This window comes from Microcoleus sp. AT9b-C3 (genome assembly GCF_036705485.1).
Lineage (GTDB): Bacteria > Cyanobacteriota > Cyanobacteriia > Cyanobacteriales > Microcoleaceae > Microcoleus.
The window spans coordinates 180154-237574 of the sequence record NZ_JAUBUR010000008.1 but is presented as its reverse complement, the minus strand read 5'-3'; the positions used below and the strand labels follow the sequence as shown (position 1 = coordinate 237574).

59 protein-coding genes are annotated in these 57421 nt (G+C 44.9%); 23 read left to right on the top strand and 36 right to left on the bottom strand.

Going from position 1 to position 57421, the window contains the following annotated elements:
* Positions 1-80 precede the first annotated feature (80 nt).
* Positions 81-1562, top strand: coding sequence for an ankyrin repeat domain-containing protein (locus QUB77_RS10565; RefSeq protein WP_333172094.1), 1482 nt, complete (start codon positions 81-83; stop codon positions 1560-1562).
* A 92-nt stretch (positions 1563-1654) separates the two neighbouring features.
* Here QUB77_RS10565 and QUB77_RS10560 read toward each other — a convergent pair whose 3' ends face one another.
* Both QUB77_RS10560 and purH read right to left on the bottom strand, forming a co-directional pair.
* The gene (locus QUB77_RS10560) at positions 1655-2587 is read right to left on the bottom strand and encodes a 2OG-Fe(II) oxygenase (RefSeq protein WP_333172092.1); all 933 of its coding nucleotides are present in this window, start codon (positions 2585-2587) and stop codon (positions 1655-1657) included.
* 340 nt (positions 2588-2927) lie between these two features.
* Positions 2928-4475 (bottom strand): bifunctional phosphoribosylaminoimidazolecarboxamide formyltransferase/IMP cyclohydrolase, encoded by a 1548-nt coding sequence (gene purH / locus QUB77_RS10555; protein ID WP_333172090.1) that lies wholly within the window; start codon positions 4473-4475, stop codon positions 2928-2930.
* 475 nt (positions 4476-4950) lie between these two features.
* On the opposite strand from purH, the gene QUB77_RS10550 reads away from it, so the two are divergent.
* On the top strand, positions 4951-6843 hold the full coding sequence (locus QUB77_RS10550) for a PAS domain S-box protein (RefSeq protein ID WP_333172088.1): 1893 nt from the start codon (positions 4951-4953) through the stop codon (positions 6841-6843).
* 204 nt (positions 6844-7047) lie between these two features.
* On the opposite strand, the gene glcD is transcribed toward QUB77_RS10550, so the two are convergent.
* The 3 genes from glcD to QUB77_RS10535 all read right to left on the bottom strand — a co-directional run bounded on the left by glcD (position 7048) and on the right by QUB77_RS10535 (position 10063).
* Positions 7048-8523: a glycolate oxidase subunit GlcD gene (gene glcD, locus QUB77_RS10545; protein WP_333172086.1), complete on the bottom strand. Its 1476-nt coding sequence runs from the start codon at positions 8521-8523 to the stop codon at positions 7048-7050.
* Positions 8524-8592: 69 nt separating this feature from the next.
* Positions 8593-9477, bottom strand: a complete 885-nt coding sequence (locus tag QUB77_RS10540) for a DUF6671 family protein (protein ID WP_333172084.1) — start codon at positions 9475-9477, stop codon at positions 8593-8595.
* A gap of 193 nt (positions 9478-9670) precedes the next feature.
* The gene (locus QUB77_RS10535; protein ID WP_333085435.1) at positions 9671-10063 is read right to left on the bottom strand and encodes a transporter; all 393 of its coding nucleotides are present in this window, start codon (positions 10061-10063) and stop codon (positions 9671-9673) included.
* Positions 10064-10186: 123 nt separating this feature from the next.
* Here QUB77_RS10535 and QUB77_RS10530 point away from each other — a divergent pair, with 123 nt between their 5' ends.
* The 3 genes from QUB77_RS10530 (at position 10187) to QUB77_RS10520 (ending at position 12220) form a co-directional block, all read left to right on the top strand.
* Entirely contained in the window at positions 10187-11398 is a 1212-nt protein-coding gene (locus tag QUB77_RS10530) for a glycosyltransferase family 2 protein (RefSeq protein ID WP_333172082.1), read from the top strand.
* Positions 11399-11587: 189 nt separating this feature from the next.
* Positions 11588-11851: a hypothetical protein gene (locus QUB77_RS10525; protein WP_333172079.1), complete on the top strand. Its 264-nt coding sequence runs from the start codon at positions 11588-11590 to the stop codon at positions 11849-11851.
* 3 nt (positions 11852-11854) lie between these two features.
* Positions 11855-12220 carry a type II toxin-antitoxin system VapC family toxin gene (locus QUB77_RS10520; protein WP_333172076.1) on the top strand — a complete coding sequence of 122 codons (366 nt, stop codon included), beginning with the start codon at positions 11855-11857 and terminating at the stop codon, positions 12218-12220.
* A gap of 47 nt (positions 12221-12267) precedes the next feature.
* Here QUB77_RS10520 and QUB77_RS10515 read toward each other — a convergent pair whose 3' ends face one another.
* Complete coding sequence (locus tag QUB77_RS10515; RefSeq protein WP_333172074.1) at positions 12268-12585, bottom strand: BrnA antitoxin family protein; 318 nt, start codon at positions 12583-12585, stop codon at positions 12268-12270.
* Positions 12500-12730, bottom strand: coding sequence for a BrnT family toxin (locus QUB77_RS10510; RefSeq protein ID WP_333172126.1), 231 nt, complete (start codon positions 12728-12730; stop codon positions 12500-12502). Before QUB77_RS10510 ends, QUB77_RS10515 begins: the two co-directional genes overlap by 86 nt.
* 192 nt (positions 12731-12922) lie before the next feature.
* On the opposite strand from QUB77_RS10510, the gene QUB77_RS10505 reads away from it, so the two are divergent.
* Positions 12923-13177, top strand: coding sequence for a hypothetical protein (locus QUB77_RS10505; protein WP_333172072.1), 255 nt, complete (start codon positions 12923-12925; stop codon positions 13175-13177).
* Entirely contained in the window at positions 13174-13524 is a 351-nt protein-coding gene (locus QUB77_RS10500) for a type II toxin-antitoxin system PemK/MazF family toxin (protein WP_333172070.1), read from the top strand. Before QUB77_RS10505 ends, QUB77_RS10500 begins: the two co-directional genes overlap by 4 nt.
* Positions 13525-13648: 124 nt before the next feature.
* Here the strand turns inward: QUB77_RS10500 and QUB77_RS10495 are convergent, their stop codons facing one another.
* From QUB77_RS10495 to QUB77_RS10470, 6 genes are all read right to left on the bottom strand, one after another.
* Positions 13649-14476, bottom strand: coding sequence for a YqaE/Pmp3 family membrane protein (locus QUB77_RS10495; protein ID WP_333172068.1), 828 nt, complete (start codon positions 14474-14476; stop codon positions 13649-13651).
* 157 nt (positions 14477-14633) lie between these two features.
* Complete coding sequence (locus tag QUB77_RS10490) at positions 14634-14843, bottom strand: hypothetical protein (protein ID WP_333172067.1); 210 nt, start codon at positions 14841-14843, stop codon at positions 14634-14636.
* A 155-nt stretch (positions 14844-14998) separates the two neighbouring features.
* Positions 14999-15178 carry a hypothetical protein gene (locus QUB77_RS10485; protein ID WP_333172065.1) on the bottom strand — a complete coding sequence of 60 codons (180 nt, stop codon included), beginning with the start codon at positions 15176-15178 and terminating at the stop codon, positions 14999-15001.
* Positions 15179-15323: 145 nt separating this feature from the next.
* A complete protein-coding gene (locus QUB77_RS10480) occupies positions 15324-15554 on the bottom strand; it encodes a hypothetical protein (RefSeq protein WP_333172063.1) in 231 nt (76 codons plus the stop codon).
* A gap of 92 nt (positions 15555-15646) precedes the next feature.
* Positions 15647-15865, bottom strand: a complete 219-nt coding sequence (locus QUB77_RS10475) for a hypothetical protein (RefSeq protein WP_333172062.1) — start codon at positions 15863-15865, stop codon at positions 15647-15649.
* 34 nt (positions 15866-15899) lie between these two features.
* On the bottom strand, positions 15900-16052 hold the full coding sequence (locus QUB77_RS10470; RefSeq protein ID WP_333172060.1) for a hypothetical protein: 153 nt from the start codon (positions 16050-16052) through the stop codon (positions 15900-15902).
* Positions 16053-16169: 117 nt separating this feature from the next.
* On the opposite strand from QUB77_RS10470, the gene QUB77_RS10465 reads away from it, so the two are divergent.
* Positions 16170-17558, top strand: a complete 1389-nt coding sequence (locus QUB77_RS10465; protein ID WP_333172058.1) for an ATP-binding protein — start codon at positions 16170-16172, stop codon at positions 17556-17558.
* A gap of 22 nt (positions 17559-17580) precedes the next feature.
* Here the strand turns inward: QUB77_RS10465 and QUB77_RS10460 are convergent, their stop codons facing one another.
* The 7 genes from QUB77_RS10460 to QUB77_RS10430 form a co-directional block, all read right to left on the bottom strand.
* The gene (locus QUB77_RS10460) at positions 17581-17787 is read right to left on the bottom strand and encodes a type II toxin-antitoxin system HicB family antitoxin (RefSeq protein ID WP_333172056.1); all 207 of its coding nucleotides are present in this window, start codon (positions 17785-17787) and stop codon (positions 17581-17583) included.
* Between the two features lie 13 nt (positions 17788-17800).
* Positions 17801-18139 (bottom strand): type II toxin-antitoxin system HicB family antitoxin, encoded by a 339-nt coding sequence (locus QUB77_RS10455; RefSeq protein ID WP_333172054.1) that lies wholly within the window; start codon positions 18137-18139, stop codon positions 17801-17803.
* 114 nt (positions 18140-18253) lie between these two features.
* Complete coding sequence (locus QUB77_RS10450; RefSeq protein WP_333172052.1) at positions 18254-18514, bottom strand: type II toxin-antitoxin system HicA family toxin; 261 nt, start codon at positions 18512-18514, stop codon at positions 18254-18256.
* Positions 18515-18597: 83 nt separating this feature from the next.
* Positions 18598-18732, bottom strand: a complete 135-nt coding sequence (locus QUB77_RS10445) for a hypothetical protein (protein WP_333172050.1) — start codon at positions 18730-18732, stop codon at positions 18598-18600.
* Positions 18733-18772: 40 nt separating this feature from the next.
* Positions 18773-18979, bottom strand: coding sequence for a type II toxin-antitoxin system HicB family antitoxin (locus QUB77_RS10440; RefSeq protein WP_333172048.1), 207 nt, complete (start codon positions 18977-18979; stop codon positions 18773-18775).
* The gene (locus tag QUB77_RS10435) at positions 18969-19244 is read right to left on the bottom strand and encodes a type II toxin-antitoxin system HicA family toxin (RefSeq protein WP_333172047.1); all 276 of its coding nucleotides are present in this window, start codon (positions 19242-19244) and stop codon (positions 18969-18971) included. Before QUB77_RS10435 ends, QUB77_RS10440 begins: the two co-directional genes overlap by 11 nt.
* Positions 19245-19504: 260 nt before the next feature.
* Positions 19505-23500: a magnesium chelatase subunit H gene (locus QUB77_RS10430; protein WP_333172045.1), complete on the bottom strand. Its 3996-nt coding sequence runs from the start codon at positions 23498-23500 to the stop codon at positions 19505-19507.
* A gap of 534 nt (positions 23501-24034) precedes the next feature.
* Between QUB77_RS10430 and QUB77_RS10425 the strand changes: the two genes are divergently transcribed.
* The 5 genes from QUB77_RS10425 (at position 24035) to QUB77_RS10405 (ending at position 30494) form a co-directional block, all read left to right on the top strand.
* On the top strand, positions 24035-25018 hold the full coding sequence (locus QUB77_RS10425; protein ID WP_333172043.1) for a calcium-binding protein: 984 nt from the start codon (positions 24035-24037) through the stop codon (positions 25016-25018).
* Positions 25019-25148: 130 nt separating this feature from the next.
* Entirely contained in the window at positions 25149-26168 is a 1020-nt protein-coding gene (locus QUB77_RS10420) for a calcium-binding protein (RefSeq protein ID WP_333172042.1), read from the top strand.
* Positions 26169-26455: 287 nt separating this feature from the next.
* The gene (locus QUB77_RS10415; RefSeq protein ID WP_333172039.1) at positions 26456-27508 is read left to right on the top strand and encodes a calcium-binding protein; all 1053 of its coding nucleotides are present in this window, start codon (positions 26456-26458) and stop codon (positions 27506-27508) included.
* Between the two features lie 120 nt (positions 27509-27628).
* Positions 27629-28699, top strand: coding sequence for a calcium-binding protein (locus QUB77_RS10410; protein WP_333172037.1), 1071 nt, complete (start codon positions 27629-27631; stop codon positions 28697-28699).
* Positions 28700-28907: 208 nt separating this feature from the next.
* Entirely contained in the window at positions 28908-30494 is a 1587-nt protein-coding gene (locus QUB77_RS10405; protein ID WP_333172035.1) for a hypothetical protein, read from the top strand.
* A gap of 220 nt (positions 30495-30714) precedes the next feature.
* Here the strand turns inward: QUB77_RS10405 and QUB77_RS10400 are convergent, their stop codons facing one another.
* Entirely contained in the window at positions 30715-31191 is a 477-nt protein-coding gene (locus QUB77_RS10400; protein ID WP_333172033.1) for an ankyrin repeat domain-containing protein, read from the bottom strand.
* 36 nt (positions 31192-31227) lie between these two features.
* Here QUB77_RS10400 and QUB77_RS10395 point away from each other — a divergent pair, with 36 nt between their 5' ends.
* The gene (locus tag QUB77_RS10395) at positions 31228-32493 is read left to right on the top strand and encodes a lipid-A-disaccharide synthase (protein WP_333172031.1); all 1266 of its coding nucleotides are present in this window, start codon (positions 31228-31230) and stop codon (positions 32491-32493) included.
* A 211-nt stretch (positions 32494-32704) separates the two neighbouring features.
* Here the strand turns inward: QUB77_RS10395 and QUB77_RS10390 are convergent, their stop codons facing one another.
* From QUB77_RS10390 to QUB77_RS10380, 3 genes are read right to left on the bottom strand one after another with little or no spacing between them, the layout of a single operon-like run.
* A complete protein-coding gene (locus QUB77_RS10390) occupies positions 32705-32875 on the bottom strand; it encodes a YqaE/Pmp3 family membrane protein (RefSeq protein ID WP_333172029.1) in 171 nt (56 codons plus the stop codon).
* A gap of 39 nt (positions 32876-32914) precedes the next feature.
* Positions 32915-33859: a fused MFS/spermidine synthase gene (locus tag QUB77_RS10385; protein ID WP_333172027.1), complete on the bottom strand. Its 945-nt coding sequence runs from the start codon at positions 33857-33859 to the stop codon at positions 32915-32917.
* Positions 33849-34094, bottom strand: coding sequence for a hypothetical protein (locus tag QUB77_RS10380; protein WP_333172025.1), 246 nt, complete (start codon positions 34092-34094; stop codon positions 33849-33851). Before QUB77_RS10380 ends, QUB77_RS10385 begins: the two co-directional genes overlap by 11 nt.
* 377 nt (positions 34095-34471) lie before the next feature.
* On the opposite strand from QUB77_RS10380, the gene QUB77_RS10375 reads away from it, so the two are divergent.
* Positions 34472-35542: an ATP-binding protein gene (locus tag QUB77_RS10375; RefSeq protein ID WP_333172022.1), complete on the top strand. Its 1071-nt coding sequence runs from the start codon at positions 34472-34474 to the stop codon at positions 35540-35542.
* 79 nt (positions 35543-35621) lie between these two features.
* Complete coding sequence (priA, locus tag QUB77_RS10370) at positions 35622-38183, top strand: primosomal protein N' (RefSeq protein ID WP_333172020.1); 2562 nt, start codon at positions 35622-35624, stop codon at positions 38181-38183.
* A gap of 220 nt (positions 38184-38403) precedes the next feature.
* Here priA and QUB77_RS10365 read toward each other — a convergent pair whose 3' ends face one another.
* From QUB77_RS10365 to gltD, 3 genes are all read right to left on the bottom strand, one after another.
* Positions 38404-38946 (bottom strand): Imm30 family immunity protein, encoded by a 543-nt coding sequence (locus QUB77_RS10365; protein ID WP_333172018.1) that lies wholly within the window; start codon positions 38944-38946, stop codon positions 38404-38406.
* A gap of 2 nt (positions 38947-38948) precedes the next feature.
* Positions 38949-39347 (bottom strand): hypothetical protein, encoded by a 399-nt coding sequence (locus QUB77_RS10360; protein ID WP_333172015.1) that lies wholly within the window; start codon positions 39345-39347, stop codon positions 38949-38951.
* 108 nt (positions 39348-39455) lie between these two features.
* Positions 39456-40940: a glutamate synthase small subunit gene (gene gltD / locus QUB77_RS10355; RefSeq protein ID WP_333172013.1), complete on the bottom strand. Its 1485-nt coding sequence runs from the start codon at positions 40938-40940 to the stop codon at positions 39456-39458.
* Between the two features lie 646 nt (positions 40941-41586).
* Here gltD and QUB77_RS10350 point away from each other — a divergent pair.
* The 6 genes from QUB77_RS10350 (at position 41587) to cysK (ending at position 48458) form a co-directional block, all read left to right on the top strand.
* Positions 41587-42618 carry a sulfate ABC transporter ATP-binding protein gene (locus tag QUB77_RS10350; RefSeq protein ID WP_333172010.1) on the top strand — a complete coding sequence of 344 codons (1032 nt, stop codon included), beginning with the start codon at positions 41587-41589 and terminating at the stop codon, positions 42616-42618.
* A 216-nt stretch (positions 42619-42834) separates the two neighbouring features.
* Entirely contained in the window at positions 42835-44778 is a 1944-nt protein-coding gene (locus QUB77_RS10345; RefSeq protein WP_333172008.1) for an ATP-binding protein, read from the top strand.
* A 156-nt stretch (positions 44779-44934) separates the two neighbouring features.
* Entirely contained in the window at positions 44935-45666 is a 732-nt protein-coding gene (gene cysE / locus QUB77_RS10340) for a serine O-acetyltransferase (protein WP_445251730.1), read from the top strand.
* Positions 45667-45753: 87 nt separating this feature from the next.
* The gene (locus QUB77_RS10335) at positions 45754-46338 is read left to right on the top strand and encodes a Crp/Fnr family transcriptional regulator (RefSeq protein WP_333172004.1); all 585 of its coding nucleotides are present in this window, start codon (positions 45754-45756) and stop codon (positions 46336-46338) included.
* A 683-nt stretch (positions 46339-47021) separates the two neighbouring features.
* On the top strand, positions 47022-47459 hold the full coding sequence (locus tag QUB77_RS10330) for an Rrf2 family transcriptional regulator (RefSeq protein ID WP_333172001.1): 438 nt from the start codon (positions 47022-47024) through the stop codon (positions 47457-47459).
* A gap of 18 nt (positions 47460-47477) precedes the next feature.
* Positions 47478-48458, top strand: coding sequence for a cysteine synthase A (gene cysK / locus QUB77_RS10325; RefSeq protein ID WP_333171999.1), 981 nt, complete (start codon positions 47478-47480; stop codon positions 48456-48458).
* Between the two features lie 226 nt (positions 48459-48684).
* Here cysK and QUB77_RS10320 read toward each other — a convergent pair whose 3' ends face one another.
* From QUB77_RS10320 to QUB77_RS10280, 9 genes are all read right to left on the bottom strand, one after another.
* Positions 48685-49479: a sulfite exporter TauE/SafE family protein gene (locus tag QUB77_RS10320; protein WP_333171997.1), complete on the bottom strand. Its 795-nt coding sequence runs from the start codon at positions 49477-49479 to the stop codon at positions 48685-48687.
* A gap of 304 nt (positions 49480-49783) precedes the next feature.
* Positions 49784-50287, bottom strand: coding sequence for a hypothetical protein (locus tag QUB77_RS10315; protein WP_333171995.1), 504 nt, complete (start codon positions 50285-50287; stop codon positions 49784-49786).
* Positions 50288-50459: 172 nt separating this feature from the next.
* Positions 50460-50696, bottom strand: coding sequence for a hypothetical protein (locus QUB77_RS10310; protein WP_333171993.1), 237 nt, complete (start codon positions 50694-50696; stop codon positions 50460-50462).
* A gap of 19 nt (positions 50697-50715) precedes the next feature.
* On the bottom strand, positions 50716-51162 hold the full coding sequence (locus QUB77_RS10305; protein ID WP_333171991.1) for a DUF202 domain-containing protein: 447 nt from the start codon (positions 51160-51162) through the stop codon (positions 50716-50718).
* Between the two features lie 15 nt (positions 51163-51177).
* Positions 51178-51600: a DUF202 domain-containing protein gene (locus tag QUB77_RS10300; protein WP_333171989.1), complete on the bottom strand. Its 423-nt coding sequence runs from the start codon at positions 51598-51600 to the stop codon at positions 51178-51180.
* Positions 51601-51746: 146 nt separating this feature from the next.
* The gene (locus QUB77_RS10295) at positions 51747-52412 is read right to left on the bottom strand and encodes a hypothetical protein (protein ID WP_333171987.1); all 666 of its coding nucleotides are present in this window, start codon (positions 52410-52412) and stop codon (positions 51747-51749) included.
* Between the two features lie 539 nt (positions 52413-52951).
* The gene (locus QUB77_RS10290) at positions 52952-53614 is read right to left on the bottom strand and encodes a cadmium resistance transporter (protein ID WP_333171985.1); all 663 of its coding nucleotides are present in this window, start codon (positions 53612-53614) and stop codon (positions 52952-52954) included.
* A gap of 20 nt (positions 53615-53634) precedes the next feature.
* On the bottom strand, positions 53635-54339 hold the full coding sequence (locus tag QUB77_RS10285) for a cadmium resistance transporter (protein WP_333171983.1): 705 nt from the start codon (positions 54337-54339) through the stop codon (positions 53635-53637).
* Positions 54340-54543: 204 nt separating this feature from the next.
* A complete protein-coding gene (locus tag QUB77_RS10280; protein WP_333171981.1) occupies positions 54544-56049 on the bottom strand; it encodes an APC family permease in 1506 nt (501 codons plus the stop codon).
* A 387-nt stretch (positions 56050-56436) separates the two neighbouring features.
* On the opposite strand from QUB77_RS10280, the gene QUB77_RS10275 reads away from it, so the two are divergent.
* A complete protein-coding gene (locus tag QUB77_RS10275) occupies positions 56437-57351 on the top strand; it encodes a LysR family transcriptional regulator (RefSeq protein ID WP_333171979.1) in 915 nt (304 codons plus the stop codon).
* The last annotated feature ends 70 nt before the right edge of the window (positions 57352-57421 follow it).

Below are 57421 nucleotides of genomic sequence, written 5' to 3'. Positions count from 1 at the left end.
GCAAACATACTTCATAAAACTTAGCATACCAGTCAGTCCGTCTCGTGCGACGGTAAAAATATACGGTATGAGAGACTATTATGCCTGCCACTAAACAAGACGCTGTATTGATTCAAGCCGCCAAGACTGGCAACATTATTCACGTCCAAGCTTTACTCGCTAAGAATGTTAACGCTAACGCCAAAGACTCTGAGGGGACGACGGCTTTGATGTTTGCTGCCCAAAAGGGCTATACAGAAATCGTGCGTATTCTACTCAACAATGACGCTAATGTCAACCAGGTGAGCAGGCGTTTTGGGCTAACGGCTTTGATGCTGGCGGCGGCTCACAAACAGGCTGACTCTGTGCGGCTGTTGCTGGCTGCGGGTGCTGATGTTAATGCTAAAAATGATGATGGAAGTACGGCTTTGATGGCGGCTTCTCTGAAGGGCGATATCAATGTTGTGCGGATGTTACTTGATGCTAATGCTGATGTAAATGTGCGAGATAAAGATGGAGATTCTGCTCTGAAAATAGCTGCTTTATCGGGACACGAAGCTGTTGTCAAAGCTTTGGCAGATGCGGGTGCTGTTGCTGACAATTCTATGCTGTTTTTAGCTGTCCGTCAAGGAAGCGCTGAAATTGTGCGAATTTTGCTCAATTGTGGGGCGGATGCTAATGTTAAAAATCTAGAGAGCAAAACTGCTTTGATGCTGGCTGCGACGGTGGGAAATTTGGCTGTTGTCGAGGCGCTGTTGGCTGCTGATGCTAATGTCGAAACTCCCGACAAAAACGGAGAAACTGCTTTAACTTTGGCTGCGGATGCCGGCAATACTGATGTAGTGCAAACTTTGCTTGGTGCGGGTGCTAATGCGAATGTGAAAAATGGAGATGGGGGCACGGCTTTGATGGCCGCTGCTGCTGGGGGAAATGCGGCGATCGCCCATATCTTACTCGATGCTGGCGCCGATATCAACGCTAAAGATAAAGATGATGAAACTGCTTTGAATTTTGCCGTGGTTGAAGGCTGCGAAGATGTCGTGGAATTGCTCTTAAACCGAGGTGCTAGTGTCGGTTCTAGAAATCGGTTGGGCGATACGCCTTTACTGGTGGCGGCTGTTCACGGCCACAGTGCGATCGTATCGGCTTTACTGCAAAAAGTAAACTCAAATCGGGCTGATTTTCTGAATGCTAAAAACTTTGGGGAGACGGCTTTGACGCTGGCTGCGTTTCACGGACATACCGAGACGGTGAAGGCTTTGCTTGAGGGCGGTGCTGATCCCAATGTCCCGGCGGATTTGGGGAAAACTGCTTTAATGAAGGCGTGCGATCGGGGTTATATTGCGATCGTCCAATTATTAGTCGAAAAAGGTGCAGATGTCAACTTGCTAGATGATTCCGGCGCAACCGCTGTAATGTGGGCTGCACATCGGGGTTATGCTGAGGCAGTCAAAATTTTAATTGATGCTGGTGCAGAATTAAATCACAAAAATCCGGGAAATTATACAGCTTTAATGCTGGCTGAGTTTAAGGGTTATTCGAGTGTGGTGAAATTGCTTAAAAATGCTGGCGCACAGGAGTAAAACTCACAAAACTTACGCATCAACCCTATTTGTAGGGTGCGCATTGCGCACCTTACTACCTCAAGACTCATAAATTAACAACTAAATTAACCTCAATTTGCTTTGCGTACCCAGCCGTTAATAGTAAAGCGGCTATCAGCAAAAGCTTTCGAGGGACAGCTAACTCGCAAAACTTCGTGCATATAGCGACTCAGAAAAAATACGATGCTGTTATTGCGCGGTTCAACGGTTCTGAATGTCTTGTCCGCCACATAAAAATTGTTCTCAATTTTGCTGTCATAAATCTGCAACTCGCCACCTGAAAAACCCTTGGGTTCTCGATAGAAATAGTAAACGTAAGTAAAAAATCGGCTGGCGGTATCTGGCGAGCCACTGTCGTTGTGAAGTTTATAAAAGTTGTTGTCATTGTGCATGGTTAACTGAGCTTCTATCTCACCCAGGGGAAATGACGGAATATTTAAACTTTTCAGCACGTCGGGGAGAATTGCTTTGATGCGATTAACCATCAGTTCGGAAAATTCGGGGAACGAGTGGAGCACCATCGAACGCCGGTAATCTTCAGCATTAGTGGAGGTGCTGGTACTCACAAATTCTGATTCTTTTGCTAAAACATATTTGATGAGTTTATTCTTTTCTGCAGGTGTCAAAAAGTTGTCTATTTGAGCGTAGCGAGATATTAAATCGTCATTTACAGGCGGCGCAGGGGCGGGAATTTCTGTGACGGGAATTTCTACGGGAGTTGCAAGCTGCTGCGGTTGCATTTCCTGCAAGTAAATTGGGGGTTCGGTGACTAATCCGACTAGGTTTTCGCCGGGAAAAGAAAGGGCGGAACGACCTCCGTCTATAGGGATTTGAAATAAGGTGGAAAAACCGGGTGTTTGTTGAGTGCGATCGACTAATGTTTTGATCAGGCTGTGCAATAATGGTGTATCAGATTTGAGGGTGACGGTGCATTGATGTCCGCCAGTGAGGAGGATTTTGACTTTTATGTCTTGGGGCTTAATTTGCGGTTGAGTGTAAGTCATAATTTTTGAAGGACGCAACTGGGAATTTGGTAGGACATAACAGTGTTGATTTGTGTCATAGCCTTCCAGATCCCCCCTAACCCCCCTTAAAAAGGGGGGACAAGAGTGTAAAAGTTCCCGTTGTTAAGGGGGAGACAAGAGTGTCAAAGTCTCCCGTCTTAAGACGGGACAGGATTCTTCTCAAAGTCCCCCTTCTTAAGGGGGATTTAGGGGGATCTAGACTCGGGGAGAAACGAGATTTATGAAAGCTTTCCGACTTAAGTTGACACCCGCGAACACTATTGTATCCCTACAATATGGTACACAATGGAGAATTGCTAGGCATAATTCCTAACAAAAACTAATGCAAGAAGTGGCGGATATCAGTGAAAACCATTGTGATTCCGAGTTGGTTGGCGGCTTCAATGGAAACTTGATCGCGCATACTTCCGCCGGGTTGGACGATCGCAATTATCCCCGCCTCAGCCGCCGTTTTGACTGAATCGTCGAAGGGGAAGAAACCGTCGCTGGCCAAAATCGCTCCTTTGCTCTTGTCTCCTGCTTGTTCTAATGCTAGTTTAACTGAGCCGACGCGGTTCATTTGTCCGGCGCCGACACCGATTGTAGTGCGATCGCGCGTCACAACGATCGCATTTGATTTGACGTGTTTCGCTACTTTCCAAGCAAACAGCAATTCTTCCAACTCTTGGGCCGTCGGCTGTTTCTCAGTAACAACCCGCCATTTGCTAGTTTCTTCTACTATATTATCTGAGTCTTGCACCAGCAAACCGCCTGCAATAACTTTAACAGTTTGTGGTGGCCCTTGAGTCAAGTCGGGCAAAATTAATACTCGAACTTTCGCCTTTTTCTTGATAATTTGTTCGGCTTCTGGTTCGCACCCCGGCGCGACAATACATTCTAAAAATGTTTGAGTTAAGGCCGTTGCGGTAGCAGCATCAATGGGGCGATTGAGGGCGACAATGCCGCCGAAAGCTGAGACTGAATCGGTGTCGAAGGCTTTTTGATACGCTTCAGAAATAGTTGTTCCCAAGGCTGTGCCGCAAGGATTTGTATGCTTCAGAATAGCGGCGGCGGGTGTGTCGGGGAATTCTACGATTAGCCGCCTTGCTGCTTCTAAATCTACTAAATTATTGTAGCTTAATTCTTTGCCTTGCAGGATGGTGCTAGTCGTCCAGCCTGTCGGTGTAGTTCCGCTTTGATACCAGGAGGCGGCTTGATGGGGATTTTCGCCGTAGCGGAGAGTTTGCAACTCTTTTCCTGATAAATTAAACTCGTCTGGTAGCGCAAATTTTTCAGGGGATTGGCTGCTGCTGAGATAAGTTGCGATCGCGCGATCGTAGTTGGCTGTATGTTTGAAGGTTTCTAGCGCACATTTTTGCCGAAACTCTAAGGATGCTTCGCCGCCATTTTCCCGCAGTTCTTTTAAATAAGTATTGTACTGCTCTGGATCGCACAAAACTGTCAAATGAGCGTGGTTTTTGGCGGAAGCTCTCAACATTGCTGGCCCGCCGATATCTATCTGCTCAATTGCGTCTGCTAGAGTAACTCCTGGCTTAGAAATTGTCTCTTCAAATGGATACAAATTGACTACAACTAGATCGATCGCCCGAATTTGATTAGCGGTTAAATCTGCGAGGTCTTCCGGTACATCGCGGCGTGCTAAAATGCCGCCGTGGATTCGCGGGTGAAGTGTTTTGACTCGCCCTCCCAAAATTTCGGGAGAACCGGTATATTCCGCAACTTTGGTGACTGGGATACCTGCTTCTTTGAGGGCTGTTGCTGTCCCGCCACTACTAATTATGTCAAATTCAAATTCTTCTACTAGACTGCGCGCTAAGTCGATTAGTCCGGTTTTATTGGATGTGCTCAAAAGTGCTAGACGTGCCATTGGTTTGAAGTTGCGATCGCAAAAATAGATAGGTTATATTCTATATCACATCTGCCTGCAGGGAGATGATTTGATAATGGCTAATTATGATTATTTTTAATAAAATAAAGATGAGTTCGCTTATTTTTGAGCATATTTTTTGTCAAACTTATATAAGATTTTATACTTACCAGTGGCTTCTAAATATGTAGAACTTGCGCGTGGAACTGGTTATTTTGTGAGTGCGAGGGGGATTGAAGCCATATCCAGCTTGCACAGTTCGTGTCGCTACGTAAGTGTCAATGTTGTGGAAATTACTTAATAAAACTTAATAGATAATTAGAGGGCGATCGCTCTTGAATTTTAACGATGTTTTAGGATGAATTCTAAAAGTAATGTGCTAGCATCGGGTGTAAATTGCTCCCTCCCTAAATTTCCCGGAAAATAGGGCGCTCGCAATACGTTAATGTCAAAAATAATTGGGTAGGGTAGAAATATGTTTTTTCAAGAAGCCGATCCAGGAAATAAAGTCAGTAATATTAGCAGGAACCACAAAAAAACTGCTCCAAATCTGACCAATAGAACAGGCTACCAACAGATGACAAAAAAAAGAGCCGAGACTTCGACCGAGGCAAATATTTCCGAAGCTTATAGTCTTAGCCTGTGCGAATTGCAGCAGATGGAGCGAGCAATGGAACAGCTAAAGCAGGATTTGAAAGCTAGCGAATCTCGGTTTCGGAATGTGATCGAAAAAAATGCCGACGGCATCGCAATCGTCAACAAGCTAGGACTTATTTGTTTTGCCAACCCGTCAGCAGAAGCGCTGTTTAACTGCACTGCTGAGGAACTTCTAGGTCAAGCATTTTTTGGCAATTTAGTAGTAGAAGTTTCAGCTTGCGACCTTGAGATGGCGACGGATATTATTCCCCAAGTTGGAAAAACAGAAGCACCAGGAACTCGCGTCGTGCAAACAGAAGTTGAAGCTATTCGCAAGCAAAAAGCAAATGCTGTAGTAGAAATGCGGGTGGTGGAAACGGAATGGGATGGACAAATGGCTTATTTAGCTACGCTACGGGACATTACCGATCGCAAACGCGCAGAAGAAATGCTTTGGTTGTACGATCGAGCTATAGCAGCTACTAGCACCGGATTTACGATTTATGACGCCACTGACCCCGAAAATCCAATTATTTATTGCAATCCCGCATTTGAAAGCATGACCGGTTATCGGCTGCAGGAAATTATCGGAAAAAACTGCCGATTTTTGCACGGAAGCGATACCGACCCGGCTGCAGTAGAAATAATTCGCCAAGCCTTGCAAACAGAAAGTGAATGCAAGGTAATATTAAAGAATTACCGCAAAGACGGAACCGCTTTCTGGAATTGTTTCTCAATATCTCCTGTGCGCGATCGACTGGGCAAATTAACTCATTTTATTGGCGTACAGAGAGACATCACTGAGCGCAAACAAGCCGAAGAAGCCTTGCATATTTCCGAAGCACAAAGCAGAGAACAAGCCGCTGAACTAGCAGCCACACTTAACCAACTCAAAGCCACTAATTCCCAATTAGTTCAAAGCGAAAAAATGTCTAGTTTGGGCTTGTTACTGGCTGGCGTAGCTCACGAAATTAACAACCCAGTCAGCTTCATTTACGGCAATCTCACTCATCTCACAAATTATACTCAAGACTTGTTTGACCAACTCGAACTTTACCAAAAGCATTATCCCCATCCTGTCGCGGAAATTCAACAGGCAAGAGAAGAAAATGAACTCGATTTTTTAGCTGAAGATTTACCTAAAATACTCTCTTCAATGAGCGTTGGTGTCGAGCGGATTTGCCAGATTGTGCAGTCGCTGCGGAACTTTTCGCGCCATGACGATTCACAGATGAAACCCCTTAACCTCCACGAAGGTATTGACAGCACGCTGTTAATTCTAAATCACCGTTTGAAAGGGAACGGAGAAAAGCCACCAATTCAAATTGTAAAACAATACGGAGAATTGCCGACTGTTGAGTGTTTTGCGGGGCCGATAAATCAAGTTTTTATGAATATTCTCAGCAATGCGATCGATGCTTTAGAAGATGCGAAAACTAGGCAAAATTGTAAAGAAATGCTAGAAAAACCTAGCCAGATTAGGATTTTTACGGAAGTTGTTGGCAATTTTGTAGACATCAAAATTGCCGACAACGGGCCGGGAATTACTGAGGAAGTCAAGCAGCGCATATTCGATACATTTTTTACTACCAAACCTATTGGCAAAGGCACGGGAATGGGTTTGTCAATTAGCTACCAAATTATTGTAGAAAGACACAAAGGCGAATTACATTGTACTTCGGAATTGGGTAAAGGCACGGAATTTACTATCAGAATCCCAATCGCACATTAGGGTGGAATGTGCAATCTGCACCTTACCCACTTGATATATAGGCCAACAAGCGAGCGGGACGCTCGCACTCCTAAAAAACGAGAAAAATCGTTTTTTCTCGTTACCCGACTCTGGCTGGGAACGCATACTTAGAGGCTTTGCCTCCCCATTGTAGAGAGAATTGTCAGGTGCTTTTCTGCTCACCTTACCCGCATAAATAACTAATTAAAAAACTTCTGCACCCTCCAACTTCTTAAAAGTTTCAACCTTAGCCCTCGCCGCTTCGCCGCAAGTCTTCGGCGTCGGAAACATCTTCCCAGGATTCGCCAACCCTTTCGGATTAAACACCTGACGCACCCACTGCATCGTCTCCAAATCTACCTCGGAAAACATATCCGGCATAAAGCACTTCTTGTCAGCGCCGATGCCGTGTTCGCCCGAAAGACTTCCCCCAACTTTCACACAAAGCTTGAGAATTTCCCCGCCCAATTCTTCCACCTTTTCCAGCGCACCTTTTACCGAGTTATCGTACAGAATCAGCGGGTGCAAATTCCCATCTCCCGCGTGAAATACATTAGCAATCCGATACCCATATTTCTCGCTCAAACCCTCAATTTCTTTCAAAACATAAGCCATTTGCGTTCGCGGAATTACGCCATCTTGCACGTAATAATCCGGGCTGAGATGACCGGCCGCCGCAAAAGCAGCTTTCCGCCCTTTCCAAATTTTTAGGCGCGTTTCCGGGTCGGTTGCCGTGGTGATATTTCGTGCTCCGTTATGCTTGCAAATATCAGCAATCCGCTGTTTGTTTGTGGCAACTTCCACTTCTAAACCGTCGATTTCTACCAGCAGAATCGCCGCCGCATCGCGGGGATAACATCCAGTTGCCACCACATCTTCCACAGCATTGATGCTGATGTTGTCCATAATTTCCATGCCGCCGGGAATAATGCCAGCGCTGATAATATCGGAAACCGATTCGCCCGCTGCTTCTATACTGGAAAAATCCGCTAGGAGAACGCAAATCGATTCCGGCGCTTTGAGAATTCGCAGAGTAACTTCTGTAGCGATTCCTAAAGTGCCTTCGGAACCGACAAATACACCAGTTAAATCGTAACCGGGCATTTCGGGAATTTCGCCACCGACATCGACAATTGAACCGTCGGGCAGTACCAATTTTAATCCTAAAACGTGATTCGTTGTGACTCCGTATTTGAGGCAGTGAACCCCGCCAGAATTTTCGGCAACGTTGCCGCCAATCGAACAAACAATTTGACTGGAAGGATCTGGCGCGTAGTAGAAACCGGCCCCGCTAACTGCTTGCGTTACCCAGTTATTAATTACTCCAGGTTGGACGACTACTTGCTGATTTTCTAAGTCTACTTTCAGGATTTTTCGCATCAAGGCAGTAACAATCAGCACGCAGTTTTCTACGGGTAAAGCGCCCCCGGAAAGGCCGGTTCCTGCGCCTCTAGCAACCCAGGGAATTGAGTTGCGATCGCATATTTTGACCACTTGCGCTACTTCCTCTGTAGTTCGAGGCAATACCGCCACGGCGGGGCGCTGGCGGTAGCTGGCGAGTCCGTCGCACTCGTAGACAATCAATTCTTCCCGGCGCTGCACCACACCATTTTTGCCAACTACAGCCTCGAATTCTTTAATAACGGGTTTCCAGTTGCGTTCTGTTTCTACGGCTATCATTAGTGACTTTAATTAGGGAACTCTCAATAATATTGTTGCAAACTTTACTATTTTTGTGCAATTATTTTTCTAAGGGTTGCAATATTGACAAAGGGAAGGATCGGCAGTCTCTCGACCGTCGGGAAATAGTTTTTCTTTAGTATAACCGCACTTTTTGCATTTATAGATTGCCGATCGCGCTAGCTGAGTCGGAAAATAGCACAGTCCGCAGGGCAATCCGATTTTCATCTCAGCAATATCGAATCCCGGCCAACCGCACTCCGGGCAGAATTGCTTGAATTTTTTAACTAAATCGAGAGTTGCATTTTCGATGTTTTTCATCCGAGTTGGATTGTACATCGCCCGCATATCTGTTTCGATATGAACTCGGCCGGTTGACGATTTTTTTAAGCCTGCTGTCACAGCGTCAAAAAGTTGTTTTTCTGTCCTAATGCCCTTGACAATTTCGCCGTTACCGAGTGCAGCGTCGCCAACTATAACCACCAGCGCGTGTTCGGGAAATCCAGCTTTTTTGGCAAAATCATCGGCTTCATCTATACTAGAAATTAACTGATGACTGTAGTTAGTTTCAACGGAGAAAGAGTCGCCGATTAGTTCTAGATTGTTGGCTCGATCTAATAAAATTACTATTTCTCTGTTAGCTGGGAGATACGGCATCATTGGGTGAGGGCCGAAAGTACCTTCGCTGGCAAAGGCAAGAGTTTCGCCCGCAATTTCTAGAGCTTTTTGTGCTTTCTGCCGAGCCGCTTCTATTTGTGTTCCTAAGCGTTTAACTTCTCTGGTGAAGGTGCCGAAAGTGTCAGTGTCAAGCTCCGCAGGTACTAGGATATTTACGCCCAATTCTCGTTCCAAAACGGGAGCCATCACCTGTTCTTTTTGGTGCATGGTAGCAAGAATTGCGGTGCGATCGCTCAACAATTGATGGGGATTCACAGGCTCAGAAATATTAGACATACAGCAGCATCATTTTAGGAAAAAAAACTCACATCCACCATTTCCACCGCCCCACAACCGATAGAAAGCCTGACTTAACTTCCGAATCAAAATTTTAGACCTCAGTTAAATATCCATAATATTCACCTGTGGACTTAATTGAAAATTCTTCAATCGTCAATCGTCAATCTAAAATCTAAAATCTAAAATCGTATTAGTTGCCTCCAGTCACTCCCCCGGCTTGACCTCTGAGTACAAAAATTACTCCCGTCATAATTAGCGCCACGCCTACCAACCGCAGCGGCGGCAAAGGCTCGTGAAATATCAGTTTGCCCCCTAAAACAGTAAACAGGTAACTAATTGACAGTAAAGGCGAGACTATGCTAAGGTTTGCCCGCGACAAAACTACAATAAAGCCGATCGAAGAAATTGCATATAAAGAAAGACCACTTACTATCAACGGCTGAGTAGCCATTGCTATAATTTTTTCTATTAAATTAGCAGCGCCAATGGGCCCTAATATTTTAGCTCCTGCCTTCAGACTAAATTGACCTGCGACGCCGCACAAAATTGCAGCAAGTAATAACAGAAAAACGCTTCTATTCATAAGTTTACTAACCTATAGTACAATCAAAAATGGCCGTTACTAAAAACCTGAAAAACTTTAATGAAGTTTTGTTAGGTTTTATTCAGCACTAATATTTTAAGCAGAGACACGGGAAAATTAAGTATGGTCGATCGCGATCGACAGTGGAACAAATATATGGCAGAGCAGACCAATCCAAGCGGAGAATACACTCTAGAACTATCGATACTCATGCCTTGCCTGAACGAAGCAGAAACTTTAGAAATCTGCATCGAGAAGGCGCAGAAGTCCCTGCGCGAACTTGATATTGCCGGCGAGGTTATCATAGCAGACAACGGCAGCACTGACGGTTCTCAAGCTATCGCTACCAGAATGGGAGCGAGAGTCGTGCCCGTAGCAGCCAAAGGCTACGGCAGCGCCCTCATGGGAGGCATCATCGCAGCGCGCGGAGTTTATATTATCATGGGCGACGCTGACGACAGCTACAATTTTTCCAACCTCGGCGCTTTTGTCAACAAATTGCGAGAAGGTTTCGACTTAGTAATGGGAAACCGCTTTCAAGGGGGCATCAAACCGGGTGCAATGCCGCCGCTGCACAAATATTTAGGAAATCCGGTGCTGACGTGGGTTGGGCAGTTATTTTTCGCGAGTCCCGTCGGCGATTTTCACTGCGGACTCAGGGGTTTCAGGAGAGACTCAATTTTGAAACTCGACTTGCAAACAACGGGGATGGAATTTGCTAGCGAAATGGTCGTCAAAGCTTCTCTGTACAAGCTGCGAATCGCTGAAGTCCCCACCGTACTTTCTCCCGACGGTCGCAGCCGGCCGCCGCACTTGCGAACTTGGCGAGATGGCTGGCGGCACCTCCGCTTTTTGCTGCTTTACAGTCCTCGGTGGCTGTTTTTGTATCCGGGTGTGGCGCTGATAATTTGGGGTCTAATTGTGGGCATTTGGCTATTACCTGGTACTCAAAAGATTGGTAGTATTAGCTTTGATGTACACACGCTGCTGTATGCTGCGATCGCAATTATCATCGGTTTTCAAGCAGTAACTTTCGCTTTTTTCACCAAAATTTTTGCCATCAGCGAGAAATTCCTGCCCGAAGACCCCAAACTCAACAAAATATTTCGCTATGTCACCCTAGAGACAGGATTGATTGTCGGAGTCACGCTGATTTTAATCGGAATAGTTGGCTCTTTCTTGTCATTAACTATTTGGAGCGAAACGGCTTTCGGTACTCTAGACCCTTCTAAAACTCTGCGTTTGGTTATTCCCTCACTAACTTGCCTGACTGTCGGTTTGCAGATGGTTTTGTCGAGCTTTTTTCTCAGTGTGCTGAGCTTGAAGCGTAGGTGATAACATTAAAGTTGCTGCCAACCTTCCTCAAAACTAAATTGCCATGCAGGGGAATTTCAGGGCGATCGCAATGCAGGGAAAATCAGGGCCGCAGGAGCAAAATTTCAGACTATCTGGTATAATCCCACAAGTAGCTTTAATGCTCAAAAGGGTTAGAATAGTAGAGATAAAGAATATTTGATATTAGCTATGCAGCGAATATTTGAGGCTATATTGAAGGGAAACCATTTAGAATGGGCTAATGAGGTTCCAAGACAAGGCGATCGCCCTGTCAGAGTTTACGTTACTTTACAAGAAGAGCGATCGACTTTAAGTGGGGAGTTTCGCCGTCAGAAAATAGTTGAAATATTGGAAAAACTTGCAGCAAATAATGTCTTTGCTGAGATTAGCGATCCAGTGGAATGGCAGCGAGATTTGCGTCAAGACCGTCCACTTCCCGGTAGGGATGAATAATGAATGCTGCTAGACAGTGATATTATTATCTACGCTTCCCAGCCCGAAAACTCGCAGATTAGGCATTTTCTTGGCGAAAATGACATAGTTGTATCGGCAATAAGTTACGTTGAACTCTTGGGTGATCATCGACTAACTGAAGAGTATAGATTGTACTTTGAGGAATTCTTTGGTGTGGTGGAGGTTCTACCAATTTCTAACGCTATACTCGATCGCGCAGTGCTGTTGCGACAGATGAGGAGAATGACTCTTGGGGATGCTATTATTGCGGCAACAGCTTTGGTACATGACAGAACTTTGGTGACAAGAAATGTCAGGGATTTTCGGTGGATTGCTGAGCTCACACTAATTAACCCATTTGAGGCTTAAGAAAGAGGAGCGATCGCACTTTGGGGAAGATAAGGGCGATCGCACATTTATTCACTGCTTTTTACGTGATGTTCAACATAAGAACGCAGCACAGCATTCATCAGAGATTGATAACCTTTTCCTTGGTTTTTAAACCAATCTAATACATCGCTATCAACTCTTAAAGAAATAGCTTGTTTTGTCAGTGGTGTTACGAGTTTTGCTTTTTCCCAAAAATTCGCATCTAATTCAGGAATATCAGACGTATCGATTGCGGATTCGGGAATATTTTCTAATTCTTCAAGTCGTTTGGGCGAGATAGTCATAGTAGGTATTTTTTTCTTGACGAGTGGCTTTTCTTGCAGAGATGATGCGGATAATTCCATTTCTTTCAGTATGCGCTACGGTGACGATAACGACACCTTGTATGGCACCAATACTGATTTCTCGGATTTCTCCGTAGTCGAAACGCTCATCAATGGCCTTAAAAACGATTCCGTCAAAGATTTCTTGAGCTTCTTCAAAGCTAATGCCATGTTTTTTGAGGTTTTGGGCGTTTTTATTTTCATCCCATTCAAACTACATGATAGTGTATATACAAAACGTATCTACTTATAATATAGCATAACCGGATCGCACTTTGGAAAGAAAAGGGATCTCGCACTTCCTTCGATCCTAAATTGCTATAATAACAATCAGCCAAAAAATCTCAACATAAAGCCTATGTCTACTTATAGCGAGGTACTGAGTCAGGCTCAAAATCTCACTCTTGAAGAGCAACAGCAACTGTTAGAAGTATTGTCAGCTTTGATTCGCGATCGGGTAACAACCCAAACTCAGGGTAAACGATCGGAAATTGATGCAGCACTGATTGAAATGGTACAAGATCCAGAGTATCAAGCTCAAGTGCTACAGATGGAGGCTGAGTTTGCGGTAGCGAGTTGGGAAGCCTTGCAATTGGGAGAATCTCCTGTATGAACCGGGGAGAAGTCTATGATGCTAGACTTGAACCTGTTGAGGGTTCTGAACAAGGAGGAACCCGTCCTGTTATCATCGTTAGTCGAGCTACAATCAATACATATAGCCCTGTAGTTTTGGCTATTCCCTGCACTACTTATCAAACTGGTAAACGAGTTTATCCCACTCAGGTATTAATTAAAGCTCCCGACGGTGGATTAACCAACGATTCTATCGCTATGGCAGATCAAATACGGGTATTATCTAAATCTCGTTTATGGAGTTTACGAGGAATGCTTAGTGATGAAGCAATACTTCTGCTGAATCAAGCTTTATTAATTGCCTTGGATTTGCCTGGTCAAGTTTAATTGTACTGTGGGGAAGATAAGGGCGATCGTACTTTGGGAAGATAAGGGCGATCGCACTTTGGGAAGATAAGGGCGATCGCGCTTTGGGGAAATCAGGGCGATCGCATTTCCCTACTGCTTAACTTTAATCTTCATTAAACACCACCCAAAGAGCATGAATAATGAGGAGAATACACGCACCAAGAAGAGCGAGCGGATTAGAAGCTACGTTCAATGAACCCAAAAATACCATCAGCGCCAGGTTTATCCACAAATGAAGGCCAAAGCCAACCGTTAAAAATACGCCCACCAGGGGAAACCAAATCGCAGCGACTATGCGAAGAAACTTTTTACCATCCTCTGGGTTTTCATCAAGCTTTTTTTTGAATAGTAACGGATAGTAATTTTTCAAATAGCTCAAATTTTCACGATCAACATTTGGATGTTTGGCTAATACAATTTCTTCCTTTATTTCCAAACTATCATTTATAAAATTGCACTCCTGAAGTTCCCTGGTATACTTTTTCAGGTCACTCTGTAGTTCAAAATACATCCTCCTAATAGCTTCTAACAGTGCTTTATATTCTAACCAATTTTTAGCTTTTTTGGGTTCCACTAACCTATACTTAGTAATGATTTGATTGAGTTTTTGGAGACACACCCAAGATTCTAATACTCTCGTATCGTCACAACAAAAATAGGCTAAATACAGTATTTTGAAAATAGAAGCTGTGTATATCACCAAATCTCCACTGTACATTTTACAAGAGACCTTACAATATAATTCAACTGCTATTCTTGGTAGTGAATCTATTATTTTTAAATACTCTTGACAATTATCTATAGCTCCTAAATAATTTTCGTTATTCAAATTTTTCAATGCTTCGTATCGCAAGTCATCGGCTTCGCTTGCCATTTGCTTATAACGCTGTTCTGCTATTTTATAGTCATTTTCAAAATCATGATCCGACATGGTATTTTATCCTTTTTTTTACTCTAATTAACTAATATAAAAATTAATAAGCTATGTATTCAACCTGCTTTCTGACTGTGTGTACTTAAAATTCGAGAGAGCGATCGCCAAAGATTAAACCTCTTTTATAAACTTTAGCGATCGCTACTTGTGTTAATCAATCTTTATCTCTTGACTCTTCAGAAAGCCCAAGGGTAACAACTCCTAAAGCAATTCGCCCTAGTTCGCTAGCCACACCTTTAGCAACATCTTTAACAAGGTTGTTATCTGCACTCGAACTTGAATCGCTGTAATTCTCTATCTGTTTGTTTGCCCATTCTCGTAGCTTGTCAGCATCGTTAGCATCTGGCGTTGAATTTTGACTCATACAAAAAAAAGCTCCTTTTTGTTTTCAAAAATTATTAGTCATCAGTCAGATTTGAGCGAGATTTGGGTGATAAAGTGCGATCGCCTCCTCTTAATCCCTTGCCCATGCTTTCTACTAATACATAACAGATTGAGTTTGATGAGTTTCACAACTTTTTAGCTTCGTGGCTTTTTAGTTGCTGCATAATAATTGGCTTCAATCATAGCCTGCTGCTCTGATGATGCTGTACCAGCATACTCGCTAGCAGCGTATACTTTGCCCGTGTCTTTGTCCCAATAGACATAAGATTTACCACCCGTTGGCGATTCAACTTCACCAATCTTTTCTTTAGCCATGACTAATCTCCTAAGCAATCGTTTTGTGTAAAACTCCAAAAAAATGATACTAAGATGAAGCCAAGCGATTGCTCATTTTTGAGCCTATCACTATCTTATTTAGATTGGAATACCTCCCAAAAGCTCAGGCTATTCAACTTTGACCTTATTTTTCATTTAGCCTTGTGGTTTGCAAGAGAAGCTTAATTGCTTTCTTCGCATCTGCATCACCGTCTTTAGCCAGCTCTTCTAGATCTGTAAAAGTATTGTCCTTGACCGAACCTGGATACTCATATTGAATTTTGGAAAGTCCAAAATCTTTCTTGATTTGGCGCAACTGCGTATAATTGTAGTTGCCACCAAATTTTTCTATGAGTGCTTCTGCTTGTTTTCCCATTGTTCGCTTAATGTCATTGAATGGATAAATTCTGTATCCTTGGACACTTGTTTGTGTTCAGCAACCGTAATGATGTACCATTGCTTTTATGATCAACTCCATTTCTGACCGTTCCATGAATAGTCTGGGTAGTTGCGGGACATAAACGCTTTAGCAGCATCCAATAGCATCTGATAGGTCATACTATCTTTTTCTTCCCAGTAATTATCATGTAAATAATCATGGAACTCGCGATCTTGATCCTTATCCATCCCCCTCGTTACTTGTCTAAACAGACCTGTCCTGAAATCATGATCTGATTTGTATGCCATTTGAATGCTCATTTATACTTATGATATTCAGCACTTACCTATAATGGTATTTCAGTGCAATCGTAGCTTTGAGTAAGTCGGAACTGTCGGGACTTACCCCAGGCAGCCCGCAAATGCCAGAAATATCGACAATATCGGATGTAGCACGATCGCTCTCAGTGCAACCAACATCTACTCCAAAAATCATACAACGACCCCATTGCGGCCTCGCCCACCCACTCGCGTTAGAAAACGTTATGTAATGTTATCTAAAAAGTTATAAAAAATAAGTTATAATCACTAAAAATTACCTCAAAAGCGACCTATGGAGCTTAAGGAAGTCTTAAGATTTGCCGATGAAAAAGTTTTTTCTAAAACAGGGAAACACTTAGACGACCTGCAAGAGGCAATTTTAAAAGAAACCCTCCAAGGTCGAAAATATGCCGCAAAAATAGCAAAAGACCGGGATTGTAGTGAAGGTTATGTTAGGGTTGCTGCTGCTGAACTCTGGAAACTACTTTCCGAGGTATTAGGCGAAGATGTCAGTAAAGTAAATGTTAGAGCCATACTAGAAAGAGCTAAATTTTATAATAATTCAGCTATTGGTGAAAATTATGGAACAGTTAATCATAATGTCAACTTTTGTCAGGAAAAATCGAGAAGTCCCACACCTCCGCAAAACCCGCAACAAACTCCTAAACAACTCCACATCGACTTAGGCGACGCACCCGAAATCTTCAGGTTTTTCGATCGCACTTCTGAACTCTCCACCCTCGAAAACTGGATAACACAGGAACGCACACGCCTAATCGCCCTCCTAGGAATCAGCGGCATCGGCAAAACAACCCTCTCCCTAAGCCTGATCGATCGCATCAAAACCCAATTCGATTACGTCATCTATCGCAGCCTCCGCTTTTCCCCAACCCTCGATGCAACCCTCACCAACCTGCTGCAAATCTTTTCCCAACAATCAGAAACTGCCCAAAGCATCGAAACCCAAATTTCCCAAATCCTCGATTCCCTGCGAAAAAACCGATGTCTGATTGTCCTCGATGACGTGCAGATGCTTTTGGGCAGCGGACAACTAGCGGGACAATATAAAACTGGATATGAAGATTATCAGTTATTTTTTAAACTAATTGCCGAAGTTTGTCATCAAAGTAGTTTGATATTGAATAGTTGGGAAAAACCCAGAGAAATTGCCAGATTATCAAAATATAATCATCCCGTGCGATGTTTTGTATTGGGAAGTTTAGGAGTCGCAGCTCAAGAAATTTTGAACTCACAAAAGTTATCCGATGAGGAAACATGGGAAACATTGATTGATATTTATCAAGGAAATCCCCTGTGGTTGGAGTTGACTGCAACGCTGATTCAAGAGTTGTTTGGGGGAAGAGTTTCTGAGTTTTTGCAGTGCGAGATGCCGATTTTAGATGAAGGGTTGCAATCTCAGTTATCTCAACCTTTTGGGCGTTTGACTCCGGCAGAGTTGGCAGTGATGACTCACCTGGCTAATCAACCTGAACCCGTTGCTGTGTCGCAAATCTTCAACAAAATACCATTTTCGCCGTCAGAAATAGTCAATGCAGTGCGATCTCTGGGAAATCGGTTTTTATTGGAAGCTGTAGAACGGGAAAAGATAACTTTATTTATTTTGAATCCTGTGATTAAACAGTATGTGCAAAGTCGGTATCTTTCTAACCGATCGAATTAAAAAGGGCGGGAACCTTGCTCTATTATGCGAACATTAATCTACCTTTAGGTTGAGGGATCGATCGCCCTAATTGCCGAGCAGTCTCAACCCACTCCTGCATAATAATCTCTAGATTTTGTAATGCTTCTTGATAAGTTTCCCCATCCGCAGCACATCCTGGCAATTCTGGTACTTCGGCAATAAATACCTGGTCTTCATCACTCCAGTTAAGGATTAGTTCGTACTTCATTATCCTACGTTAATTAAGTGTTAATTGCTTGATCGGCTGCTTTAATTAAAACCTCATCCATCCAATTGTTAATACTTTTGCCAGCCTTCTTTGCCGCAATAAAGATTTTGCGGTGATGTTCGGGAGTAGTGCGGAAGGGAAGTTTACCTGAAAATGGTTTATCAGGTTCCTGTCCCAATTCTTTGCAAAACTCTAGATAATCATCGATCGAGTTTTGGAATTCTTGGCGAGCTTCTTCAATAGTTTGTGCTTTAAAAGTCACTACGTCATTAATATCTAGAACTCGCCCGAAAAGAATTTCCGCTTCTAAATCTACTTCAATGCTAGCACTGTAACCCTTGTAAGTCATCATGGCTGTAATACTCTTCCTCTTTCAATAAGTTCAATTTGTGAATGATGAATTTTATGCTAATACTCTTGTTAATTTGGGCGCTCCGCAAGGATTTTCCCGTTAACAGCTAAGTCATTATGGCTCAACCCCCGCCTTTATCAAAAATTCCCTGACAGATTTAACTGCTCCTTTATCTGTCTCTTTTTGAGGATGTGGTTCGTGAAATACAGCTCTAACCTCATTTAATAAAATGCGAACCCGCGAACCAGAACCTTGAGTAACAGTAGCACCGAGTGCTGTAAATAAATTTTCAATATCTTGCCAATTAATATTAGCTGGTATAGGATCTGTAAAAATTGATTCTAAAATCTTACGATGTTTATTATTTAGTTCCATAAAAATTTTGTTTATTATAATTAAATTTATGATATCATAATATGATATCAATGTCAAGAAGCTGAGCTAATCTCGCGCCAAGACTACTTGAGACTGGAACAAACACCACTTTCTTCGAGAATACTCGCCAAAGTTCGATCGGCCGAAAGCTCTGGGGCGATCGCACTTAGGGGAAGATAGGGGCGATCGTAACTTGGGGAAAATAAGGGCGATCGCACTTTGGGAAGAAATAGGCGATCGCCCGTTATTCTATTTCAACTACACAAACATCAATCTACCTTTAGGTTGAGGGATAGAGCGCCCTAATTCCTGAGCCGTCTCAATCCACTCCTGCATAATCAATTCTACATTTTGCAGAGCTTCTTGATAAGTTTCACCATCGGCGGCGCAGCCAGGTAATTCAGGCACTTCGGCAATAAAAGCTTGGTCTTCCTGACTCCAGTAAATAATTACTTCATACTTCATTATCATCTTGATTGACCAGTTTATAATTCAAAACTACTGCCCGAACTTGCTTGACTTGAAAGACCTTAGCTTTTGACCTATCTCCTTTTTGTGGTTGGAGGTTGAGAATTTCTTCGACACCTTCCTTACTAAAAATATGGTGACTTCCCTTAATCCTTACGTCAAAACCTAAAATCTGGAGAATTTGACATAAATCGCTAAAGGAAAAGTTAGCATCAGATGCCCCAAGCATCAGCTTAGCTAGTAGTTTGTCTATTTGAGCCATAATAATTTCTCTTAATGGTTAGTATATTAACTTGATGTTTTGTATATTAATTATCTTATACATACAGTATAACATACTAACTAGAGATTTTCACATAGTTTGTGTAGAGTTTTCCCTACTGCTGAAGGGGGTATCAGTACGGTAATCTCTACCCTTAAACTATACCAATTCTCTTAAATTTATCTACCTCAACTTGATGTTCACAAAACAGTGCAGGGGTATCAGCTACCCCTACACCATTCTACACTAATTCGGGAATCTTATTCTACCCCCTCAATCCGGTCTTCCACCTCCTGATACAACTCACGCAGACGATCCAAATTACTCTCCGAAGTTTCCCAATAACCCCGGCCATTCACCTCAAGCAAAGTGCTGACAATCTTGCGGAACGAATGAGGATTTAAGTTAAGCAAACGCTTCTGCATCTCCTCATCTTGGATAAACGTAGTGTTGACATCCTCATACACCCAATTATCCACAGCGCCCGCCGTCGCACTCCATCCAGTCGTATTCACCAGACGCTTAGAAATCTCCCGCACGCCTTCATAACCGTGCGACAACATCCCCTCGTACCACTTCGGATTCAGCAGCTTAGTCCGCGAATCTAAACGCACGGTTTCTGATAGCGTCCGCACCTGCGCGTTGGCTGTCGTTGTATCAGCAACAAAGGATGTCGGTTTCTTCCCATCTGCGCGCAAACTGCCGATCAATTTAGTCGGATCGGAGTCGAAATAGTGCGACACGTCGGTTAGGGAGATCTCGGCAGAATCCAAGTTTTGGAAGGTCACTTCCGCAGTTTTCAAGGATGATTCAAAAATCTTCCTGTCTTGTTCCATTGTTCCGGGATTGTCGGAAGAAAAGGCGAAGGATTTGCGAGTTAAGTACATTTCCTGCAACTCGGCTTCGCTTTCCCAAGTGCTGTTTTCTACCGCTAAGTTGACGTTAGATGAATAGGAACCAGAGGCATTGGAAAATACCCGGGTTGCTGCTTGTCGCAGGTTGATTCCCATTTCTTCCGCTTGCTTCAGGGCGTGTTTGCGGACGAAGTTCATCTCTAAGGGTTCGTCGGCTTCCGCTGCCATTTTCACGGCTTTATCTAACAAATTCATTTGGTTGATGAACAAGTCGCGGAATACGCCGGAACAGTTAATTACTACGTCGATCCGAGGGCGTCCCAACTCTTCTAAAGAAAGCAATTCCAGTTTGTTTACCCGGCCCAATGCGTCGGGAACTGGCTTCACTCCCACCATCCACATTACTTGGGCGAGGGATTCCCCGTAAGTCTTGATGTTGTCGGTTCCCCACAACACAACGGCGATCGTCTCTGGGTAATTTCCGCCGTTATCAACGCGCTGTCTTTCTAACAGCCGATCGACTACAACCTTAGCAGACTTAACCGCCCCCGTTGTAGGGATTGACTGCGGGTCCAAAGCGTGCATATTCTTGCCAGTCGGCAAAACATCCGGGTTGCGAATCGGATCGCCACCGGGGCCAGGCAGAACATACTCGCCTTCTAACGCGCGCAACAAAGCGCCTAATTCGTTGTCGGCACAAACTTGCTGCAAGCAGAATTCCAGATACTCAAACAGCGGTTTAATCGGTTCAGGATCGATTTTTTTGTAACCGGCGGCGTGCAAAGCTTCAAGCCAAGGTGTTTTCTTGCCCATGTTGAAGAAATTCAACTTAGAAACAAGGGAAACTCTACCCTCAGCGTCGGTTTGTTCCTTCACTAAAGCGCCCACGGCATCCCGACAGGCCAAGGTGATGTTTTGCAGCAATTCGACATCAGTTAAAATGCCTTTGTCGCTGTTAGTGTAAATTTCGCCGATATCGCGTCCAAGACTATTAGCAATAATCCGCGGCAAGCTGATCAGCCCGTCTTCTTCGCGGTCTAAATTGGCGATATTCACCAAAGTTGCGATCGCCTCTTCAGCAGTGGGCGGCTTACCGATAACGTGCAAACCGCAAGGTAACAACCGCGACTCAATCTCCATCAACTTGCGGTAAACCAAGCCAACTAAATTGTCGCGTTCCTCCGAAGTCATTCCCGCAGCAACCCCTCTTTCTTGTTCGGGAGGTAGGGCGATATCCTTATCCAAATTCACCAAACGGCATTTTTCAACGATCGCATCAACAATCGGCACACCGCGCCCAGTCTCTTTCAAAGTTTGATAAGAAGCAATTAACTCGCTGAGTTCCTGCAAACCTTTGTACAAACCAGCATTTTCAGCCGGAGGAGTCAGATAGCTGATTGTTTCAGCATAACTGCGGCGCTTAGCAATTGTTGCCTCGCTGGGATTGTTGGCGGCGTAATAATAGATATTGGGAATTTTGCCGATCAAACTGTCGGGATAACATTCCCCAGACATTCCCATCTGCTTACCGGGCATGAATTCTAGGGAACCGTGAGTGCCAAAGTGCAGCACCGCATCCGCACCCCAAATGCGCTCCAAATATGTATAGTAAGCAGCAAAACCGTGGTGCGGGCTGGCGGAACGAGAGAATAACAACCGCATCGGATCGCCTTCGTATCCAAAAGTAGGTTGCACTCCGATAAACACATTGCCGAAATGTTTGCCGAAAATCAGCAAATTTTGTCCGTCGCTGTTTAAATGTCCCGGAGGCGGACCCCAATTTTCTTGCAAGCGTTCCGAGTAAGGAGTGAATTCTTCGTATTCAGCTACCGACATCCGGTAAGCAACATTTAATTCCGGGCTTTGGTATTGGGCTGTTGCGTCGTGGATGACTTCTTGCATCAGTTTTTCGGCGGAATCCGGCAATTCTGGCAAGTCGTAACCGTTGCCTTTTAAGGCTTTCAATACTTGGTAAATCGAGCCGAAAACGTCCAAATAAGCGGCTGTTCCGACGTTGCCTTTGTCCGGCGGGAAACTGAAAACTGTGATCGCAACTTTTTTATCTAATTTTGGTTTGCGGCGCAGCATGGCCCACTTCATCGCGCGCTGGGAAATTGCTTCGATCCGGTCTTGCAGGGCGATCGCCTTGCCAGTTGCGCCATCTCTTCCCGACAAAATAATCGGTTCGATCGCGCCATCCAACTCGGGAATGGCAATTTGCAAAGCAACTTGAATCGGGTGCAAGCCTAAATCGCTATTTTCCCACTCTTCCGTCGTTTGGAAAACCAGCGGCAAAGCCACCATGTAAGGGCAATTTAATTTTTTCAAAGATTCGATCGCCTTCGGGTGATCTTGTTTCGCCGGGCCGCCCACCAAAGCAAAACCAGTCAGAGAAACCACCGCATCAACTATGGGCAGCGGTGCCACACCTTTGGTTCCAACTTCCAAGAAGAAAGTTTCGACTGGTTTCGAGAAGTCCAAACCGCCGGCAAAAATCGGCACCACCCGCGCCCCCATTGCCTCCAATTCCTGCACCATTGCTACATAGTGCGCGTCATCTCCCGTGACTAAGTGAGTCCGCTGCAACACCAAGCCGATGCAAGGTGCGAGGGGGTCTTTGAGGTCTGCGGAAATATCTTTGCGGGCGTTATACCAAGTGAGGTAGCCTTTTACATCCTCAAACATCGACGGTGCCAAAGGATGCCAAATTCCCATATCCGGGTAGACAACGGGCTCTTGAAAAGTTAGCTGTTCCTGGCCTTTGAATACATATTTATGTGACAGCATCAGCAAGAAGTTTTCCAAGTTTTCTTGGGAACCGCCCAGCCAATACTGGAAACTCAGCATGAAGTTGCGCGCGTCTTGGGCTTTGTCGATGGGCAAATATTTCAGCACTTTCGGCAAAGTTTGCAGCAGTTTCAGCATTCCGTCTTGGAAGGAACTCCCGGATTTTTCCTTCCGTTTTTTCATGAATTCGCCGATCGCACTTTTGCTTTGTCCCAACTGTGCCATCGAGAAACTGCCCATTTTATTGAGTCGCATTACCCCAGGCATCGACGGGAAGACGACGGCGACATCCAAGCTGTCGCGCAGCGGTTCCACCGCCGCTACCACTTTTTCGGCCAAATCTTCGATGAAAATTAGAGAAGCAATAAATACATTGGCATCCGCCACATCCCGCTTGAAGGCTTCGTAATTTTCCGGGCTGCGGAGTTCCTCGATCAGGTAGCCACTGATTTCTATTGCCAGATTCGGATTTTTCTGGTTTATCGATCGAACCGCTGCCGACAAGGCGCTTTGATACTGCGGTTCCAGTACGACATAGACCACCTTCATGAGCGATCGCCCCTGCAAGTTTTCCGGCACGACGTGGCGAATGGTGGGCTTGACGTGAGTGAACATCCGGTTAGGCTCCTTTAAGATGCTGTTTTCGGGAATCGGGAATTTTTTTATCCCATAAGCATTTTTACCAGAAAACGCTTGCCATTAGGCGATTTGAGCCTGCACATGACACAATTCGACAAATTTAGGCCAACTTTTCGTTACATTTTTTTATAAATTCCTTGAGCAAATACTCCATATTTTATTTACAAAAATTTACTTGACATATTTATATTTATGTGTATACGATTAATGAGTTGGATAAAAATAATTAAAAATTAACCAACTATTGAGAAAAAAATCCTGAAAAAAGTTCCAAGTTTTGTAGAATTGATAAAACTTGCGATGACAAATTAACTAATGGGAAAAACGCATAAATTCTGAAGGCAGAATGTAGCCTTCGGATAATTGCTGCGTCATCAAGATTGATATTTTACCAGGAATTTAAAACCATTTCATAACGTCTGTTTTGTGTAAATTCCGGATTGGCGATCGAGTTCATGGAAAGCTAATTGCTATAAACTCTCAAACTCATCAAAACCTTAAGGGGAAAACATGGCTAACTACGCAATTTTCGACGAACAATTCTACCTCGCCTCATATCCTTGGGTCAAACCAGCCATTGACGCAGGAGTCATCTCATCTGGAAGAGAACACTTTGAAAAATTTGGGCGAGAAGGCGGTCTAACTAAAGTATCGCGTTATTTTGACGAAAATGCTTACCTTGCGGGGAATCCAGACCTCGCACCCTTCGTCCGTACAGTCAACCCAAACGCGCCTTTTGCGACCGGCCTCGATCACTTTATCCAGTTCGGTTACGATGAAGGACAGCGCCGCACCCAAGTATCACCCGAATACAACGAAACCTTTTATTTAGCCAACAACTCTGAACTCCAACCGTTTATTCAAAACGGAACTTTCAAATCAGGCTACCAGCATTTCGTTCAATTCGGGGCCAAAGAAGGTCGGTTTGGAACTTCATTTTTTGAACCCGAATACTTAAAAGAAAACCCCGACATCGTGCCGTTTGTCAACTCTGGAAACTTGAGAACCGGCCGGGAACACTTCTTCAATTTTGGACAATTTGAGCCTGCCCGCGACGCGACTTTTGTCGGCACTCGTACCAACGATGTTTTAACTGGTGTTGGCGTGGGCGATGTCGAACTTGTGGGAGTGGAAGTAGGTATAGATCCCCAAGGCAACCGCCAGTATGAAAGCTTTGGCACCAATGAATTCGATGTCTTGATTGGTGCTCCGGGAACCAATACATTCGTACTCGGAGTTCCTGCCGCAGCCCAGAATCCCTCCGCGACACCGCTGTATTTGGGTAACGGTCAAGCTACCATTCGCAACTTCGACATCGAAAGCGATTTTATCCAACTGCAAGGAACTTCATTAAACGGCTACAGCCTAACTCCCATTGGTAGCAATTTGTCAATCCAACGTTTTGGAGATGTGCTGGGCGTGATTGAAGGAGGAGCAAGTTTGAATTTGAGTTTCCAAGAATCTAACGGTAACGGTACTTTCTTAATTGGTTAGTCATTGGTCATTGGTCATTAGTCATTGGTCATTAGTCATTAGTTAATACTGATGATTGATGACTTTTAATTTGTTGGGGGCGATTATGCTATGAAAAAGTACGATCGCACTTTACTTTAAATAGCCAACTATGAATTACGATATCTTCGACGAACAATACTACCTTTCGCAATATCCGTGGCTGAAACCAGCCATTGATGCAGGCATCATCAAATCTGGAAGAGAACACTTTGAGAAATTTGGTCAAGCCGCCGGCCTCACAAAAATATCGCGGTATTTTGACGAAGATACTTACCTTGAGGGAAATCCAGACCTTAAACCCTTTGTCCGCACTCCCAACAATCCAAATGCGCTTTTTGCGACAGGACTAGACCACTTTATCCAATACGGTTACGAAGAGGGTCGCACTCGCGTATCGCCTGAGTATGACGAAGCGTTTTACGTAGCAACTAACCAAGATTTGCAGCCGTTTATTCAGAATGGAACCTTTAAAAATGGCTACCAGCATTTCATTCTCTTCGGGGTAAAAGAAGGTCGTTTTGGAACATCTTTCTTTGAACCGGAATACTTCGTCAATGTGTTTGAGGCTATCAGCTCTGGAACATTAAAAACTGGTCGGGAACATTACTTCAAGTTTGGGCAATTCGAGCCAAGCCGCGAGGCAACTTTTGTCGGAACTTCCGGTAATGACATCCTCACTGGTGTAGGGGTAGGGAAGGTCGAATTAATTGGAGTTGAAGTAGGTTTTACCTATCCCGGCCCCCGAAATTATGAAAGTGACGGCAGCAATGAATTCGATACTCTCACTGGCGGTAGCGGCCGCGATAAATTCGTGCTCGGTGACATTGTTGGCTTCAGGGGAGGAACCCTCTCATCCAGACAGTTCTACATTGGCCCAGGTTTTTCTACAATTCGGAACTTTACTCAAGGTCAGGATATCATCCAGATAGGGATTCCCTTAGATCAATTATTGGTTTTTCCCATCAACAATAATCGAGATTTAGCTATCCAAACGAATGGTTTTCCCGCAGTTGAAAATGGAGTTTTCCTAGCCAGTCGCTTTGACACAATCGCTGTTGTTGAAGGTGGTGGCAATCTCAATTTGAATCTCTTACCAGGATCTAGTGTTATTAGATCTTTCCTTGGGTAGAAATATCGCCACTATGGATAGTTTTGCTTAGTTCATCATGGGGAGACTTATTAATTCAATACTCGGTAAATACAATCGCCACAAGTCAAGGCGGAGCGACTCTAAATCTGCAACATATTGGGATTACAAATCCATTTAGTCCTCCCGTATATCTCACTTTCCTCGGCTATAAAGCATAGAGCTTAAGTGAGATTTGATTGGGTAAAATCACCGAATCAAATAATTGTCTCTGTTCGTGATTATTTAGAAATTGCATAAATACCTCATTAAATCCGCAGGAGGAAAACATGGCTAGTTACGCAATTTTTGACGAACAATACTACCTTGCTTCATATCCGTGGCTGAAACCAGCCATTGATGCAGGAATCATCAAATCAGGAAGAGAACACTTTGAAAAATTCGGTCAAGCCGCCGGCCTCACAAACATATCGCGATATTTTGACGAAGATACATATCTAGCTCAAAATCAAGATATTGCACCATTTGTTCGCACCGCCAACAACCAAAACCGACCCTTTGCTTCAGGTTTAGACTACTTTATCCAGTTTGGTTACGAAGAAGGCCGCACGCGAGTATCGCCTGACTACGACGAAGTTTTTTATTTAAAGCGCCACCCGGAAATAACTTTCTTCGTGGAGAACGGAATTTTTCAATCCGGCTTTCAACACTTTATCCAATTCGGAAAAACAGAAGGTAGGTACGGGACAAGTTTCTTTGAACCACGTTACTTGGGAGATAACCCAGATGTGGCGGCAGTTGTGGAGGCGGGAAGTTTAAAAACTGGTCGAGAACACTATCTAAAATTTGGGCAATTTGAGTCAAATCGATACGGCTTTTTTACAGGAACCAACGGTAATGATATCGTCACGGGATTTACAGCGGGAAAAAATCAAATTATCGGACTGCAAGTAGCTTTCGCCGGCCCTAATCCACCTTTTGGCATTAATAAGAATAAGTATGACGCTTTGAAATTGGATGACATCACGAGAGAGCCTTTCCTGACTACCACTGAATTCGATACATTAATTGGCACTTCTGGCATTGATTACTTCGTGCTCGGAGATGCTGTTCCCAACAACCGACGTAGTTTGCTCAGCCGGGTAGATTTCTATACGGGCAGTGGCGAGGCCAGGATTGTCAATTTTGAAAAAGGAAAAGATTTTATTCAGTTGGTGGAAAGTTTTAATGAACTGAGTATATTTCCATCAGGGGCGGACTTATTAATTCAAAAATCGGGAGATACACTTGCCAGAATTCAGGGCGGATCAAATCTAACTCTGCAACCGATTGGGATGATAAATCCGTTTAGTCCTCCAGTCGGTCTCACTTTCCTGGGCTAGAAAGCATAGAGCTTAAGTGCGATAGGACTGTTGGAAAAAATCACCCGGTCAGGTAATTGTATCAGTTCGGGAGGATTGATAAGATGCAGAAACAGCTCATTAAAGCCACAGTAGGAAAACATGGCTAGTTACGCAATTTTTGACGAACAATACTACCTTGCTCAATATCCTTGGGTCAAACCAGCCATTGATGCAGGAGTCATCAAATCGGGATTAGAACACTTTGAAAAATTCGGTCAAGCCGGCGGCTTAACTAAAGTATCGCGGTATTTTGACGAAGCTACTTACCTCGCTGGCAACCCAGACATCGCTGCCTTAGTCCGCACCCCCAACAACCCAAATGCACCTTTTGCGACGGGCCTAGACCACTTTATCCAATACGGTTACGAAGAAGGTCGCACTCGCGTATCGCCTGAGTATGACGAAGCGTTTTATCTCGCAAATAACCGACAGTTGCAGCCGTTTATTCAGAATGAAACTTTTAAAAACGGCTACCAGCATTTCATTCAATTCGGCATCAAAGACGGTCAGTTTGGGACTTCTTTTTTTGAAACAGAATACTTAAACAAATACTCCGATGTTGAGTCGTTTGTCGAATCGGGAGCTTTGAAAACTGGTCGCGAACACTACTTCAATTTCGGCAAAAACGATCCAAGCCGCTCTGCGACTTTTATCGGAACTTCCGGAAATGACCTCATTACCGGTGCTGGGGTGGGCAATACCGAATTAATTGGAGTTGAAGTAGGTTTAGGTACAGGTGGTTCCTTTTCCATCCCCGGCCGAAATTATGAAAGTGACGGCAGTAATGAATTCGATACTCTCACTGGCGGTAGCGGCCGCGATAAATTCGTACTCGCAGACGTTATGCAAGGTACTGGTGGTAAGGGATACAGTTCCCCAACAAAGTTATATATCGGGCCTGGTTTTGCTACAATTCGGAATTTTACCCAAGGTCAGGATAGCATTCAGCTAGCAACAAGCGATATCCAACCTTCCTTAGATAAATTCTTGATATTTCCCATCAACAACAATCGAGATTTAGCTATCCAAACGAACGGCTTGTTCGTCTACTTTCCAGATGGAAGTTCGGGAATTAGTAGCTTTGACACGATCGCTGTTATTGAAGGCGGCGGAAATCTCAAGTTGAATTTATTACCAGAATCTAGAGCTAATCTACCTTTACTTAGCTAGAAATCTCTAAGCTAGTGGGGATTTGCCTGACTGCTGCTGGGGAGTACGATCGCACCTTCAAAAAAAGTGCGATCGCACTTTTGTATTGGCCCTAAAAATAATAAAACAAGCTTAACAATAATTAACTTGACATACTGAGTTAGTAGAGTTAGCTATAGTGGGTCAAGTTTAACCGACAAGTAAGCAAACTAAGCTTGGAGCAATAATTATGACAAATTATGACATTTTTGACGAACAATACTACCTGGCTCAATATCCTTGGGTCAAGCCAGCCATTGATGCAGGAGTTATCCAATCTGGAAAAGAACACTTTGAAAAGTTCGGTCAAGCCGCCGGTCTCACCCAAGTATCGCGGTACTTTGACGAAGAAACCTATCTATCTCAAAATCCAGGTATTGCTCTCGTGGTTCGTAGCGCCAACAATCCAAACGCGCCTTTTGCCTCTGGTTTAGACCACTTTATTCAGTTTGGTTACGATGAAGGCCGCACCCAAGTATCGCCCGACTACGACGAAGCATTTTATTTAAAACGATACCCCGTACTTGTGCCGTTTGTACAGAACGGCACTTTCAAATCGGGTTTGGAACACTTTATCAAATTCGGAGCCAAAGAAGGTCTTTATGCGAACACCTTTTTTGAACCAGAATACTTGCTGAAAAACCCCGATGTAGCAGCATCAGTCAAGGCGGGAGTTTTCAAAACAGGTGGGGAGCACTACCGAAAATTAGGACAATTTGAGCCAGCGCGATCGGCTACATTTGTCGGTACTAAAGGCACTGACATTGTAACGGGATTTGGTGTGGGAAATGTTGAAATCATTGGCATTCAAGTATCTTTAAATGCAGCGGGCGATCGAGTTTATGAAAAACCTTCCGGTTTTCCCTCCCCCGTAAACGACACCCTAATTGGCGGTAACGGTACTGATACTTTCGTGCTCGGTATTGGGGATTTTTCCGAGGTGAATGGGGGTCAATTCTACGGGGGAGTTAGCAACTCCAACTATGCTACGATTAAAAACTTTGAGCCGCAAGCCGATAAAATCCGCCTAGCGGGAACGCGAGGCAACTATATGTTCAACAATACTCCTAATGGAGATTTTAGGATTAGTGTGGGGCCGATTAGGGCTTTCGCACCGGTAGGTATAGTCGAGGGCGGTCAGAATATGCCGTTTTTCGTAAATCGGGGGCGCGATCTCTTAATTTTTGATAAAGTTTCTGTATTGGATAACTTTTGGGAAGCTGGATATTTAGCAAACAATCCCGATGTTGCTGCGGCGGTTAAAGCAGGAAGTTTTGCTTCCGGTCTCGATCAGTATACAAAAGTTGGTCAATTTGAAACCAATCGAACTGCAACTTTTGTGGGGACTTCTGGGAATGATATTGTGACTGGTTTTGGTAAAGGAAAAACGACAATTATTGGAGTTGATTTTGATGGCAGTTATTTTAGCGACGGCAGCAACGAATTTGATACCTTGATTGGTAGCGAAGGTGCTGATACTTTTATTTTGGCTTATGATAATACGTCGTCGTCGCCTGGTAGCTTCAGCAACAGCACTCAAGAATTGTATTTAGGCCCGGAGGAGACTCGGATTCGCGGCTTCAACCTTAGTCAGGGAGATGCACTCCAGCTATCAGGCAAACTCAGTGACTATCAAATATCTCCAGTGGGTGCAGATTTAGTCATCTCAAAAGCAGGAGATAGAATTGCAATTCTTGAGGGAGGTGCTGGATTGAATTTGAAACAACTGACATTTCCTAGCACCGAATTTGGCCAGAATCCTTTCTTGCTGGGCTAGAAACCGGGTTGATGAAATGTTAACAGGATTTATGCAAAGACTCTCATAAACCGGGTTTAATCAAAAACCCGGTTTCTTGAATCAACCCAGTTTCTGAATTTAGGACTTACGCATGGGGTAGTCGGAAAGCGGTTTTTTTTACGAAAATCCTTCGTTATAGTCCACAGATTAGGTAAAAAACCCGGTTTGTCTGGCTTTAATGCGTAATTCCTGTGAGTAATTAAGCCCGATCGCGCGCTAGCTTCAAAAGCTCAACCGCATCTTTGTGGCCCTCCGAAGACGCCCAAATTAACGCAGTCCAAGTATTATTATCCTTAGCTTTGATATCAGCTCCCTTATCGATTAAAACTTCCACAACTTGAGTGCGCCCGCTACCTGCTGCACTCATCAAAGCCGTCAAACCAAAATTAGTTTTAGCATTCACATCCGCCCCCGCCTCCAGCAAAAGCTGTACAATCTCGGTATGTCCGGCAGCAGCGGCACTCATTAACGGCGTCCACCCGTCATTATCGTGACTGTTGACATCCGCACCAGCCGCCAGCAATTTTTTGACAATATCAGAATTGCCAGCCTCAGCCGCAGTCGTCAAAGCCGTCGCGCCTTCCTCATCTTTGGCATTGATATCTGCACGCTGTTCGATCGCACTTTCTACAGCCGCAACATCACCCGTCTTGACGGCATCAATTAAATCTGTCATAAATTCTCCCTTGTATCCTCTCAAATATTAAATCCTATGACAGTCGATATTTTAATCCTCTCCAACGGCCCCGGAGAATTGGCAACTTGGGTGCGTCCCGCCGTGCAAGCTTTGCGCGAGCAATTGGGAAACGCGGGCACTCAAGCGCGAATCTCTGTGGTGCTGTCCCCCTGTCCGCACGCCACGGGGAAAGAAGCACAAATCGCCGGTTCCTACCCAGAAGTGGACAGAGTGCAAGCACCGGAGCATTTTTTTCCTTTCCTATTATCTGGCAAAACTGCTGAAAATTGGGATTGGCATCAAACAGGAGTTGTTTTATTTTTAGGCGGCGATCAATTTTTTACGGTTGTTATTGGCAAAAGGCTAAAATATCGCACTGTTATTTATGCTGAATGGGACGCGCGGTGGTATCGCTGGATTGATAAATTTGCGGCGATGAAACCGGAAGTTTTTGCTAAAATTCCCCAAAAATATGCTAATAAATTTACAGTTGTCGGAGATTTAATTTCCGAAGTAGGGAACGGGAAATCGGGCAGGGCGGGCACGGGTACACAGCCCCTAGGGAAAATAGAATTAATTGGATTGTTGCCCGGTTCTAAAGCGGCTAAATTAGCTTTAGGTGTACCGTTATGTTTGTCGATCGCCCAATCCATCCACCGCATCCGCCCTGAAACTCGCTTTGTAATTCCCGTTGCTCCTACCATAGATGTGCAAACTTTAGCACGTTTTGCCGACCCGGAACAAAATCCTTGCCTGCATTTATTTGAGAACGGTAGCGCCGAACTTCATTTAACAGAACGGCCGTTTTTGCAGACAGCAAATAACTTGCAAGTAGAACTTTGGACGCAGACGCCCGCCTACGATTTGCTATCAGAATGCAGCCTGTGTTTAACTACTGTGGGAGCGAATACTGCCGAATTGGGTTCGTTAGCGGTACCGATGATTGTTTTGATTCCGACGCAGCAATTGGATGCGATGAAAGCTTGGGATGGATTGCCGGGATTGCTGGCAAATTTGCCGTTAGTCGGTTCAGCTTTTGCGACTGCGATTAATTGGCTAATCTGGCAATTGGGAAAGGGAAAGCTTTATGCTTGGCCGAATATTTGGGCACAGGAAGAGATTGTGCCGGAGTTAATTGGAAAGCTGGAACCCGATGCTGTGGCCGGGTTGGCGATCGACTATTTGAGCCATCCTGAAAAATTAGCACAAATGGGCGATCGTTTGCGTGCGGTTCGAGGACAATCAGGGGCGGCGAAAAAAATTGCTGAATTGGTTTGTGAAGAAATTGATTTACAACAATAAATAAAACCTCGTAGGGGCGGGTTCACCAACAATCTCTGACTGTAATCGACTATCTAAATAAACCCGCCCCCACCCAACTGTAAATCTCAATCTGCATTATTCCAGTATTTTATAAATAAAGGTTGATACAGGCTATTAGTTGGGTGGGGGCGGGTTTTTGAGATTGTCGGTTTTTGGCAATTATTGCTGGTGAACCCGCCCCTACAGGAGATTAACCTCGATCGTGCTTAGCAATCACCCAAACAGCGTGAATGATACCGGGAATAAAGCCCAAAAACGTGAGAACCAGGTTAATCCAAAAATCCGTACCGATGCCGACCGTCAAAAATACGCCCAGCGGGGGAAGAAAAATTGCAGCGACTATGCGAATTAAATTGGTCATCTCAGTTACTCCCAACGAGTTTTCTCTTTCAATTTAACTTCACTGACTGACAGAGCCTTTCCCGAAAAACTTAGGCGGTGCTGCCATAGTGTAAACTTCGGTTTCAGCGGCTATTACCTGCCGCAAGTGACCGGGAAGCTGCATCAACCCCAACAGTGTAATTCCGTCGAACATCCGCAACCCGCCAGTTGTTTTCTCGGCGAGTAATTTGTCAGTAACTGCGGGTTCGGGCCGCGTATTTATTTCTTGATTAGAAGCTATGGCAAAACCCCAAGGAGCTCCGTAAGTAGAAATAAAGCTGGTGCAGGATTGAACATTGGAGAAAACCGATTTCAGGGTATTCACAATGCGAGCGTGCATTTTCATTTCTGCCGGAGAAACGGGGCCTGCTTGCACTACGAAATATCCGTTAGGTGACATTACGCTGCGAACTTTCTCAAAATACTCCTTGGTAAACAACTGGAAAGATGGGCCTTCTTCAATGGGATCGGACAAGTCAGAAATGACAATATCCCAATCTTTGTCTGTGTTGTCTAAATAGTCCAAAGCATCGCCGATTACTACTTCGCAGCGGGGGTCATCAAAGGCATTTTGGTGCATTTCTGGCAGGTGTTCGCGACAAGCTTCTACTACTTCGCCGTCAATGTCGATCATCACGACTTTTTCAACTGTTTTCCAGCGCAGCACTTCTCTAATTGTAGCTCCTTCTCCGCCACCGAGAACGAGGACTTTTTTGGGTGAACCGTGACAAATCATGGCTGGGTGTACCAGGGGTTCGTGGTACAGAAACTCGTCGCCTGTACAAGATTGCCATTTGCCGTCCAAAACTAAGCCTTTGCCGTAGGTACCGGTCTGAACTACGTACATTTCTTGATAGGCTGTTTTCTTGTAAGCGAGCACCGCGATGATGCCGTGAACGTAAATATCCCAAGGGGTAATGTACTCGCTCATCCAAAAGTCTGCACGAACTTCGCTACCTGACATCAATTACTCTCCAAATATAAACTGCTGTGTCGATGTTGTCACAAGTAGTAGTTATTAGCACAAAATGGTGCGGGTGTGTGAGTACGATCGACACATTAAAGTGAGATTTCTCAGCAATGCTATAGTGTGATTGCGTTCTGGGACAGAGCAATGAGCTTGTTACTTGAGATTGCTTGTGCGCGATCGACCGGGGGCGATCGCACTTTTCCCGTCGCCCCCGGTCGAGATCACTCACATTTAATATTTTCGCTTTGCATTGCCGACGGGTTTTGTACAAAGGTTGTCTGAATCGGGCAATTTTTCGCCCTGGGCCCGCCTTTATAAGTTTGCGATCGGCCTGCTTATTTATCAATAATCGGATGAAAACCCTGCAAATGCGACAGCGCGGAATAAAACTAGCGATCGGTTTTAACCAGATTTGTTATTAATATGTTGACATTTTGAAGGTATCTTAGATAAGATTTTGAGATCGACCAAAATAAATGAAGTGTTGAAATTTTCGGACACAATTGGCGAGGCGATGTGTTCCCAAATTGTAACTAGGTAAAGGGTGCAACTAAATTTTCTAATAAAACTGTTCTGACACTATTTAGAGTTTCAAAATAATAGCCGATGGAACCAACAGACTGGGAAAACAGAATCAAAGAGCTGGAAAATGAAAATCGAATCCTGCAGAAAAAAATCGAAAGTTCGGAAACCGAACGCAGCCAATTACAAGCCCTTAATCAAAAACAAGACTCTTTTCTAAAAAAGCTCACGGAGGAATTTAAAGATTCCGAAAATATTTTAAAAGCCAGAATGTCTACACTAGAAAAAGCTCTGGAAAACCAGCAATTAACGCAGATCAAATTGATCGAAGCCGAAAAAATGTCGGCTTTGGGCATTTTGGTAGCTGGTATTGCCCACGAAATCAACAATCCCGTTAACTTCATCTACGGCAATATTACCTATGTCAATGACTATGCAGGAGACATTTTAAAATTGCTCGCTATGTACCAGGATCGTTATCCCGAAATAGATGCAGAAATTGAAGCTTTTCTGGAAAAAATTGACATCGATTTTCTGCGCGAAGATTTGTTGAAAACTCTTTCATCAATGAAAGTTGGCTCCGAGCGCATCCGCGAAATTGTGTTGACTTTACGGAACTTTGCGCGGGTAGATGAAGGTGAAAAGAAACCAGTTAACATTCACGAAGGAATTGACAGCACCTTGTTAATTTTGCAGCATTTAACTAAAGAAAAACCAGGTCATTCGGCTATAAAAATTATTAAGAATTATGGATCTTTGCCCAAGGTAGAGTGTTATGCTGGGCAATTAAATCAGGTGTTTATGAACATCATTAATAATGCTGTGGATGCCTTGCGGGAGCGAGAGCAAAAGTCGTCACTGGACCAGATAGAAGCCAACCCTATCCAGATGACAATTACTACTTCTACTTTTTCCGAAAATTGGGCAAGGATTAGCATCAAAGATAATGGTATGGGAATGAATGAATCTGTAAAAGCGAAAATTTTCGACCCTTTTTTTACCACCAAACAAGTTGGTCACGGGACGGGTTTGGGATTGTCAATTAGCTATCAGATTGTTGTGGACAAACACGGCGGGAGGTTGGAGTGCATCTCCGCAATTGGAGAAGGGACTGAATTGGCGATCGAGATTCCGATCGCCAATTCCCGCAGCTAAGATCGATCGATCGAGCTAAACTGAGGGATAATGAAAACTCCCTTTGACCGCGGCTCCTCCTAGTTTGATGTGCAACCCTATGTCTACTGTCACTTTTGGTTTGTCAACCCCTATAGCGGCAGAGGCCGGGGCATCCTACGGCAGCAGCGAACCGCCACAGCGCCCCACCCTGCGGGCAGAGTGGATCGAGGTATTGGTGGACTCTCCTTTCAGGGTTGCGGGGGACTCCGCTGGGGAGGAAAACAAGTTATTTACCTATCGTTTACCTGCGGAACTTACCGTGCAACCAGGGGATATTTTGAGTGTACCCTTTGGCAGTCAACAGGTAGGCGCGATCGCGATTCGGTTCATTTCTCAACTGCCGCCAGACTTAGATCCTGCGCGGGTTAAAGATGTCGAAGATGTTGTCAGTACGGGATTTTTCCCACCGACTTACTGGGAATTGCTCGATCGCACTGCCACCTATTATTGCACACCTTTAATTCAAGTAATTAGAGCCTCGCTGCCGCCCGGTTTGTTAAGCCGTTCCGTGCGCCGAATTCGCTTAATTAAAAGTGCTATTTCGCCCAATGCCGAAACATTTCTCAATCCCGCAGCCAGTCAAATTTTACAGTTGCTGCAATCTCAAAAAAACGGCGATTACACTTGGCAATACCTCCAGCGCCAAGTTAAGGGAAGTTATCGGGGATTGAAAGATTTATTGAAACGCGGTTGGGTAGAAAGTTATTTAGAACCGCCCAATCCTCCCAAACCACAACTCAAACCGGCAGTGACATTAATTGCTAGTGCCTTTGTCACAGATTTAACCAAGCGGCAACAAGAAGTATTGGAAGTTTTGCGGCGCGGTGGCGGTGAAATGTGGCTGAACGATTTGCTGAGAATTTGCAGCGCGAGTTCTTCGGTTGTAAAAGCTTTGGAGCAAAAAGGTAGCGTTGTAATTGACCAAAGGGAAGTTCTCAGGGGCGATCGCGGAATTTCTCAATTGCCCGATGCACCAAAAACTTTAACTCATTTTCAAGCTCAAGCCTTAGCGTTTATTAACTCTTTTTCAGGATTTCGTCAAGTGCTGCTGCACGGCGTTACAGGTTCCGGGAAAACCGAAGTGTATTTGCAGGCGATCGCCCCAATCTTAGCCAGCGGCAAATCCGCCCTCGTACTCGTTCCCGAAATCGGCCTCACACCGCAACTTACCGATCGATTCCGCGCCCGTTTTGGCGAGCAAATTTGCGTTTACCACAGCGCCCTATCCGACGGCGAACGTTACGATACATGGCGTCAGATGCTGACTGGAACCCCCCAAATTGTCATCGGCACGCGATCGGCTATTTTTGCGCCTTTACCTGACCTCGGCTTAATTATCCTCGATGAAGAACACGACAGCAGCTTCAAACAAGACCAACCAGCCCCCTGCTATCACGCCCGCACCGTTGCCAAATGGCGCGCCGAATTAGAAAATTGTCCCTTAATTTTAGGTTCCGCAACGCCAGCTTTAGAGACTTTGGTGGGGACGCGCCGAGATTATTACTCGTTACCAACTATCCATTATTTATCATTGCCCGATCGCATTTATTCGCGCCCGATGCCGCCTGTGGAAATAGTCGATATGCGCCAAGAATTGCGGCAAGGAAACCGCTCAATTTTCAGCGCTTCCCTGCAAAATGCCCTGGAACAATTGCGAGCAAGACAACAGCAAGGTATTCTATTTATTCACAGAAGAGGACACAGTACCTTTGTCTCTTGTCGGAGTTGCGGCTATGTGATGGAATGCCCGAACTGCGATGTTTCGCTTTCTTATCACCACGTCGGCGAAGCAACCGCAGAAATATTGCGCTGTCACTACTGCAACCACACGGAACGACACCCTCAAAACTGCCCGGAATGCAGTTCTCCTTACTTCAAAAACTTTGGCAGCGGTACTCAGCGAGTAGAACAGGAATTAACAAGATTATTTCCCGAATTGCGGGCAATTCGGTTTGACAGCGATACGACTAGAAATAAGGGCGATCACCGCCGATTGTTAACGCAATTTGCCAATGGGGAAGCTGACATTTTGTTGGGTACGCAAATGCTGACGAAAGGGTTGGATTTAGCTGGAGTCACATTGGTGGGAGTTGTGTCTGCTGATGGGTTGCTAAATTTATCTGACTATCGGGCAAGCGAACGAGCTTTTCAAACATTAACTCAAGTCGCGGGCCGTGCGGGCAGAGGCGACGATCCGGGGCGGGTAATTATTCAAACTTACACTCCCGAACACCGGGTAATTCAAGCAGTTAGGCGGCACGAATATGCAGATTTTGTGGAAACAGAATTAGCAGAAAGAGCGGCGCTGAATTATCCACCTTCGGGGCGGCTGGTATTGTTGCGATTGAGCAGTGTAGATGCGGCAGAAGTGGCGGTGACGGCGGTACAATTGGCGTCTGTTTGTCAGGAGTATATTGAGCGATTGTCTGTACCGGGGTGTGAGTTGTTGGGGCCTGCACCTGCGGCGATTATGCGGGTGGCAAATCGCTATCGGTGGCAGATTTTGCTGAAGTTGCCTTTGGATGAGTCGGTGGATTTGTCGGATTTGATCGGGTTGCGCGATCGCACGCCGCGTTCTGTTAGTTTAACTATTGATGTCGATCCGTTGAATTTTGGTTAAAAAATTTGATGGGCTGTGTTGTAATTTAGTTGGTAGGAAAAAATAGAATACCCATATCCCCGACTTATTAAAGAAGTCGGGGATATAACAGCGAGAGCGTTTTACGTTTACAGTCCTGGACGCACTTACTCTATATGTAGGGTGCTTATGGGAGCACCTTACCGCTATGGGTAGTGTGTAAAGCCAATTTTTGCGTAAGTCCTGGTTTAATTAGAGTGACCTACTTATCTTTAGCGACTCCTGCTACTGCTAGCAAATCAGAAAGGTCTTGGAATTCTGGTTTGACTAAGCCTAATTGCTCCCGCAAATAGACAATTAATTGATTCGGAGGAATTTCTTTAAGATATTGTTCTAAAAGGTCAGCTAATTCTTTTGGTAGCTCAATAGTTTGTTTCATCAGTGAGCTTTGGCTGTCAACAGCAGACAAAATATCTTGATAACAAGCACGCGCAGACTCATCATTTAGGATGCGATCGTGGATAATTTTCGTCCATTCCGGTGCGGAAACGATTAATTGCGGCACCGCATTAATAAATGCTTGAAGTTGTTTTTTTACGTCAAAAGACTCTAGAAAATGGATGAGACTAAACATGACTTCCGGGTGCTGACATTTGTCATCTAAGACTAGATGCAGTTCTCGCAGATTTTCTATTGGTGAGTTTTTGGCAAGTTCGGCTAGAGCATTTTCAAATGCAGCGACTTCCTCATCGGAACGCATCAATCTATTAGTTTCTAAAACGTTAATTAATGAATTATGGCTCATTCTCAAACCCTCCATTTATCGAAAACACCTTGCCACGCTAACTTATTTTGCTGAATGACTTGCTGTAAACCCCGCTTAATTTCTGCGGTGTAAAGTCCTTGACAGCGATAAATCGATCGCACATCCCAAACTTCACGAGCGAGAGCCTGTCTTGGTAATATATTTAAGTTAGGGGATTGTCCATAGGATAGCGTTTCTCTGTGACGACCGCCCATTCCTGGTGACAAATGCTCCATCATCATTGCTATCCCTTTGTTTCTGGTGTAAGCAGGCACTTTTGCTTCCATAAACGCATTTGATGGTATGTGATGTGGCGTCAGGTTATCGCCTCTACATCCTGTTTTGAGTAATTCACTATAAGTACCGACAGCACCCTCACCCGAAAGTAATGAATTTGGCATAATTGGGGTTAATTCTGTAATAAGTTCGTAGTAAGGACTTTAGTCCTTAAATCCGAGTTTGAAAGGACTGAAGTCCTTACTACAAACCAATGCGTCAAGCCGGTTGCTTTAAGGCAAATCAGTGCTCCCCATCAGATAAAGGTCGCACTCCCGGGCCACGCCGCGCCCTTCATTAATCGCCCAAACCACCAAACTTTGACCCCGGCGACAGTCCCCAGCCGCGAAAACTCCCGGAATGCTGGTTGTATATTTTTCGTGCTCGGCTTTCACATTGCTGCGCGCGTCGCGTTCCAATCCCAGCGCATCCAGCAAGGGCTGTTCCGGGCCGAGGAAGCCCATCGCTAGCAAGACAAGCTGTGCCGGCAACACTTTTTCGGTGCCCGGGATGTGTTTCGGAATAAACTGGCCTTTCTCGTTTTTCGTCCACTCCACCTCAACGGTGTGCACGGCTTTGACATTGCCGTTTTCGTCGCCCTCGAACTTTGTCGCCGTGGTGAGATAGCCGCGCGGGTCGTCGCCGAATTTGGCTGCTGCTTCTTCTTGGCCGTAGTCGAGGCGGTAGACTTTCGGCCATTCGGGCCAGGGATTGTTGGCCGCCCGTTCCGAGGGCGGTTTCGGCAGGATTTCTAGCTGTACTAGGCTTTTGCAGCCGTGGCGGATGGAGGTGCCCACGCAGTCGGTGCCGGTGTCGCCACCGCCGATGATCACGACATCTTTGCCTTCGGCGGAGATGAAGTTATCGTTGGTGCTCTTGTCTAAAACTGCTTTGGTGTTCGCAGTCAGGAAGTCCATTGCGAAGTGGATGCCTTTTAATTCGCGACCGGGGATGCCCAAGTCGCGGGGTTTGGTGGCGCCGGTACAGAGCACAACGGAGTCGTATTCTTTTAGCAGTTGTTCTGCTGGCAAGTCTTTGCCGACTTCGGTGTTGCAGACGAATGTCACGCCTTCGTCTTCGAGGACTTTGAGGCGGCGCATTACGACTTGTTCTTTGTCTAGCTTCATGTTGGGTATGCCATACATTAGCAGGCCACCTGGTCGATCGGCTCTTTCGTATACTGTTACCCAATGACCGGCTTTGTTGAGTTGCGCGGCGGCGGACAAACCGGCGGGCCCGGAACCGATAACGGCGATTTTTTTGCCGGTGCGTTTGGCGGGTGGTTCGGCGGTAATCCAGCCTTCATCCCAGCCTTTGTCGATAATTGCGGCTTCGATGTTTTTAATCGTGACCGGCGGGTTGTTGATGCCGAGCACGCAAGCGCCTTCGCAGGGTGCGGGACAGACGCGACCGGTGAATTCGGGGAAGTTGTTAGTTTTGTGGAGTCTGTCTAGGGCTTCTTTCCAGAGTCCGCGATATACGAGGTCGTTCCATTCGGGGATGAGGTTGTTAATCGGGCAGCCGCTTGCCATGCCGCTGATAATTGTGCCCGTGTGGCAAAACGGAATGCCGCAATCCATGCAGCGCGCGCCTTGGGTGCGGAGTTTGTCCTCCTCCATCGGTAGGTGAAATTCGTCCCAGTTGTGGACTCTCTCGACTGGTGAGAGTTCGGAGGGCAATTCGCGCAAGAATTCGATAAAGCCTGTTGGTTTTCCCATAGTGGTGTTCTGGTTAGAATTTACTATTCTGGTAGTTTGTCAAAGCTGAAGCCTGTATGCTTATGAACTAACTATTGTCATATAAATTGTGGGCGATCGCAGTTCAGATTGAGCAATTCGTACCTGAAATCTTCAATATTGCCGGGACTGGCCAATTGTCGGGAGTCGGGGAATCGTCAGGCTAGCAGACTACCGCAAAACACCCATTGCTGCTAAGCTGTTGGGCATTTTACCTGCATACTGGGGGCGGGGACATTTAATTTTTCCCTAATTGACTGACGAATCGCATTTATCGCCTTTACCAGAAAGAATTGGTTTAAAGCCCCAAGCCCGATCGGGAGAAATTAAAAGAAGACTATTCATTACTCCAATCCTCGGACTTCCAGGTAGAGGTCGCCCCGCGTGCGGTCAACTCTCAAGCGGTCAACTGTCAACTGAACGATACAGCCACATCTCGAAACGCTGACGGCTTAACTCGGACGGCCCGCCAGCGTCAACTTTAAAGCGCAGTCCCCATCAGGAGGGCTAGAAATACGATACAAAAAGTTACAGGTGTTGCAAAATATTTTTTTCAGGATATACTACTGTAAATCTGTCTGGTATTCGGAGTTAACATCCTCAACTCCTAAAATAGGTAAATAAACTTATGAGCATTACAGTTCAGAACGTATCGAAACACTTCGGCTCCTTCCACGCAATTGACAACGTGAATTTGGAAATTAAAAGGGGTTCTTTAGTCGCGCTGTTGGGGCCTTCCGGTTCCGGGAAATCGACTCTGCTGAGGATGATCGCGGGGCTAGAACCGCCGGACAGCGGTCATATTTACCTGATCGGTGAAGATGCTACTCATCAGTCGGTGCAGGAACGGCATATCGGTTTTGTGTTTCAGCACTACGCTTTGTTCAAACACATGAGTATTCGGAAAAATATTGCCTTTGCGATGGAAATTCGCAAAGTTCCTAAAGGCTCAATTAGCAGGCGGGTTGATGAACTTTTGGATTTAGTGCAGTTGACAGGTTTGGGCGATCGCTATCCTTCGCAACTTTCCGGCGGCCAGCGGCAGCGGGTTGCTTTGGCCAGAGCTCTAGCAGTTCAACCAAAAGTGCTGCTGCTAGACGAACCTTTTGGAGCATTAGATGCTAAAGTCCGCAAAGAATTGCGATCGTGGCTGCACAACCTTCACAAAGAAGTTAACATCACCACAGTTTTTGTGACTCACGACCAAGAAGAAGCTATGGAAGTAGCCGATGAAATTGTGGTGATGAACAAAGGTAGAGTCGAACAAGTTGGCACTCCGGCTGAAATTTACGACAAACCGGCATCAGCTTTTGTGATGAGTTTTATTGGGCCGGTCAATGTGCTGTCGAATGCTGCGGGTTTGTTCGCCAGTAACGGCACAACGGCTCGCAATAATGGAGCCGCTCATTCGGACGTAGTGTTTTTGCGCCCCCACGACGTGGAAATTAAAACTAAGCCGGAGTCTGGTTTTTCATTAGCAAAAGTCAGCCGCATCATTCATTTAGGGCGGGAAATACAGACGGAGTTAGTATTAGAATCCGAGCAGGTAGTAACAGCTTACGTCAGTCGCGAGCGCTTCGATGCTCTACAGTTAACGCGCGATCAGCACGTTTACGTCAAGCCCAAACACGCAATGACTTTCCCTGCTTATTCAATTTAAATCAGCGGCTGCATCTTACTCAAAATACTATTGGGGAGCTTTTACAAAACACTCCTCCCACATCGTTACCAGGCTTGTGCCTGGTAATGCTGTCTCGTGGCTCTCAATCGGAGGCAGAGCCTCCTGAAATTCATTCCCAGGCAGAGCCTGAGAACCAGAAAAACGAGAAATCGCAGGTAGAGGCTGGAAGAACTAAAAAAAGGATAGGTGAAGAATATGACTGCTAACAAATTCAAGAATTTAGCAACTAGCACTTTACTTAGTTATCGCCGTTACATCCAAGCAGGATTAACACTTTGTGCAGGATTGGGACTGTCTGCGATCGCCTCTTCAGTTGCGTACAATTGGGAATACAAATCCATGCAAGCCGAACTGCAAGACAGGCTGGACAAAATAGCTACAGACATTCAGAGAGATGTTAGCGGCAATTTAGAAATTATTCGGGCGGTGGGAGCATTTTACAGCGTATTTGACGGCGTTAAAAAACCCGAAATTAATACATTTGTTGGTCCTGCCCTATACCGCCATCCGAGCCTGAAGGCGATCGCTTGGCTGCCCCGTGTTTCTGAGTCTCCGCAATTCCTGACTGATGAAATAGATTTAGGTTTAGATTTGACTGCCAATCGGCTAGCGTTAGAAAAAGCCGCCAAAAGACAAGAAATTATCGCGACTGACCGTCAAAAATGGTCTTCACAAAATCAACCAAGTGTTTTCGTCTTTCTGCCAATTTTTAGTCGAACTTCTGCTGGCGATACTGCACAATGGCTGCAAAATTTACCTACTAGGAGTCAAGAAAATTTGAAAGGTTTTGCTTTCGGAGTTTTGCTCGTTGATGCTATTGTTAAGTCGGCTTTACAGGAAACTCAACTCCACTTTGTTAATGTGTATCTTCAAGATGCTATGGCTCCTGAAGCAGAAAGATTTCTCGCTTTTTACGAAGCAAAGACTAAAAGGATCGTCACCGACGAAAACATTAAAAATCAACTTCAAATTGGGGAAAGAGCTTACTGCCCGGATGGCAGCAGTTGCACCCGCATCCTCAATATTGAAAATCGCAGGTGGTTGCTGCAACTGCGGCTAACGCCAGAGTACATTAATCCTCTAAGATTTTGGCGTTCTTTGACTGTTTTAATTTGTGGGACAATCTTAACTTTGGTGGCGACACTTTATCTAATGAGCTTGTGGAATTATACCGCTTTAATTGAAAAAATAGCAGCAGAACGCACGGCCAAATCTCAACGGCTAGAACAAACTTTGCAAGAGTTGCAGCAAACTCAAAGTCAATTGATTCAGCAGGAAAAAATGTCTAGTTTGGGTTTATTAGTCGCTGGTGTCGCCCACGAAGTTAACAATCCTATTAGTTTTATTTACGGCAATATTCAACACGCCAGCGCATATAGTAGCGATTTGTTGGAGTTGGTTAAACTCTACCAAAAACACTATTTATACCCTCCATCGGAAATTTCAAAGTATTTAGAAAATATTGACTTTGACTTTCTCAGCAAAGATTTGCCGCAACTGCTGTCTTCGATGAAAATAGGAGCAGATCGCATTGTTCAAATCGTCCAATCTTTGCGGAACTTCTCTCGCTTAGATGAAAGCGAAATGAAACCTGTCAACATCCATGAAGGCATTGACAGCACTCTGCTAATTCTGCAAAGTCGCCTGAAAGCTACAGCCGATCGCCCGCCGATCGAGATTGTGAAAAACTACGGCAATTTACCTTTAGTAGAGTGCTATGCCGGACAATTAAATCAGGTGTTTATGAATATTCTGGCTAATGCGATCGACGCCCTTGAGAGTTACAACCTCGATCGCGGGGCCAAAGCAGCGAAAGCCAATCCGATCGCGATCGCCATAACCACAGAATATTTAATTCCTGACAAAATAATTGTGCGGATATCTGACAACGGCCCCGGTATGGCAGAAAATGTCAAAAAACGGCTGTTTGACCCCTTCTTTACGACGAAACCGGTCGGAAAAGGGACAGGATTGGGACTGTCCATCAGCTATAAAATTGTCGTAGAAAAGCACAAAGGTACGCTGCGCTGCGATTCGACACCGGGATTGGGGACCCAATTCTCGATCGAGATTCCGCTGCGGCAAGAAGTCAGACAAGCTGTACCGTTTGTTTCGCGGAAAATATCCGAGGCAGCTTAGAAAGGGCTGGGGAAGAAAAAAATTTTTCTCATTAACTACTGTAATTAGGTCGGATTATAGTATTATATGTAATAATGCCACAATCAATACTGCTTTATGCAGCTTAAACCCTCGGCACTGCCGATACTGTATAACCCAAACACGGCGAGAGTAAATATGTTCAGTGACTTGCAAATTATTTACGAACGTGACCCGGCGGCGCGCAACTGGCTGGAAGTATTATTTTGCTATCCCGGACTGCAAGCACTTTTTTTGCACCGCATAGCACACTGGCTTTATTTCGCTGGCCTGCCGTTTGTACCGCGCTTGATTTCCCAACTAAGCCGCTTTTTAACAGGTATTGAGATCCACCCAGGAGCGAAAATTGGTAGGGGCGTGTTTATCGACCACGGCATGGGGGTGGTAATTGGCGAAACTGCGATCGTTGGAGATTATGCTGTAATTTATCAAGGAGCTACCATTGGCGGCACGGGTAAAGAAATAGGAAAACGCCATCCGACGCTGGGAGAAAATGTAGTTGTGGGAGCGGGTGCTAAGGTTTTAGGCAATATTCAAATTGGCAATAATGTTCGGATTGGTGCGGGTTCGGTAGTGCTGCGGGATGTCCCTAGCGATTGCACAGTTGTGGGAATCCCCGGCCGTATTATCTCTCGAAAAAAGCAGTTAGAAGACTATCAAAATTCTCAAGGTCTACCGGATTTAGAAGCTCAAGCGATTCGAGCTTTGTTCGATAGAATTAAGGATTTAGAAGAGCAGGTTGCTTTTTTGAAATCTCAATTATCTCCGCTCACGACAACTCAATCAGAGCCAGCAGAGGTCGAAAAACATCAATTGTTCCTGTCTTCTGATTTATTCATTACACAGTTTTTAGACGGTGCCGGCATCTAGTAAAGCTTTAATCTATATAGATTTTTGCCAGCAACGCTATCCTGTGGCTATTGGACAAACTAAGTTTTATACTTTCAGTAAATGGCTATGACTATTGCTTCTCTTTCCACTAAAACTATTGATGAAACGAGCAGACATATATTTTCTCGCCGCTCGCACTTGCCGAACAAAAGCAATGCTCTCTGGCGAATTGAAGCTGGAGTAGTGCGAACTGTAACGTGGCTTGAAGATGGCACAATTATCACCTTGGGATTGTGGGGACCTGGTGATACGATCGGCAAAGCGATATCCAAATGCGATCCTTTTCAAATTGAATGCCTCACTAAAGTCGAGGCAATTTTACTATCGGGCGATCGGTGGCTAAATAAAGATATTTTGCTCACTCACATTCAGCAGGCTGAAGACTTTATGGTAATGCGAGGTTACAAAAGAGTTGATTTTATGCTCTATCAACTATTAACTTGGCTGGCTAAGAGGTTTGGTTCTGAGGTAGAGCAAGGACATATGATCGATATGATTTTAACGCATCAGGACATTGCAGAAATTATCGGTACAAGTCGCGTAACTGTCACTCGCACCCTCGGTCATTTTGAGCAGCAAGGCTTGATCGATCGTCTGCCGCTCCACCGGATTATTCTGCAACCTTCTGAGGTGTGGCACTACGAAATATAAAAGGATATTAACTGTTAATAGTTTACGGGTGCTGATGTAGGTGGTAGGAATGCAGTGCCAAAAAAAATCTTCGCTGACAATGCGATATTCGAGCAAATTCACAGTTTTATAGACAAGAAATAATTGGGAGCGAATGTGCGTTAAGTTTTCTCATCGACTGGTCAATAAGTTCAAAAGCAAGTGCGATTATCGCCCTTGCTTTTCTGTTTGTCCTGATTTCTTTCTTCTCACTGCCAACAGATGCGATTTCTCGCACCTGTTGACTGCCGTTAAGTAGGTGAGTATGAATAAACTTAACGGTGAGACAGCATATGTCCACCTACCTACTTAGCAGTTACTTGAAGGGGGCGGTATTGCCTGTAAAATACTCGCTCCCTGCAACATTTGAGACTTTCGGGATCTACCTGCTTCGGGGTGTTCCCAAGACGGTGCAAAGGGTGGAACCAAGAAGGAGCAAGCTTTCCACCCACCCTGTACGCCCACGCCGAGCATCAGGCAGTTTCCGCCCCTATGCCCGTGTTGCTCGTAATACCGACAGTGCCGACAGCTTAAACCTACATTTACATTGCTCACGGGATTTCTCCAACCGTTTTTGTAATAAAAATATATTAACACCTATATACCTACCGGAATTATGTACTATTATAGAATGTACAATTTAAACTCGATCGCCAGTGGGGAATGTGGAACTATCTTCTAGAGTACAATATGCCCTGTTAGCGCTCTTGGAACTGGCGAGTCACCACCCGAAGGATTCGCCCCTAACAGTGAACGAACTTACTGCTTCTCAAGAGATACCAGAACGCTATCTAGACCAAATTCTTGCCGTGCTGAGGCGTGCAAGTATTGTCCAGAGTTTGCGGGGTGCTAAAGGCGGTTATTTGCTGGCGAAAGATCCTTGGCAAATTACTTTGCTAGAGGTGTTTTCGACACTCGAAGGCGACGGCAGCGGCCCGCCTCAAAAAGTTTCGGAATCTGTAACAATAGAAAAAACTGCGGTGCTAGAAATCTGGCAGGAAGCTCAACAGGCATCTTGGGCTGTTTTGGGCAAATACACATTACAAGATTTGTGCGAACAGCGGGATGTTCGCAAACAAGCACATCCCATGTACTACATTTAAAGGGAGAGAAATTAAGCCATGAGAATTGCTAAGGATGTTACAGGAATAATTGGCAGAACTCCTTTAGTTCAGCTCAATAAAATTCCCCAAGCCGAAGGAGTAGTTGCTCACATTGTGGCAAAATTGGAAGGGATGAATCCGGCTGCTTCGGTGAAAGATCGGATTGCAGCTAGCATGATTCAGGCGGCAGAAGATGCGGGGCTAATTCAACCGGGGAAAACTATTTTAGTTGAACCGACTTCAGGCAATACTGGAATTGCTTTGGCGATGATCGCGGCGGCGAAAGGGTACAGTCTGATTTTAACTATGCCGGATACGATGAGTACGGAACGCCGATCGATGCTGAAAGCTTACGGAGCTCGGTTGGAATTAACTCCGGGACATGAAGGGATGTTAAGCGCGATCGCCCGTGCGGAAGAAATTGTAGAAGAAACCCCCGACGCTTTCATGCTGCAACAGTTTCGCAACCCCGCTAATCCAAAAATTCACCGGGAAACAACGGCTGAGGAAATTTGGGAAGATACAGAGGGTAAAGTAGATTTTTTAGTTGCTGGAGTTGGCACCGGCGGTACGATTACTGGAGTTGCTGAGGTAATTAAACAGCGAAAGTCGAGTTTTAGGACGATCGCAGTTGAACCCGCCACCAGCCCCGTGCTTTCTGGAGGTAAATCTGGTGCTCACAAAATTCAAGGGATTGGCGCAGGATTCATCCCGGAAGTGTTGAAACCCGAGTTAATTGATGAGGTGATCGCAGTTAGCGACGCAGATGCGATCGCCTACAGTCGCCGACTAGCCAGAGAAGAAGGATTGTTGTCAGGAATTTCTGCAGGCGCCGCTTTGTGTGCCGCAATTCAAGTCGGCAAGCGTCCCGAAAATGCAGGAAAATTGATAGTTTTTGTGCAGCCTTCTTATGGCGAACGCTACCTCAGTACAGCCTTGTTCAAGGAGTTAGAATTGCCCACGGTCAGCGAACTTGAAGCATTAGTCAGCAAGTATTAAATTGTAGTAGGGCATTGGTGACAACTTAACGTCAAACCGACCGTCTCTCTTGTTGTATCCAAGTCTAGATCCCCCCTCACCCCCCTTAATAAGGGGGGGACAACATTCTTCTCAAAGTCCCCCTTATTAAGGGGGATTTAGGGGGATCTAGACTCTGCTATAAACAAGATATACAAAGGTTTTTAGGGGATTGTTGACAGCAATACTTCTGACCTTACCCTACTTTTCAGACTTGATATAACTTCCAACTAGCCACCGCCAACATTCCGTAAATCACAAACTTTAGCGGGCGTTGAGGCATAATTTGGCAGAATTTAGCACCTACCAAAACTCCCGGCACCGAACCCAACCAAATTGGCACAACTAAACTCCAGTTTACTGTTCCGAGGCTGAGGTGTCCCAGAGATGTAAACATCAACAAAATTGCCGCCTGGGAAATATCTGTCCCCACCAATTTAGAAGTATCCAGGCGGAAAAAAGCAATCAGCAACAGTGCAAACATCGCACCGGAAGACACGCTAGTGATTCCCACTATGCAGCCTAAAATTGCTGCCGCACTCACCGTACAAATACGACCATAATTAGTATTTAAGTCCCATTCAGGGGGCGAAGGCAATTTAAAATTAGGGAAAAATGTTTTGACTGCTAATTGGGTCAGCGATAAAGCGACAATTAGGGCGATCGCTACTCCGAGAACGCGCAGCAATATGATGTCTAAGTCCTGACTTCCGCTAGATTTGATGCAGTGTAAAATCCACACGCCAGTCAGCGAACCGGGCACGCTGCCCAAAGCCAGCCACTTAACTACTTGCAAGTCGAGGGTTTTTTGCTGCCAGTGTTTGAAGCCGCCAACAACTTTCATCAGTGTAGCAGCTACGACATCAGAACTAATAGCAATTGATGCTGGAATTTGGAAAACAAAAATTAACATTGGGGTGATGAGCGAGGCTCCGCCAACTCCGGTCAAACCAACGATAATGCCGACAAAAAAGCTGAGAAACGATAGTAATAAGTAGTTCACGGCTATGCCCAAAAACTGTGTAATTAAGCGCTGCCAACAACCAAAAAACAGATAACTGGCGCGGCTCCTGCCACACAGCAACACAGGCAAAATCTTACTTGCATTTCAATATTTTTTACCCGAAATCTTGTTCTTTAACGCTTATTTGTTTTGCGTCTTTAGCTACACTATTCTAGGGTAAACTCAGTAAATGCAATTAAACAAAGCTACAAAAAATGTAGTGTAATAGCTCCCTGATTTTATTATATTTACCTGTGTAACTGATTAAAAAACCTCGATTAATTGATGGTTTATGTTCTGTCTTTTACCTTGAAGTGAATATCGTCATAGGTAAAACATAGCTGAGGTTAACCGACTCTTTGCCGGCAAAGAAATCGGGAGTATCGAGAACATTAAAATGAATCAATGCCACAACGACAATGGTGAAGGCGGTTGAGGAAACTAAACCCGTCAATAACTCTTTTTTGATGTTTTTTTCCTTGGGTTTGTCTGTAAAAACATCTAATGTTCCTAGCTGCATCAACAGAATTCCAGCAATATTGGAAAGCCAGTAGCCGACAATTGTGCAAGGAAACAGTAAATCTGGGGAAAGCCAACTAAAGATATATCCAAAGGCGTAGGCAATTGGCAGATTGAAAAATATGTCGTTCCACCAACACAGGGGGGATAGCAAATATCCAATTGCCAGAAGCAAGCCACCTCTAATCTTTTTAAACCAGACTTCCTTAAACCCTTTAGCTTCTGGCAACTGTTGGATGAGTTGTCCTGCAAGCTGGTACTCTTGACTGACTTTTTTAGCGTTTTCCACGTTAATAGCTCATTACTCGATCGACTTACCGTAGTTTAGCAGCAAAGCTGAGTTATGTCTAGTAAGTCAATCGAGTTACCGTATTTTGTTGGCGATCGGCTCAATCTACTTTGTTTCCGGTAGAAAAATATCGATGAGGGAGAGGTTGTTGAGAATGCTGGCTGGTATCGGTTTAGGCTGGGATCGAGAAATTGAAAGTTTCAGGCAAATGCTTGACAGTTTGCCAAAGATATGCAGTATCAATTCCCCAGTAAAATTGCAGGTAAACGAGCAAAATCCCGATCGCGACTGTCACGCCCAGCAATTTAGGGACTATTTTCGCGACAGTCTCCAGCACTGCGAATGTGGCCCAGATAGCAGCACCTAAGATGAGAATGGAAGCGATTGTGGCAACTGTATCGCTGTTCATAATTAACTCCTGTTGACAATCAATCGGGTATTACAACACTACTTGGGGCGAGGGCGACTGCCAAAATCGAATAAATTACTCCAATTCCCAATAAGCCCACAGCAAAACTGAACAATAAAACCATTGCGTCTGGGGGATTGTAGGTATCGTGGTCAATTTGGTGGCGAACGGTGAAGTAGTGCTTAGTTGAGATTAAGACTGTCACCCAACCTATTAGAGAGAAGATTAAACCCAACTTCCACCCCATCGCCTGACGGTAATGTACGGGCATTTGCACGACGCGAAGTCGGATGATGACGACGCCAAAAGCCATGAGGGCGATCGCAGCCCGCATCCATGCTAAGAAGGTGCGCTCATTTGCCGATCGATCGATCGCCCGCGACAGATTGTGCTGGTTTGGTTTCTCATCATCTACTTGCATCGGTTTGAACGATAATTGCGCGCGATCGAACTCTTTAATATTCATATTAAACCGCCACCATTATTCAGGTGCCATCAAACCAAATGAGCTAGAAGGAACGGTGAACATATAATAAATTACGCCAGCCCCTAGGATGGCGATCGCGAGGCTGAAAAGAATTACCCAGCGATCGGTAGGTTCATAAGTATCGTAATCGATATCGTGGCGGACGCCGAAGTAGTGCTTAGTTGATAAGAGCACCGTCAGCAAACCCACTATTGAAAAAAGCAAACCCAACTTCCAACCATTGCCGGGGGTTGGCAGCATAGGGGGATGGAAGGCGCGAAGGCGCACGATAACTACACCAAAACCCATCAGCGATATTGCTGTCCGCATCCATGCTAAATAAGTGCGCTCGTTTGCCAAGTGATCCCGCACCCGCGACGGATTTGGTCGCTTAATCTTTTCTGTATTTACTTTCGTGGATTTCCAATTTAATAGCATAGATAAACCTTTTAATTTTAACGCCAAATTAAGAAGGGAAACCGATATATTTTGGCTGGGACGATGATCCGCCGGGAGCGATACCCGGCGGGATTTTTCGTTGCAACGCGCTTTACACAGCCGATCGCATTACAACTTCACCAAAACTAATCATTTTCCTCAGTAGGTGCGTTGGGAACTTGCGTATCTATGTACGCCTGAGTCACATCAGGAACAAACCAATTCGCATCCCCAGGCTGGAAAACTTTAGCAGTAGGAACGTTGAATTCTACAGCCCCCGTATCGGGATTAGCTCTGGCTACAAATTGAGTTCCGTCAACTATCTTAACAGCTAGACCGCCCGTCAATTCTTCTGAAGGTTGATCAGTCGTTCTTAAATCAGTTGCTTTGATATCGCCGGGTAGATAAATTCCATCGCAATCCCATTTATGTTCAGTTGTTTGACCGTCAGCTAGAAAATAAAGGGCATTCTCGTAAGTAGAAGAAGCAGCTTTTTTGCCTTTCGGGCCGTAGACAGCCAGGGTTTTTCCGGTTTCGTTGCGGCACTGACCCCAAGGTTTTCCCGTTTCTAAAGTGTATTTTTGAAACTCCAATTGAGAGATTTTTTGCTGAAGTTGCTCAGGGGTATAAGTCTGGGCGAGATTGGGTGCATCTTTCGCTTTCCTGAGAGTGTTCAAAGCTTGAGTCACCTCTATGTAATCGGGATTACTCGCATATTTCGGCGTTTTTGGAGCATCGGCCCATGATGGGGGAACGAATACTAAATTGGCGGCCATTACCAACAGCACTAAAACAAATTTGAAGATTTTCACAAGTTTTGTCCTTTTCTAGATTGTCAGGTTTTTTCCAACTCTATGTTTGCTTGCTATCTTAGGACTTAGGCAAAAACGATATCTCTTTAACTGGTTTGCCTGAAAAACCAAATTTTGCAGGATCTAAAAATCTGGTGGTTTAGGATTAGACCTATTGTCAAAGTCGAGCGGCGTGGCGTAGTGGCGAAGTGTTCGGGCGATATTTTAAGGATTACTCCTCAAGTTTTTAGCTGAGTTGGATTCACCACTACAGTATTATTGAAATGAAAGGTATATTCTTGCCTAAGTCTGGCAATTTGCTAGCTCACAAGATTGCTTGAACTTTCGTCAAAATTCGAGGCTAAATTAGTTTGAAGCTGCTTTTAGCTCGGTCAATTAGTTCATTATTAACTTAGCATACTTGGTGATATATGGCAAGTAATTTAGACACGATTTTAAGGAAACAATTGGCAAGGTAAAAATGATGAGTAAGAACTTATGAATTCAGAAAAAATTATCTACCTCTAGAGGGATGGAAGTTGCGGAAGCGGGGCTAATTCCTAGTTAGAGAGAAATGCCGGAAGCAGCCGATAACTACCACTTTCAATCAGAATGAATATTCCCAAACCCATCAAGACAAAAGGGACAACAGCCTTGGTATAGCGAGTCAAAATAGGGGCGATCGCCCTTTGGCGAGTTAATCGGTAAGCGACATAAGACCAAACACCTACCATCACCGAGAAAACCGCCAAAATCACCACCAAGCTCGGCAAATCGCTGCTAGCAAACAGCGGCAAGTAAATGCCGATGTTGTCTCCCCCGTTGGCCACTGTTACCGCAGCCACATTCAAAGTTTGGGGATTGAAAAGATTGACGAGTTTTGACAGCAAAGATGAGTTAGATTGACGGTTAAATTCGCCAGATACGGCTTGTACGTCATTTTCCTCATTTTCTCTCTTGACTAAGTGACTGATGCCGATCGCGATCGGAACCAAACCCAGCAAGCCAATCCAAGCTTTCGGCACAATTAAACCGCCAAAAAAACCGGGCAAACTAGCAGCGATGAGTGCTGCAAATCCGAGGTACTTACCGACAAAGATATGCCGGGGACGGAAAGTATCATTTACCTGGGCGAAGAACAGCATCGAAATCACCATATCGTCGATATTGGTTGCGGCAAAAGATGTAATCCCGGCAATAATCGCTGCTGCAATCCAATTCATGTGCTGTCCCTGCAATTTTTCTAAACTTCCGTTTCGCTGGCGTTACTTCTGCTCATAGTTATCAAACAGAAAGCGCAACCAACTAAAGATATTATACTTAAAGTTGGGCTTGCCAGAGTGCCGCTTTTCACCAGAATCGCTATTCCCAATCCCATTAAAACAAAAGGCACAAGCTGATTGCCGTAGCGAGTCAAAGTATCTGCGATCGCCCGCATCTGAATTAACCGATAAGCAGCGTAGCACCAAACGCCCACCATCCCGAAGAATACAGTGAGAACCACCGCCAAACTTTCTAAAGTATTGCTAGCAAAAAGCGGCACATATATGCCGATATTGTCGCCCCCATTTGCCACCGTCACCGCTGCTACGCTATAAGTTTGAGGAGACAGAAAACTGCTAAAAAAAGATTTCTCCGATTGCTCTAATTCTGCCTCAGCTTCCGAATCGTCAGTTTCGGAATTCAGCAAGCGGCTAAGCCCGATCGCAATTGGCAGCAAACCCAGCATTCCAATCCAATCGGGCGGAAAGATTAAGCGGCCAAAAAACCCCGGAAGGCTAACCAAAACCAGTGCAGTAAAGCCCAGAAACTGACCGAAGACGATATGCCTGCGCCGAAATACTGCATTCACCTGCGAGAAAAACAGCAGCAGAATCAGAATATCGTCTAGATTCGTAGCCGTAAAAGCTGTCATTGCCGTAGAAATTGCTGTTAGTAATTCATTCATTTCTGTGTCTCCTTAATTTCAGCGGTCTTTGCGGTTGCTCCCGCGATCCGGCAGGGGTTAAAACCCCCGCCTCAGAGTTCAAGTCCTCTGAAGAGGACTGAAGAAATTATTAGTCCTCTTCAGAGGACTTTTGCTATTAGCCAGGGAATTAATTCCCTGGCGGTATTGGCGGCTAAATTAACATCTATAAACACCGCATTGCAACTAATCAAAGCCTTGATTGTCGATCGATACTGCTTTCAATCGAACACCACCATAAATTGCATTTTCTTCCTCGAATTTGGCGTGAATTGCGTCAATACCCTGCTGCATCGAGCCCGTCAGTTCAGGAGAACGCAGCCGCTGCCAGAAAAACCATCCGCAAGTAACCACCAAGTACATCAAGAACAAGTAAGGAAACGCATCGTAAGGAGCTTCTGGAGGTGGGAACATAGTGCTGCCGGGAATGCCCACGCTGCCCGCAATCGGAATCATCATAAATGCGATCGCCACAGCCGAGAACCCTACATCTCGCACCCGCAATTTACCAATTTTGTGCAGGTAAACCGGGGCGGCGATCGAAATTAAGACGTACACGGTTAAAAATCCGTAGCTGCAAATTGCCCCCAAATAACCCATACAATCAAACAGTTTGATGTTAAACATAGACATCACCGCCGGCACAAGAAATGTCAGAAATGTACACATCGTTACTGCAACGTGGGGAGTTTTATTAGATGAATGCGCTACACCTAATGAAGAGTGAAACAAACCGTGGCGCGCCATCATAAAAAACACTCTCGCCGCCGGATTGATGCTGCCTAGCACGCAAGCAAAAAAGCTAAATAAAGCGCCGAAAGCCACTAACTCTCCCAGCCAACCCATGCCCACTTGTTGCGCCAGAAAACTCAGAGGTTCTTCAGTATTAGTAATAGAAACTCCTGTACCGCTAAAACCCAAAACCTCAATATAGGTCATCAAAATGAAGAATAAGCCTGCCATCACAGCGCTGCCCATGACAGCCCTAGGGATATTTTTTAAGGGTTTTTTCGCTTCGTCGCCCAGAGATGTAGCACTTTCAAAACCAGAGAAACCAAACATTACTAAGACAAGTCCCGTCGCTATGTTCCCCGGAGTTACGCCTTGCAAAGTCAGTTGCGACATATCTAAGGCAAAACCTTTGTGCGCCCAGATGATAATTCCTAAAAGTGCGATCGCCGCCACTGATGCCCCCTCTAGCCACAGCATCGCCATAGCTGAAAGCTGGATATCTTTGTAACCTGCATACCAAGCAACGCCAGCCCCGATCGATAACAGCGTAATCGGTGACGGATGGATGCCTAAATGACCGATGAAAGTACCCGTAAAGTTAGCAAAACCGCACAAAACGGCCATCGCAGTAAATAGATAAGCGAGTACCAAACTCCAGCCGCAAATTACGCCGGCAGTCGGCCCAAGTCCTTTAACAATGTAAGAATAAAGAGAACCAGCAGAAGCCGATCGACTCGCAAATTGGTTGATATTAATGCTGACAAATACTAGACCGATCAAGCCGATGAGAAAGCTCAGCCAAGCCCCGTTACCTGAAAGAGCGACAATTAACCCTATATTAGATGCGGGGATAGTTGTAGGTGCAATGACGGCAAAGGATTGAGCTAAAACCTCCCCGAAGGAGAGGCAGTCCGGCTTTAAGCCGTGTACACTCTGATTTTTTGGCGTTTTCTTAGTCATTTATCTTCTCTCTTTTTGTCGATCGACTTTTGGCGATCGGCTTAAACTTGTCGGTGCTGCTTCAGCATTGGGCCCTGCATGAGAAGCTTAAGTATCACCTTAAGGCTCTTCAGGGGTAGAATCAAATGTTGTTTTTTATCGAATTAATAAATACAAGTGATGCAGTGCCACCGCAAAAGAACTGTTGGAAAACGATGCCTATCTGTCGCCACAAGCTCAAAGCCTTGACGTTCAAAGGAAGGTTTAAATAGCGGTTGGCAACCGTGCTTTTTTGGGAATTCCAACCTGTAGAATAGAGTCTAAAAGTTCAGGTCACATCTGAGCCTCAATAAATTTTAATCTCAAAAAATAACTGTATTTAGTAAAAGGATACTCAGCATGGCCGGAATGACACTTGACCAACTGCGAGTTTTTCTAGCTGTCGCGGAACACCTGCACTTCAGCCGCGCAGCCGAGGAACTTTACATCACCCAACCCGCTGTCAGCGCCACAATCCAAAGCTTAGAGGCGCAATACGGAGTCAAACTATTTCACCGCATCGGCCGCCGCATCGAAATCACAGATGCTGGGAAGTTGCTGCAAGTGGAAACTCAGAAAATTCTCGACCAAGTTGCTTTGACTGAGAGAGGTTTGCGGGAGTTGAACGACTTGCAACGAGGCGATTTAAACTTGGGTTGCAGTCTGACCATTGGCAATTATTGGTTGCCTGATAAACTTAGCAAGTTCAAACAAAAATATCCTGGTATTTGCGTGAATTGTACTTTGGCAAATGCCGAAGAAATTTGTGCGGGGACGGCGACGGGAACATTTGATTTGGGTTTAGTGACGGGAGACATCAAAGCTTCGCTTAAGATCACTCTGGAGGAAGAAGTTGTAGGCAGCGAACGCTTGCTGATTGTAGTTGGCAAATCTCACCCTTGGTTTGAACGTGCAGAGGTGAGTTTAACGGAAATTCCGAAAACGGATTGGGTGATGCGAGAAGCTGGTTCTGGAGTTCAGCAAATGTTGGAACAAGCTTTGCAAAGTTGGGGCGTTAATCCCGATGAATTGAATGTAACTTTAGTTTTGAACAGCAGCGAAATGGTAAAAGCAGTGGTGGAAAGTGGCACAGGTGCAGCGGCTATTCCTGAATTGATGGTAAAAAAAGAATTGCAGCTATCTACACTACGAGCGATTAAAATTATAGATAGCCAACCAAGTTCTAATGTATGTTTGGAAATAATTAAACCCGTTTTAAAACTGAAGCACCGACAGCGTTTTCAAACTGGAATTACTAAAGCTTTTGAACAGATCTTAACTTAAGGTGCTGGTAATTGGTAAGAGCGCCGTAGGGACACTCCAAGAGCCTATTAGTGTCAACTTAAGCTGTAAG

Coding starts and splice junctions, on each gene's coding strand:
- QUB77_RS10565 (WP_333172094.1), top strand. CDS start 81: ATGCCTGCCACTAAACAAGACGCTGTATTGATTCAAGCCGCCAAGACT.
- QUB77_RS10560 (WP_333172092.1), bottom strand. CDS start 2,587: ATGACTTACACTCAACCGCAAATTAAGCCCCAAGACATAAAAGTCAAA.
- purH (WP_333172090.1), bottom strand. CDS start 4,475: ATGGCACGTCTAGCACTTTTGAGCACATCCAATAAAACCGGACTAATC.
- QUB77_RS10550 (WP_333172088.1), top strand. CDS start 4,951: ATGTTTTTTCAAGAAGCCGATCCAGGAAATAAAGTCAGTAATATTAGC.
- glcD (WP_333172086.1), bottom strand. CDS start 8,523: ATGATAGCCGTAGAAACAGAACGCAACTGGAAACCCGTTATTAAAGAA.
- QUB77_RS10540 (WP_333172084.1), bottom strand. CDS start 9,477: ATGTCTAATATTTCTGAGCCTGTGAATCCCCATCAATTGTTGAGCGAT.
- QUB77_RS10535 (WP_333085435.1), bottom strand. CDS start 10,063: ATGAATAGAAGCGTTTTTCTGTTATTACTTGCTGCAATTTTGTGCGGC.
- QUB77_RS10530 (WP_333172082.1), top strand. CDS start 10,187: ATGGTCGATCGCGATCGACAGTGGAACAAATATATGGCAGAGCAGACC.
- QUB77_RS10525 (WP_333172079.1), top strand. CDS start 11,588: ATGCAGCGAATATTTGAGGCTATATTGAAGGGAAACCATTTAGAATGG.
- QUB77_RS10520 (WP_333172076.1), top strand. CDS start 11,855: ATGCTGCTAGACAGTGATATTATTATCTACGCTTCCCAGCCCGAAAAC.
- QUB77_RS10515 (WP_333172074.1), bottom strand. CDS start 12,585: ATGGAATTATCCGCATCATCTCTGCAAGAAAAGCCACTCGTCAAGAAA.
- QUB77_RS10505 (WP_333172072.1), top strand. CDS start 12,923: ATGTCTACTTATAGCGAGGTACTGAGTCAGGCTCAAAATCTCACTCTT.
- QUB77_RS10500 (WP_333172070.1), top strand. CDS start 13,174: ATGAACCGGGGAGAAGTCTATGATGCTAGACTTGAACCTGTTGAGGGT.
- QUB77_RS10495 (WP_333172068.1), bottom strand. CDS start 14,476: ATGTCGGATCATGATTTTGAAAATGACTATAAAATAGCAGAACAGCGT.
- QUB77_RS10490 (WP_333172067.1), bottom strand. CDS start 14,843: ATGAGTCAAAATTCAACGCCAGATGCTAACGATGCTGACAAGCTACGA.
- QUB77_RS10485 (WP_333172065.1), bottom strand. CDS start 15,178: ATGGCTAAAGAAAAGATTGGTGAAGTTGAATCGCCAACGGGTGGTAAA.
- QUB77_RS10480 (WP_333172063.1), bottom strand. CDS start 15,554: ATGGGAAAACAAGCAGAAGCACTCATAGAAAAATTTGGTGGCAACTAC.
- QUB77_RS10475 (WP_333172062.1), bottom strand. CDS start 15,865: ATGGCATACAAATCAGATCATGATTTCAGGACAGGTCTGTTTAGACAA.
- QUB77_RS10470 (WP_333172060.1), bottom strand. CDS start 16,052: ATGATTTTTGGAGTAGATGTTGGTTGCACTGAGAGCGATCGTGCTACA.
- QUB77_RS10465 (WP_333172058.1), top strand. CDS start 16,170: ATGGAGCTTAAGGAAGTCTTAAGATTTGCCGATGAAAAAGTTTTTTCT.
- QUB77_RS10460 (WP_333172056.1), bottom strand. CDS start 17,787: ATGAAGTACGAACTAATCCTTAACTGGAGTGATGAAGACCAGGTATTT.
- QUB77_RS10455 (WP_333172054.1), bottom strand. CDS start 18,139: ATGATGACTTACAAGGGTTACAGTGCTAGCATTGAAGTAGATTTAGAA.
- QUB77_RS10450 (WP_333172052.1), bottom strand. CDS start 18,514: ATGGAACTAAATAATAAACATCGTAAGATTTTAGAATCAATTTTTACA.
- QUB77_RS10440 (WP_333172048.1), bottom strand. CDS start 18,979: ATGAAGTATGAAGTAATTATTTACTGGAGTCAGGAAGACCAAGCTTTT.
- QUB77_RS10435 (WP_333172047.1), bottom strand. CDS start 19,244: ATGGCTCAAATAGACAAACTACTAGCTAAGCTGATGCTTGGGGCATCT.
- QUB77_RS10430 (WP_333172045.1), bottom strand. CDS start 23,500: ATGTTCACTCACGTCAAGCCCACCATTCGCCACGTCGTGCCGGAAAAC.
- QUB77_RS10425 (WP_333172043.1), top strand. CDS start 24,035: ATGGCTAACTACGCAATTTTCGACGAACAATTCTACCTCGCCTCATAT.
- QUB77_RS10420 (WP_333172042.1), top strand. CDS start 25,149: ATGAATTACGATATCTTCGACGAACAATACTACCTTTCGCAATATCCG.
- QUB77_RS10415 (WP_333172039.1), top strand. CDS start 26,456: ATGGCTAGTTACGCAATTTTTGACGAACAATACTACCTTGCTTCATAT.
- QUB77_RS10410 (WP_333172037.1), top strand. CDS start 27,629: ATGGCTAGTTACGCAATTTTTGACGAACAATACTACCTTGCTCAATAT.
- QUB77_RS10405 (WP_333172035.1), top strand. CDS start 28,908: ATGACAAATTATGACATTTTTGACGAACAATACTACCTGGCTCAATAT.
- QUB77_RS10400 (WP_333172033.1), bottom strand. CDS start 31,191: ATGACAGATTTAATTGATGCCGTCAAGACGGGTGATGTTGCGGCTGTA.
- QUB77_RS10395 (WP_333172031.1), top strand. CDS start 31,228: ATGACAGTCGATATTTTAATCCTCTCCAACGGCCCCGGAGAATTGGCA.
- QUB77_RS10390 (WP_333172029.1), bottom strand. CDS start 32,875: ATGACCAATTTAATTCGCATAGTCGCTGCAATTTTTCTTCCCCCGCTG.
- QUB77_RS10385 (WP_333172027.1), bottom strand. CDS start 33,859: ATGTCAGGTAGCGAAGTTCGTGCAGACTTTTGGATGAGCGAGTACATT.
- QUB77_RS10375 (WP_333172022.1), top strand. CDS start 34,472: ATGGAACCAACAGACTGGGAAAACAGAATCAAAGAGCTGGAAAATGAA.
- priA (WP_333172020.1), top strand. CDS start 35,622: ATGTCTACTGTCACTTTTGGTTTGTCAACCCCTATAGCGGCAGAGGCC.
- QUB77_RS10365 (WP_333172018.1), bottom strand. CDS start 38,946: ATGAGCCATAATTCATTAATTAACGTTTTAGAAACTAATAGATTGATG.
- QUB77_RS10360 (WP_333172015.1), bottom strand. CDS start 39,347: ATGCCAAATTCATTACTTTCGGGTGAGGGTGCTGTCGGTACTTATAGT.
- gltD (WP_333172013.1), bottom strand. CDS start 40,940: ATGGGAAAACCAACAGGCTTTATCGAATTCTTGCGCGAATTGCCCTCC.
- QUB77_RS10350 (WP_333172010.1), top strand. CDS start 41,587: ATGAGCATTACAGTTCAGAACGTATCGAAACACTTCGGCTCCTTCCAC.
- QUB77_RS10345 (WP_333172008.1), top strand. CDS start 42,835: ATGACTGCTAACAAATTCAAGAATTTAGCAACTAGCACTTTACTTAGT.
- cysE (WP_445251730.1), top strand. CDS start 44,935: ATGTTCAGTGACTTGCAAATTATTTACGAACGTGACCCGGCGGCGCGC.
- QUB77_RS10335 (WP_333172004.1), top strand. CDS start 45,754: ATGACTATTGCTTCTCTTTCCACTAAAACTATTGATGAAACGAGCAGA.
- cysK (WP_333171999.1), top strand. CDS start 47,478: ATGAGAATTGCTAAGGATGTTACAGGAATAATTGGCAGAACTCCTTTA.
- QUB77_RS10310 (WP_333171993.1), bottom strand. CDS start 50,696: ATGAACAGCGATACAGTTGCCACAATCGCTTCCATTCTCATCTTAGGT.
- QUB77_RS10305 (WP_333171991.1), bottom strand. CDS start 51,162: ATGAATATTAAAGAGTTCGATCGCGCGCAATTATCGTTCAAACCGATG.
- QUB77_RS10300 (WP_333171989.1), bottom strand. CDS start 51,600: ATGCTATTAAATTGGAAATCCACGAAAGTAAATACAGAAAAGATTAAG.
- QUB77_RS10290 (WP_333171985.1), bottom strand. CDS start 53,614: ATGAATTGGATTGCAGCAGCGATTATTGCCGGGATTACATCTTTTGCC.
- QUB77_RS10285 (WP_333171983.1), bottom strand. CDS start 54,339: ATGAATGAATTACTAACAGCAATTTCTACGGCAATGACAGCTTTTACG.
- QUB77_RS10280 (WP_333171981.1), bottom strand. CDS start 56,049: ATGACTAAGAAAACGCCAAAAAATCAGAGTGTACACGGCTTAAAGCCG.
- QUB77_RS10275 (WP_333171979.1), top strand. CDS start 56,437: ATGACACTTGACCAACTGCGAGTTTTTCTAGCTGTCGCGGAACACCTG.